Source organism: Catenulispora yoronensis, from assembly GCF_039531695.1.
Classification (GTDB): domain Bacteria; phylum Actinomycetota; class Actinomycetes; order Streptomycetales; family Catenulisporaceae; genus Catenulispora; species Catenulispora yoronensis.
In genome coordinates this window covers 1-56,907 of sequence record NZ_BAAAQN010000064.1, presented here as the reverse complement: position 1 = coordinate 56,907, position 56,907 = coordinate 1, and the positions used below count along the sequence as shown (strand labels likewise).

Here is a 56,907-nt window from a genome sequence, read left to right as displayed (position 1 = left end):
TTGCGGGACGCGGCCCAGGCCTCGACCCGGTCCGGCAGCTCCTCGGCGGCCGCGATGGTGCCGGCGGCCCAGAGCAGAAGGAGGCCGAGCGCGTGCTTGCAGGGAAACTTCCGGCTGGGGCAGGTGCAGCTGTAGGCGGTGTCCGAGTCGGCCACCGAGACCGTGACCTGGTAGGGCTTGCTGCCGCTGCCCTTGCAGTCGCCCCACAGGAGGCGCTCGGACTCTTGGTGGCCGGTGTCCGACCAGGGGCCGGGCACACCGAGCTTGGCACCGGCTTTCTGGGACGACGCGTCCGGGGCCAGGGAGTTCACCTGGGCGGCGGTCCAACGTTCTGCCATGGACCGAACACTATTTCAGGGCACCCACAGCGCCACCGGATCCGGGGCGCCCCGAAACGTCAGGCGTGCGCGAGGTTGGCGTTGACCCAGTCCACGATGTCCTGGGTCGACGTCCCCGGGGTGAAGATCTCCACGACACCCATCTCCTTCAGCGCCGCGAAGTCGGCCTCGGGAATGATGCCGCCGGCGAAGACCTTGATGTCGGCGGCTTCCTTCTCCTTCAGAATCTCGATCACCTTCGCGCACTGCGTCATGTGCGCGCCGGAGAGGATGGACAGACCGATCGCGTCGGCGTCCTCCTGAATGGCGGTGGCGACGATCTGGTCCGGCATCTGGTGCAGACCGGTGTAGATGACCTCCACCCCGGCGTCGCGCAGGGCGCGGGCGACGACCTTCGCGCCACGGTCGTGCCCGTCCAAACCGGGCTTCGCGATAACGACGCGGACCGGTGCTGACTGGCTCATACCACTGCCTCCACTGGCTGGTTAAGGGCGATCGCCGGTGATCGGCCGCAAACACTGAACACAGTATCCGACCAGGGTCGAGGGCCTCTGTAGTCCCGGACTGTGACGGTCCGCACAGTGTTGCGTGAGGATCATCGGACTTCCTGCGAGAACACCGGTAAACCGCTTGCAAAGCGCGCGCAAAGTCCGCCGAACCGTTGTCCGTCCATAGCTGAAGGCGCTAAAGTCGCGACTCGGTAACGGCGTTGTCCCCACGCGGTTTCCAGATCGAGTCCCGGCTGTCCCACGTTCCCAGGAGGTATAGGCCGTCATGGGAAAACATGGCTCGTCCCAGTGGGATAGTGCGTGGCAGGAAGCCATGGCGCCCTCGGACGAGGACAGCCTCTACGGTTCTTCCGACGGCTACCAGGCGGTGAACGACTGGTCCGGGGTCTACGCGGTGCCGACCCCCGAGGTCCACATCCCGCACCAGACCGGCTACGACTACGGGTCGTCCCCCGAGCAGGCCGCCTACAGCGAGCCCGCCCCGCAGCCGATCATGGACCAGAGCTACTACGAGTCGGTCTACGCGGCCTATTCGACGCCCGCGCCCGAGCCGACCTACCAGCAGCCCGAGGCCTACCCGCAGCCCGAGTTCTACGGCCAGCCGCAGTACGAAGAACACAACTTCCACCACCCGGACTTCGACACCGGCCAGTTCGAGGCCATCTACGAAGAACCCGGCTCCACGGAAGCCTCCTACGACCTCCTCCCCGACGGCGAGGGAACGTACGACGCCTACGACGGCGAGGGCTACGACGACTACCTCGACGACGAGACCGAGGGCAACTACCGCGACGGCTACAGCGGCTACGGCGACGACCTGGGCGAGGACGACCCCGACGACGTCCCGATGAGGTCCCGCAGCCGCTCCAGCTTCGGCCCCAAGCCCGAACCCACGCCCCGCTCCACCCCCCGCCCCTTCGGCACCAAGCAGCCCCGCGTCCCCCTCCCCGGACGCCGCACCCTCCACGCCATCACCTCCACCCCCGCCGCCGTAGTGGGCGTCGCAGCCGTGGCCGTGGCAGCCGTGGGCGGCCTCCGCCTCCCCTCGAACCACACCGAGAACACCGCCGACGCGGCCAGCCCCGCCACCCCCACCACCAACGCCCTGGAACAGAACCTGCTCCAAATGCGCGCCGCCTCCGCGAACCTGGCCGACCGCGCCACCCGCTCCGAGCAGCGCAGCGAACTGATGCAACAGCAGGCCCTGGAAAAGCAACGCCTGGCCGAAATGGCCCCGAAGTACTTCCTCCCGGTCCAGGACCCCATCATGACCGCCGGCTTCGGCGACTCCGGCGCCCGCTGGGCCAACCTCCACACCGGCCAGGACTTCGCAGTCCCCACCGGCACCAAAGTAGTGGCCATCACCGACGGCACAGTGATCGAAGCCAACTACGCCGGCGCCTTCGGCAACCGCATCGTGATACAACACCCCGACGGCTCCGAAACCTGGTACTGCCACCTCAGCGTGATCAAAGTCCGCAGCGGCAAGGTAGCAGCCGGCCAAATAATCGCCCTCTCCGGCGACACCGGCAACTCCACAGGCCCCCACCTCCACTTCGAGTACCACCCCCCAGGCCAAGCCGACCCCATGAACGGCGTCCCAGGAGCCTCCACAGCCGTGGACCCGGTACCGTTCCTGCGAAGCCACGGCCTGCTGCCTTAAAGCACGCCAACGCGATCAGCTGCCCCGCCACCAGGCGACGGGCAGCTTTTTCGCGCAGACGACCGGCTTGGCGACCAATTGCCCAACCAGCATCACGACCGGCGGCGGCCAGCAGAACAGGCGGGCATGGCAAAAAGCCGCCCAGCCACCATCACGACCGGCGGCGGCTAGCAGAACTGATCGGCATCGCAACCGGCTGCCCAGCCAACATCACATCGGCGGCGGCCAGCAGGACCGGTGGTCATCGTGACCGGTCGCCTCGCTTTTTGCTTTGCCCCAAAGTTAGGTCTTCGGTTCCGGTCTTTCCGTCGCTTCGGCGGGCGTAGCCAATCGCGCCGCCCAGGCGGTGTCAAGGCTCGCATCAGCCGGGGCACAAGCCTGAAGGGTCGCCTTGATACCGCCTGGGCGGTGTGATTCCTTCAGGCGACGATGCGACGGAAAGACCGGAACCGAAACCGGAACCACAGCGCAAAGCCGCGCCAACCCGCCTGGCCCACTCTTTCCAGAGCGAGGCCCTCCCCGGAGGGGCCGCCGGAGGCGCCTTTGACCTTGACTGGCCCTTGATCTGGCCTTTGACCTTGGGTTTCATCCATCTCCCCAACAGCTCTCGGAGATCGACAGCACCCCCCACCCAACGACCGCCACCGACCAGTCAGCACCATGGCCGAAGGTCGTCAAAAAAGCCTGAAACCCGCCACCGACCCCCCAACCCCACCACCACCCCTAACCCCCTACAACTTCTGCACCGGCGCCATAGTCAACAACAACGTCCGCACCCCCGAAGACCCAAAATCAATAGTCGCCTCATCCCGCTCCCGCCCACTCACCGCAACAACCGTCCCCATCCCGAACGAGTCATGAATAACCCGATCCCCCGGATCCAACGAAATCACCTTCACCGGCGCCTTCCGCTGCTGGAACCCCCGCGAAGTCCGCCGATCACCGAACGGCGACCTCTCAGCCGTCTTCGGCTCCGGAGCCGTCCGCTCCCACTCCACAAGATTCTCAGGAATCTCCCCCAAGAACTTCGACGGCGGGTTGTACTGCGGCGCGCCCCACGCCGAGCGATACACGGACCGTGACACATAGAGGCGCTCACGAGCCCGCGTAATACCCACATACGCAAGGCGTCGCTCCTCCTCCATCTCCTTCTTATCCCCCATCGATCGCATATGCGGGAAGACCCCATCCTCCATCCCCGTCAAGAACACGACAGGGAACTCCAACCCCTTAGCACTATGCAGCGTCATCAGCGTGACCATCCCCTCATGGTCATCACCATCAGGAATCTGATCAGAGTCCGCTACCAACGCCACCCGCTCAAGGAACTCCGGCAACCGCCCCTCAGGCTGCCCCTGCTCAAACTCCAACGCGACCGCGAGAAGCTCTCGAAGGTTCTCAATCCGCGTCTCATCCTGCGGATCATCAGAGTCCTGAAGCTCCTGCAACAACCCCGTCCGCTCCAGTATGGCCTCCAGGACATGCGCCGGCCCGTACTCATCGGCCATCGCCCGCAGCTCGTCCATCATCCCGGTAAAGCCCTGAACAGCCTTAACAGACCGAGCAGCCAACCCCGGCGCCTCATCAACCCGCCGCAACGCCTCACCAAAAGTCAACCGATCACGCGAAGCAAGCCGATCAATAGCCTCCTCCGCCTTCTCACCAATCCCGCGCTTGGGCGTGTTAAGAATCCGACGCACAGACACCACGTCATCCTCATTCGCAAGCGCCCGCAGGTACGCCAGCGCGTCACGAACTTCCTTACGCTCGTAGAAGCGCACACCCCCGACAACCCGATACGGCAACCCAACCCGCACAAAGATTTCTTCAAACACCCGGGACTGCGCATTGGTGCGATAGAAGACCGCCACTCCTCCGTAAGTCGTCTCCTTCGCATCCGACAACCGATCAATCTCTTCGGCAACGAACTGCGCCTCGGAATGCTCATCATCGGCGACATAACCAGTAATGAGCTTGCCCGCACCGGAGTCGGTCCACAGGTTCTTGTCGCGACGCCCCTTGTTGTTCTCAATAACAGCGTTGGCCGCGCTCAGAATAGTCTGCGTGGAGCGGTAGTTCTGCTCCAGCTTGATAACCTTGGCGTTGGGATAGTCACGTTCGAACTCAATAATGTTACGGATCGTGGCGCCGCGGAACGCATAAATACTCTGGTCCGCATCACCCACCACACACAATTCAGCCGGCGGCAGCTTCTCCTCTTCCACATCTCCCGCCCCAACCCCAACCCCAAACTCAGCCCCATCCCCATCCCCATCCCCAACTCCAATACCAGCCCCAACTCCAACCCCACCACTCCCCACCAAATCCCCATCAACAGTCCGCCTCTCATGCCGCCCCACCAGCTCCTTCACCAGCTGGTACTGCGCATGATTGGTGTCCTGGTACTCATCCACCAAAATATGCCGGAACCGCCGCCGATAATGCTCCGCAACCATCGGAAACGCCTGCAACAAATGCACCGTCGTCATAATAATGTCATCGAAATCCAGCGCCTTCGCACTGGTCAACCGATCCGAATACAACCGATATACCTGCGCCAGCATCCGCTCGGCCTCGGTCTCGGCCCGACTCGAAAACGTGTCGTGGTCGACCAATTCATTCTTCAGCTTGGAAATCTGCCCCAGCAGCGACCGCGGCGTGTGCTTCTTCGGATCGATCTCCAGATCCCGCAGCACCATCGTCATCAACCGCTGCGAGTCGGCCGTGTCATAGATCGAGAAGTTGCTCGGCAGCCCGGCCGTCTTCGCCTGCGCCCGCAAAATCCGCACGCACGCCGAGTGGAACGTCGAGACCCACATCAACCGCGCCCGCGGACCGACCAGATCCTCCACCCGGTGCCGCATCTCGGCGGCCGCCTTGTTGGTGAACGTGATGGCCAGGATCGAACCGGGATGCGCGTGCCGCTCCCCCACCAGGTAGGCGATCCGGTGGGCCAGCACGCGAGTCTTGCCCGACCCGGCACCCGCGATGATCAACAGCGGCGTACCGGCATGCAGCACGGCACTGTGCTGCGGCTCGTTGAGCCCCTCCAACAGCGCCCGCGCCCCCGCCGACTCCTCCGGCGGCACCCACGCGTCCTCCGGCTCCTCCCACCCGTCCCAACCCGCCTGCTCGGCATCATCCTCGTCGAGCCAGGCCGGCGGCTCGGGCAGCGTCCGGTCGGTGTGCCGCTCCGCACCGGCACCACGCTGCTCCCTGATCTCATCGAGCATGGGAAACAGCGGAAGGGCACCGGGGGCGAAGAGGGAAGAACTCACTCCAGGATTTTCGCAGACCGGACTGACAACGCGGGCATGGTCCGCCAGATGAGTCCCTCACCGGGCGGAACGTGGCGGAAACCTGGCGCGACACCCGCCACGGAACACCACGCCCCACCCCAGTGTTGGCGCTACAGAGTGCTCCAACCACCAGGAGCGCCCAAACTACAAGGTGCGCCCACCACCAGGTGTCCGACCGCATGACCACAGGCCTAGGCCTAGGCCCAGGACCAGGACCAGGACCACGGACCACGGACCCCGACCCCACCAGCACCAGCACCAGCACCAGCACCAGCACCAGCACCAGCACCAGCACCACAGCAACAGCAACAGCAACAGCAACAGCAACAGCAACAGCAACAGCAACAGCATCTTCAATCCCTCATCCCCTCACCCTGCCCCAGGAGCTGACCCATGCCGGACGAACGCGAGATCAAGCGCATCCTGGTCGTCACCGCCCACCCCGACGACGTCGACTTCGGCGCCGCCGGCACCGTGGCCACCTGGACCGACGCCGGCATCGAGGTGGTCTACGCGATCGTGACCAGCGGCGACGCCGGGGAGGCGTTCCCCGACACCCCCCGCTCGGAGGTCGGCCAGCTGCGCGAGGCCGAGCAGATCGCCGCCGCGAAGTGCGTCGGCGTCACCGACGTGCGCTTCCTGCACTGGCCCGACGGCCGCCTGACCCCGTCGCTGGAGCTGCGCCGCGACATCTCCCGGGTGATCCGCCAGGTCCGCCCGGACCGGATCCTGATCCCCACCGCCGAGCTCGACCTGGAGCGCATCTACGGGTCCCATCCGGACCACCGCGCGGTCGGCGAGGCGGCCATCGCGGCGGTCTACCCGGACGCCCGCAACCCGTGGGCCCATCCCGAACTGCTGGAGGCCGAGGGCCTGGAGGCCTGGACCGTGCCCGAGACCTGGGTGATGTCCGCCAAGCACGCCAACCAGGCGGTCGACATCACCGACGTCTTCGACCGCAAGGTCGCCGCGCTCCAGGCGCATGCCTCCCAGACCGGCGGCCGCGAGGGCATGGAGAACATGCTGCGCAGCTGGGGCACCGCCGTGGCGCAGAAGCAGGGCCTGGGCGAAAACCGGATCGCCGAGGCGTTCCAGGTCGTCGATACTCGCTGAATGCTTTTCAGCGAGGTGGAACGCGGCACGCTGGCTCCGATCACCCCTTGGGAGGACCCGGCGTGGCGCGCGGAGGTCGAGGCCTGGATCCGGACGACGCTTGCCGACCTCGGCCTCACGGCAGCCCGCGACGGCTGGCGGGCCCGAATCCGACGCTGGTCGGTGCTGTGCCGGGTGCCGCTGGTGGGAACCAGCACCGCCACCACCGGAGAACGAGAGCCAGAACCAGAGTCAGAGCCAGAACCAGTCTGGTTCAAGGCCAACCCCGAGCCCTCCCGCTTCGAAGCAGCAATCAGCTGGTACCTCGGACAGCACCACCCCGAACACGTGCTGACCCCGCTAGCCGTTGACGTCGAGCGCGGCTGGACCCTGCTTCCTCACGGTGGTCAGATCCTGCGGGACGGTCTAGCAGCCCGCGAATCTGCCTCGGCCTCGCTCTCAGCCTCAGTCGAGGACTGCATCCCCGTAGTCCAGCAATACGCGCAATTCCAACGCGCAGTATCGACCGACCACGTCCTCGCGTTAGGCGTACCGCACCTCAGCGTGAATACGCTCCCTGAGACGATCAAGCAGATCGAGGCCGCCGGACAGTCCCTGTCCGCCACCGACCGCGCCCTTCTCGACGCGCGCCTTCCAGACTTCACCACCTGGTGCCACGAACTCGCCGCCACCGGCGTACCGGACGCCCTGGACCACGCCGACTTGCACGCCGGCCAGGTCTTCGCGCCCACCACCACCACCACCACCACCACCACCCGCTACCGCTTCTGCGACTGGGGCGACGCAGCAGTCACACACCCCTTCACCAGCATGCTGGCACCAACACGCGCCGTACGCCGCATCGGCGCGAACACCAAGGACGTGGCGCGTCTCCACGACGCCTACCTGGAGCCTTGGACCGCCGAGTACGACCGCGCAGCGCTTGCCGAGATGCTCACTCTGGCCTGCCGCGTCGAAGCGGTGGCGCGGATCCTCGTCTGGAACCGGGTGTTCCCCGGAAACCCCGGCGGGAGTCCCGGCTGGGCCGCCGAATTGGCCGAGGCCGCAGATTACTAACCACCCCAACGTAAGGCGGTCCAGTGCACGTCACCACCGTGCACCGGACCGCCTGACGGGCCCGCCTCACGGGCCGTCTGAGATCCCCCCTCGCAACACAGCCTCCCGACACCCCCTCACAACACCCGCGCCACCGCCCCCGCGACCCGCGCCGCCTCCCCCTCCGGCAGCACCGCCCCATCCGCGTCGACGACATAAAACACATCCACCGCCTCAGCCCCCAACGTCGAGATCCGGGCCGAGCGCACCGAAACCCCCGTCTCCGCCAACGCCGCAGCAGCCCTATACAACAGCCCCGGCGCGTCATGGGACCGGACCTCCAGCACCGTCGCCGACGCCGACGCGTGCGGCAGCACCGTCACCCGCGGTGGCGCCACAAGACGCGTGCGCCGTTCGCCGGCGTCGCGGCTGGCCAGTCGCCCAGCAACATCGAGCGTGCCGGCCAGCGCAGCACGCAGGTCGTCGCGGAGCCGGTTCTCCAGCGCCGCGCTCCAGTCGGCGGTGACGAGCCAACGCTGGATCGCTATGCCGTCGAGCGTCTCGGTGGTGGCCGCGCGGATGGTCAGCCGGCGCAGTGCCAGCACTCCGGCCACCGCCGCCAGCAAACCGATACGGTCGCCGGTGGCGATCGAGACGGTCTGCTCGCCCTCAAGCTCCACCACCAGCCCGTCCGGATCGGCCAGGCAGCGCGCGGCCAGATCCGCCGAGCGGGCCGGGTCCGAGGGCTCGGCGGCCGGCGGGTCGAACCCGAGCAGCGCGGCCTCGGCGCGGACCGCCAGATCGGTGTAGAGGCCCGCGCGCCACGGGTTCCAGGCCGCCGGACCCGTCGCCTTGCTGTCGGCCTCGGACAGGGCGCGCAGCAGGCGCAGCGCCTCGATCCGCGGGCCGGGCAGGTCCGCGAGCGCCGCCAGCAGCGCGCCCAGCGTCGCGGGGTCGTCGGGGTCGCGCCGGGTGGCGAGGTCCGGCAGCAGCAGGTGGTGGCGCACCAAGCCGGTCAGGACACTGACATCGGTCGGGCCGAAGCCCAGGGCCGGCGCCAGCTCCGCGGTCAGCTCCGCCCCGACGATCGAGTGGTCGCCGCGCAGCCCTTTGCCGATGTCGTGCAACAACGCCGCGACCAGGAGCAGGTCGGGGCGGTCCACGCGCCGGGTCAGCCCGGCCGCCGCCGCGACGGTCTCCAGCGAGTGCCGGTCCACGGTGTGGATGTGCAGGCTGTTCCGCTGCGGCAGGGACCTGATACGCCGCCATTCCGGCAGCAGAGCGTGCAGCAGCCCGGACCGGTCCAGCGCCTCCCAGACCGGGATCAGGCCGGGTCCGGTGCCCAGCAGCGCCGCGAACGCCTCCCGGGCGGCCCGCGGCCACGGACGCGGCAGCGGGGCCGACTCCTCGGCCAGGCGCCGCAACGTGTTCGGGGCGAAGGAGAGTCCTGAGTCGGCCGCCGCGGCGGCGGCACGCAGCACCAGCACCGGATCGCGGGAGGGCGCCGCGGCGCGGGCCAGGTAGACCTCGCCGTCCTGCTCCACGACCCCGTCCGCCAGCGGCCGGCGCACCGGGCGCCGGGCCGGGTTGCGGGCCGCCAGCACGGCATCGACGTGGCGCCACGCCGATTCGGCGGCGTAGGCGATCAGGCCGGCGGCTTCGGCGACCCGGCGCAGCAGCAGATCGGCATCGGTGACGTAGAACTCGTCGGCTCCGGCTCCGGCTCCGGCTCCGGCTCCAGCGCGCGCGCCCGCGCCCGCGCCGTCAACGCCGAAGCCGGGCGCCATCGTGGCATCGGCGTCGCCGACGCTGACCAGGCCCGCCTCGAAGCCGGCGGACGCGCTGCCGAGAACGGCTGTCGCCTCACCGGTCGATCGGGCCGTACCCTTACCCACCGCACCGCTCAGATCAACCGCACCCACCTCACCACCAACGCCCGCGACCGACGCGACAGCCGACCCGACAGCCGACGCCCCAGCCGCGTCCACAGCCGACGCCACAGCCGACTCTCCAACCACCGCCCCCTCCACCCCCGCGCCCCCGCCCAACACCCCGGCCTCCCGCAACGCCGCGGCCACCGCATCCTGCTCCTGCAACAACAACCGATCCAACGCCCGCCCCGACACCCCGTGCAACGCGTCCCGCACGTCCAACAGGAACTCCCGCGCCTGCTCCGGCGCGCCGTGCGGCACGTCCACGAGCCACGACGCCGAGATGAACCGCAGCATCGTCGAGTCGCGCAGCCCGCCGCGCGCCTCCTTGAGGTCCCCCTCCAGCCGGTAGGCCAGCTCCCCGTTGCGCTCCAGCCGTCCGGCGTACTCCGCCCGCAGATCGCCCAGGCGCCGGGCCGGCTCGCGGCGCCAGTCGGCGAACACCAGGGCCCTGATTCCCGCTACCAGCTCGGCGTCCCCGGCCACCAGGCGCGCGTCCAGCAGCCCGGCGGCGACGGCGAGGTCGGTCGAGGCCAGCTCCCGCGCCTGCTCGACGGTGCGCACCGAGTGGTCGAGCTTCGCGCCGGAGTCCCAGACCGGGTACCAGATCTTCTCGGCGATCCCGGCCACCTCCTCCGGGCCCAGCGCGGCGTCGTGCAGCAGCACCACGTCCAGGTCGGAGCCCGGGGACAGCTCGCGGCGGCCGTAGCCGCCGACCGCGGCCAGCGCGACGCCGGGGATGCCGGGCGGCAGCAGGGCGGCCAGGAACGCGTCGGCGGCGTCGGAGCGCGCACGCCGGAAGGCCGGCCCGATCCGCAGACCGGGCCGGCCTTCCTTCCCCTCACGGACGGCGCCCACTACAGCGCCGCGCCTCCGTGCTCACCGGTGCGCACGCGCACCACATCCTCCACCGGGGTCACCCAGACCTTGCCGTCGCCGATCTTGCCGGTGGTGGCGGCCTTCACGATCTTGTCCACCAGGTCCTCGACGTCGTCGTCCTCGCACAGCACCTCGACCCGCAGCTTGGGCACCAGGTCGACGGTGTACTCCGCGCCCCGGTAGACCTCGGTGTGGCCGCGCTGCCGGCCGTAGCCGCTGGCCTCGGAGACCGTGATCCCGTGCACTCCGAAGGCCTGCAGCGACTCCTTGACCTCCTCCAGCTTGAACGGCTTGATGATCGCCGTGATCAGCTTCATGCCTTGACCTCTTCCTGGACGTCGGTGTCGGACGACTGGCTGCCGGCGGCGACGGACTTGGCGGCCACCGTGGCCGGCACCCCGTCACTGGCCCCGGCCAGCGACCCGCGCAGCGAGGCTCCCAGCCGGCCCCAGTCGTAGGCGGTCTCGGAGTGCTCGGAGCTGTCGATGCCCTCGACCTCGGCGTCGGCACTGATCCGCAGACCGATCGTCTTGTTCAGCACCCAGCCCAGGGCGAAGGAGACCACGAAGGAGTAGGCCAGCACAATCCCGGCCCCCTCCGCCTGCGACAGCAGCTGGCTCGCGCCGCCACCGTAGAACAGGCCGGCCTTGGCGCCGTTGGTGTACACCCCGGAGACCATCTCCTTGGTGGCGAACAGGCCGATCAGCACCGTGCCCAGGACACCGCCGACCAGGTGCACGCCGACCACGTCGAGCGAGTCGTCGTAGCCCAGCTTGTTCTTCAGGTTGATCGCGTAGCAGCACACGAAGCCCGGGATCAGACCGACGAAGATCGCGCCGAGCGGCGAGACCGAGGCACAGGCCGGAGTGATCGCCACCAGGCCGGCCACCGCGCCGGAGGCGGCGCCCAGCGAGGTGAACGTGCCGTGCTGGATCTTCTCGGCCAGCAGCCAGCCCACCATCGCGGTGCAGGTGGCGATCTGGGTGTTGACGAAGACCATCGAGGCGATGCCGTTGGCGCCGAGCGCGGAGCCGGCGTTGAACCCGAACCAGCCGAACCACAGCAGGCCGACGCCCAGCATCACGAACGGCACGTTGTGCGGCCGCATCGGGTCCCGGCCGAAGCCCACCCGCTTGCCCAGCACCAGCGCCATGGCCAGACCCGCGGCACCGGCGTTGATGTGCACCGCGGTACCGCCGGCAAAGTCCATCACGTGCAGGTTGTGGTTGATGAAACCGTTGGGCGAGAAGACCCAGTGCGCGACCGGGAAGTAGATCAGCGTCACCCAGCCGGCCACGTAGACCGTCCAGCCGACGAACTTGGTGCGGTCGGCCAGCGATCCGGAGATCAGGGCCGGGGTGATGATCGCGAACATCAGCTGGAAGCACACGACCGCGATGATCGGCACCCCGGTCGCGCCGAACAGCGTGCCGCCGGTGTGCGGGCTGTCCGGGCCCCCGAAGCCCATGTTGATGTCGTGCAGCGCCCACTGGTGCAGGCCGCCCCACCACTTGTTCCCCGTGCCGTCCCCCGAACCGACGTTGCCGAACGACACCGACCAGCCGTAGAGCACCCACAGGATGGTCACCACGGCGATGGCGATGAAGTTCATCATGAGCATGTTCAGAACGCTCTTCGCGCGGACCATGCCGCCGTAGAAGAACGCCAGCCCGGGTGTCATGAGCAGCACGAGCGCCGAGCTCGCAAGCACCCAAGCGGTGTCACCACTGCTGAACGCGGATGGCATCGCTTCTCCTCACCTGAATTTTCGGACGATGGGAGGAAGCCTGTCCGCGCACCGTTTCCGGCGGCGCCGCCGAGTGTTTCGCAACGGTGACGGATGGACGCGGAGTGTTACAACCGGATGAACTTGTTCCGACAAGTGAGAAGCTCCGTTACAAAACGGACTCACAACCCGATTCCGTATCATGCCGCGCCGCATGCCCGGCCGCACGCGCTGCCTGCGCGCGACCGGGCATGCAGGGGAATCACGCAGCGGCGGGCAGCACGCTCCCGGCCCGGTCGTGGGCCTCGCGCACCGAACGCACGTCCGGATAGCGCGCGTACAGGTTGCCCACGGTGGTCCGCAGCCGGTCCTCGACCCGTTTGGAGCGCAGCCGGCGCACCAGCTCCACGGCGGTGTGCACGTACCCCACCGCCGCCTCCGGCTCGCGCTGCTGGAGCCGGACGGTGGCCATGCCCACGACGTTCAGCGCGCGGCTGCGCAGGTGCTCGTCGTCGGCGGAGAACAGGTCCACGGCCCGGTCGATGCTCTTGGCCGCCTGTTCGGTGAGCTGCGGATAGCGGTAGGCCAGGTCCCGGAAGGAGTGGCCGTTCTCGCCGTTCAGCTCGGCCTCGGTGAAGAACGCCGCCCAGTCCGGGTCCGCGCCGTCGCCGGCCCTGGCCTCGCCGGGGAACAGGTCCTCGGCGGCGGCCACCGCGCGCCGGCAGTTGTCGGCGTCGCCGAGGTTGGCGTAGGCCCGGCCCTCCAGCGCCGCGAGCATCGACTGCACCCGCGGCGTGGTGGTGCCGTGGCTGCCGTACTGGGCCAGGTGCACCAGTTCCAGCGCGTCCTGGGCCCGGTTGATGTGGATCATCTGGCGGGCCATGGTGGCCAGCACGTGGGCGCCCAGCGGGGTGTCGCCGGCCTCCCGGGCGGCGTGCAGGGCCAGCACGAAGTAGCGCTGGGCCGACGGTTGCATGCCGATGTCGTAAGCCATCCATCCAGCAAGAAGCGCCAGTTCCGACGCGGTCCGGAACAAGCGCTCCGCCAAGCTTTGCGGGTGACTGTCCCGTAACAGCTCGGTCACCTCGTGCAGCTGGCCGACCACCGCCATCCGGCGCAGTCCGCCGCCGCACTGCGCGTCCCAGCTCCGGAACAGCTTCGTGGTCTGCTCCAGCAGGTCCATCTCCTCGGCGCTGACCCGGCCCGGCGTGCGCCCGTTGACCGGGTGCTGCTCGGGCACCGGGCTCAGCCAGCGCTTCATCGGCTCGATCAGCGACGGGCCAGCGGACAGCGACAGCGAGGTGCCCAGGAACCCGCGGCGGTTGAGCATCAGGTCGCTGCGGGCGAAGTCGCCGAGCAGCTCGATCGAGCGGCGGCCGGCCCACGGCAGGTCCACGCCCGAGGTCGCGGGCGGCGCGGCGGGTTCGCGCAGGCCCAGCTCGGCGTGGGTGATGACGGTGCCGAACCGCTCGGAGAACAGTTCGACCAGGATCCGGGGCGCCGGATCTCGCGGGTGCTCCCCGTCGAGCCAGCGCCGTACCCGAGAGGTGTCGGTGGACACGTGCGCCGCCCCCAGCTGGCGCGCGCGTTTGTTGACCAGTCTCGCCAACTCCCCCTTCGACCACCCGGAACGCTGGAACCAAGAATTAAGGAGTTCGTTGGGCGGCTTGCCGGTCATTCTTTGTTGCCCCCTGGAGATTCACGCCGGTCCGGCCGGAATGCGAAACCCTGTGTTGCTGAACGTAACCGCCCCGCGACGATGCCCGCAGCCGAACGTCCTCGAACACCGGCATTCGCCAGAGTTCGCCACCTTGTCGGGGTAGAAGATGTTGGACGTCTGACGACAAACGCCCCCTGGGGGCCGGCTCGGGCGCGGCGCCCTGTGCGCACCCGGGAATCCCCCTGTGATCTCGGCGAACCGCCCTCGCGGCGGCGCGAGATAGTGGACGATCCGAGGTCTAACGACCATCCGACGCGGGCAGCGTGACCCCGAGGCGTCCGTCGCCGTTGGAGGAAGCATGCGTGTACGCCTGGGGGGCACCCGCCGCACCCACACCCGGCCCGTGCCGGCCCTCCGTCTGCCCGCGGCCTACGACGTCCTGGACGTCCCGGCGGCCGCCGGGCACCGGGTGCTGCTGCAACTGGAGCGGCTCGGGACGCCGCTGGGGCCGGTGCTGACCGTGCTGCCCGGCGGCCCCGGGCACGAGGCCGGCGGCAGCCGCCTGCGGTTCTTCGTGGAGGCCGGGACCACGGCCTCGTTCCTGGCCGATCTGAAGGAGCTGGGCTGGGAGCCCGCCGACACCGACATCCGGACCATCGGGGTGGTGCTGGACTCCGAGACGCCGCTGCCCGCCGCGGGCAGTCCGCGCTGGGCGCGGCCGCCGGAGACGGAGCGGCCGCCGACGCTGCCGCCGGCCCGGCTGCTGCTGGGCGCGCTGGCCTACGCGTGCCGGCGCGAAGAAGGGCGGCCGGTTGCCCGGCCGCCCCTGTGGACGGTCTGAGGGACCGCGGTCCCGAATGCGCTGTCTCGGAACCGTGGTCTCGGAACCGTGGTCTCGGAAACGCTGTCCCGGAAGCACTGTCCGTAAGCGCTGTCCCTAAGCGCCGCCCCGGAACCGCCCGCTACTGGAGCAGCGCGTCGACGAACGCCTCGGGGTCGAACGGCGCCAGGTCGTCGGCGCCCTCGCCGAGGCCCACCAGCTTCACCGGGACGCCGAGCTCCTGCTGCACCGCGACCACGATGCCGCCCTTGGCGGTGCCGTCCAGCTTGGTCAGCACGATGCCGGTGATGTTCACCACCTCGGCGAACACCCGGGCCTGCACCAGGCCGTTCTGGCCGGTGGTGGCGTCCAGCACCAGCAGCACCTCGTCGACCGTGGCCTGCTTCTCGGCGACCCGCTTGACCTTGCCCAGCTCGTCCATCAGGCCGGTCTTGGTGTGCAGCCGGCCGGCGGTGTCGATGAGCACGGTGTCCACGCCCATCGCGGTGCCCTCCTTGACCGCCTCGAACGCCACCGAGGCCGGGTCCGCGCCCTCGGCCCCGCGCACCGTGTAGGCGCCGACCCGGGCGCCCCAGGTCTGGAGCTGGTCGGCGGCCGCGGCGCGGAAGGTGTCGGCGGCGCCGAGCACCACGGTGTAGCCGTCGGCGATCAGGACCCGGGCCAGCTTGCCGGTGGTGGTGGTCTTGCCGGTGCCGTTGACGCCGACCACCATCGCCACCGCCGGCCGGGCCGGCTGCCCGTCGGCGGCCGGGTGCTTTCCGACCTTCAGCGTGCGGTCCAGGGCCGGGTCGATGAGCGCGATCAGCTCCTCGCGCAGCAGCGTGCGGGCCTCGTCCACGGTCCGGGTGCCCTGCACCCGGGTCCGGGTGCGCAGCTTCTCCACCAGGTCGCCGGCCGGGCCGACGCCGAGGTCGGCGGCGATCAGGGTGTCCTCGATCTCCTCCCACGTCGCCTCGTCCAGCTTGTCCCGGGACAGCAGCATGAGCAGGCCCTGGCCGAGCGCGTTCTGCGAGCGGGACAGGCGGGAGCGCAGCCGGACCAGGCGGCCGGCGGTGGGCTCGGGGACCTCGATCTCGGCGACCTGCGGCTCGGTGCCGCCCCGGGCCGGAGCGGCGGTCGGGACCTCGGCCGGCGCCCCGGCCGGCGGGGCCCGCTCGGCGGTGGCCGTGCCGGACCCGGCCGCCGGTGAGTCCTGCGCCTTCGGCGGGGCGACCGGCGTCCTCGGCGGCTGCTCCACCGGGCGGCGGCGACCTCGGGCACGGTAGAGCAGGGCGGCCGCCCCGACGAGGGCTATGGCCGCGATGATGATGCCGATGACGAGGAACTCCATGGCAGACATCCTCGCATGTCGGCGTAGGTGATCATGGAGGGCGGCGGGCCGGGGCGCGAGCTCTCGGCAGCCGGCCGCGAAATCGATGCAACCAGGCCCCGGTGCCGGGCGTTTTCGTGGGTTGTCAGAGCGGATCGCGAGAAGGGAGGGACGCGGGTGTCGCGGGAACGAGATTTCGACGAGTTCTATCTGGGCTCGGTTCGGAAGGTGACGGCGCAGCTCGTCGCACTGCTGGGCGACGCGGGGGAGGCCGACGACGCGGTGCAGGAGGCGTACGCGCGGGCCTGGCAGCGCTGGGACTCGGTGTCGCGGATGGACGACCCGATCGCCTGGGTCCGGGTGGTCGCCTACCGGATCAAGGTGTCGTCGTGGCGGGCCACGGTGCGCCGCACGGTGGCCCATCGGCGGCACGGCCCGCCCGCGGACGTCCCGGACGTGAGCCCGGACTCGGTGGCGCTGGTCGCCGCCCTCCGGCGGATACCGGAGGCGCAGCGGCGGGCGATCGTGCTGCACCACCTGGCCGGACTGACCGTCGAGCAGGTCGCCGCCGAGGTCGGCGCGCCGGTCGGCACGGTCAAGGCCCGGCTGTCCCGGGGGCGGACGGCCCTGGCGGGATTCCTGGGCGAGACGGCGGACGATCGGATGACGGGAGAGCACAGCTATGCATGACATCGACGAGCGCCTGGCGGGTCTGGGGACCAGCCTGGAGGACGCGGCCGAGGTGGGTTCGCCGGCCCTGGCCCGCTCCCGCGGCGACCAACTGCGGGTCGCGCACCGGCGGCGGACGCTGGCCGCGACGGCGACCACGGCCCTGGTCGCGGTCCTCGGGATCGGGGGCCTGGCGGCCTTCCGCACCGGCGACGGCAACGGGGCTCCGGTGGGCCCGGCCTCCTCCGTCACCACGACACCGACCGCCGGGAGCCACACGTCGGCCGGAGCGCCGGAGCAGACCGTGTCGTCGGCCCCGGGGACGCCGAGCGCGACGCGGCCCACGGCCATCGGCGGCCGCACCACCGCGGTGGTCGACCTGAACCAGCACGAGTTGACCCTCGTCGACCGGAACGGGCTGGTCATGAAGGTGCTGCGGATGACCGGCGGGAGCCCGGACCATCCGACGCCGGCCGGCACCTACACCGTCACCGCCAAGAAGGAGACGGAGACCATCAGCAGCCAGACCGCGGGCGTCGACGGCTACAGCATCAAGGTGAACTGGGTGGTCCACCTCGACGGCGGCGGCCCGACGATCATGGCGGCCACTTGGTACGACGACACCGTGATCGGCGTGCGGAACCAGACCCGCGGCGATATCGGCCTGACCTCGCCCGACGCCCAGTGGCTGTTCAGCAATCTCACTGTCGGCGACCACGTCCAGGTCCGGTGACGTGGCCGGGGCCCGCCCCGGCTACTCCGCGTCCACCAGACGCTCGATCCGGTCCACCACCTCGACCTGGAAGCAGTCCTTCATGTGCGTGAGCCCCTTGAACCCGCTCACGCTGTCCAGGACGTGCTTGGTGTTGGCGTAGATCCCCTGCAGGCGGCCCGCCGCCATGGCGATCTGCTTCAGCACCCAGGTCAGCTCCACCTGGGCCTGCGCCGCCACCGCCGGGGTCATGGTCCCGACCGACAGCACCTCCTCGACCAGGAAGCCGCCGAAGGAGCCGATCAGCAGGTTGATCAGGCCGGCGATGGTGCCCTCGGCCAGCGCCGCCTCGGCCTGGAGGCCGCGCAGCGTCTCCGAGCTCATGGCCAGGTTCGCCGCCAGGGTGTCCAGCTCGCTCAGGAAGTCGGCGAGCAGCGGATAGAAGCGGTCCGCGGTCGGCCCGTCCCACGTGGCGTGCAGCCGCGCGGCGGCCCGGCACAGCTCCTCGACCGTCTCCTGGACGTGGTCGTGGGCCGCGTCCCAGGCCTTGGCGGCCCGGGCCAGCTCGTCCGGGTCGCCGGTCAGCTTGTCCAGGGCGTCGAACGGGTTGGGCAGGCCGGTGTGGTGCGCGACCCAGGCCAGCAGCCGCTTCTCCAGGCCGGTGATCCCGACCAGGTGCACATGCGGGTGCGGGACGGCGAGGTGCGGGAAGTGGTGCTCGGCCAGATGCTCCAGCCGCTCCTGGTCGCGGTCCCGGACCTGTTCGGGGCGCGGCCGGGGCTGCTGTCCCTCGGGCAGCGCCTCGGCCCGCGCGATGAACTCCTCGATGCTGTGCACCTCGGCGGCGGTGCCGGCCAGCTCGGCGGTGAGCTGCGCGCCCGGCGCCGCCTGGAGCTCGCGGCGCCGACTGCGCACCACCAGGACGCCGGAGCCCCAGATGGCGAGGATCAGGACGCTGAACCCGAACCCGGTGAGCAGCATGACCGTCACGGTTCGGCCCTCTCGTCCTGGTCGGGGAGCGGCCGGCACCAGGGGAAGGAGTCGGCGGTCCAGGCCCGGGGCGCCGGCCGCCCGGGCGCCGGGACGTGGCCGGACCGCGCGTCGATCGCGTGGCCGGCGGCCAGCCCGCCGATGAAGTGGTCGAGGACTTCGCAGGCCTCGGCGATGTCCTTCTCGGTCTCCGGCAGGCGCTGGTGGTAGGCGTCGCGGACCTCGGCGGCCTCGAACAGCCTGCCGAACGCGAAGTCGTGGACCCGCGCGCCCTCCAGCTTCCCGGGCACCTCGCGCAGCGCGGTCCGCGCCGCCCGCAGCGCCGCCAGGAAAGCCTCGGTCGCCGCGGCACCGGTCGCCGCGTCGGTCGCCGCCTCGGTCGCCACCGCCCCGGTTGTCGCCGCCTCCGTCGTCGCAGCCTCGACCGCCGCGTCGCCGCCCATGACCGCCCCCTGTCCCGCCCTGCCCGGACGCTCCGACCTGGAGCCTACTGTCGAGTTGCGGCCCGCGCAGCACCCCGCGAACACTGGTTCCCATGTATGAGATCAAGGTCGAGCGGACCGAGGACGGCCGGTACGTCGCCACGAACGAGCGCGGCGCGGTCCTCGAACTCAGCGGGGACGGCACCGGACCGCACTTCTCCCCGGTGGAGCTGCTGCTGGTCGCGGTGGCCGGCTGCAACATCGTCACCACCGAGCCGCTCACCGCGCAGCGCGGACACCGGATGGCCCGGCTGGTGGCCGGGGCGACCTCGGAGAAGATCGAGCGCAACAAGCTCGGACCGGTGACCCTGGCCTACAGCGTCGAGCTGCCCGAGGGGGACGCCGAGGCCGAGAAGGTCTTCCGGGACGTCGCCGAGCGCGTGGAGGAGCGGCACTGCACGGTGAGCCGCTCGCTGCGCGAGGGCACGCCGGTGCACCTGGTGCTCGACGACATCTCCTGACCCCGGCGGATCAGACCACTTCCACCGGGTCGGTGTGCAGGATCCGGTGGAACTGTGTGCTGTCCGCCCAGCGGCCGTTGATGAACAGGTGCGCCCGCGAGCGCCCGATCTCCTCGAACCCGCACTTGAGCAGCACGCGCTGGGAGGCGTGGTTCTCGACGTTGGTACCGGCCTCGATCCGGTGGATGTTCCAGCGCTGCCGCGCGTGGTCGCAGACCGCTCGGACCGCCGCGGTGGCCAGGCCGCGGCCGTTCAGCGACGCCTCGACCCAGTACCCCAGGCGGGCGTTCAGGAAGACGCCGAGCTCGATGTTCGACAGCGTGATGCTCCCGTAGACCTCGCCGTCGCCGTTGTCGAACACCCACCGCTCCTGGCGGCCGGCCCGGCGGCCATCGGCGAAGTCCCGCAGCCGGACCAGCTGGCCCTGCTCGGTGTAGTAGTCGTCCGGACGGATCGGCTCCCAGGGCCCGAGGTGCGCGCGGTTGCGGTCGTAGGCGCGGGCCACGGCCGCGGCGTCGCGCACCCGGGCCGGTCGCAGCGCGATGTCGTCGGTCAGGGATATCCGATCGTCAGTCACCCCGGCAGACTAGACGCTCTCGCTCTCCAGGGCCGTCGGCTGCGCCGGGATCGTCGGCGCGTCGCCCATCGCCCCGGTCTTCTTGTTCCGCAGCTTCTGGCTGATGACCGTGGTCACACCGTCGCCGCGCATGGTGACGCCGTACAGCGCGTCGGCGACCTCCATGGTGCGCTTCTGGTGGGTGATCACGATCAGCTGCGAGGACGCCCGCAGCTCCTCCATGATGTTGATCAGGCGGCCCAGGTTGGTGTCGTCCAGCGCCGCCTCGACCTCGTCCATGATGTAGAACGGCGAGGGCCGGGCCTTGAAGATCGAGACCAGGAAGGCCACCGCGGTCAGCGACCGCTCGCCGCCGGACAGCAGCGAGAGCCGCTTGACCTTCTTGCCCGGCGGACGGGCCTCGACCTCGATACCGGTGGTCAGCATGTCCGAGGGGTCGGTGAGGATGAGCCGGCCGTCGCCGCCCGGGAACAGGCGGGAGAACACGCCCTCGAACTCGCGCGCCACGTCCGCGAACGCCTCGGTGAACACCTGCTCGACCCGGTCGTCGACCTCCTTGACGATGTCCAGCAGGTCCTTGCGGGTCTTCTTCAGGTCCTCCAGCTGCTCGGACAGGAACTGGTGCCGCTCCTCCAGCGCCGCGAACTCCTCCAGCGCCAGCGGGTTCACCTTGCCCAGGGCCGCGTAGTCCTTCTCGGCCTTCTTCAGCCGGCGCTCCTGCTCGGAGCGGTCGTACGGGACCGGGATGTCCCCGGCCACGGTCGGCGCGATCGGCACCTCGGGGCCGTACTCGCCGATCAGCACGTCGGCCTCGACGCCGTGCTCGGCCAGCGCCTTCTCCTCCATCTGCTCGATGCGCATCCGGCGCTCGGCCCGCTGCACCTCGTCGCGGTGCACCGAGTCGGTGAGCTTCTCCAGCGCCCCGCCGAGCTCGCGCACCCGGCCGCGCACCACCTGGACGGCGGCGTCGTGCTCGACCCGGGCCCGCTCGGCGCCCTCGCGGTGCTGCTGGGCCAGCGCCAGCGACTGCTCCAGATGCCGCACGACCTGTTCGAAGCCGTGGGCCACGGACCGCGCCACCTCGGCCTCCTCGGCCAGGCGCTCGGCCCGCTCTATGGCCCGCTCGCGCGCCTCGCGCTCCTGCTGCGCGGCCCGGTCCAGCTGGTCGGCGCGGCCGGCCAGGGCCCGCGCGCGCTCCTCGGCGGTGCGCACCGCGAGCCGGGCCTCCATCTCGGCCGTGCGCGCCGCGGTGGCCTCCTGCGCGAACCGGTCGCGCTGGTCGGTGGACAGCGCGTCGTTCATCTCCTCGGCGGCCGCCGCGGCCTCCTGCGCCTCCAGCAGCCGGCCCTCGATCTCCTCCAGCTGCGCCAGATCGCGCTCGCGGGCCTCCTCGGCCTTCTCGATCGCCGCCACGAAGCGCTCGACCTCGCCGAGCGCGGCCCGGGCCTGGCCGCCGAGGCGGCCGAGCTGCGCGGCCACGCCGGCCTTCTGGCTGTCGGCCTCGCGGCGCTGCGCCATCAGCGTGTCCACGCGGGCCTTGGCGGTCTGCCGCGCGGCGGTGGCGAACTCCAGCTCGGTGCGCAGCCGCTCGGCCCGCGCACCGGCCTCGTAGAGCTTCTCGGCGGCCTCGTCGACCGCGGCCTGGACCTCCAGCAGGGTCGGCGCCGAGGAGGAGCCGCCGCGCGCGGAGTCGCAGCCCAGCACGTCGCCGTCCCGGGTGACGGCCCGCACGCTCGGGATCCGGCCGATCAGCTCGGTGGCCTCGGAGAGGTCCTCCACCACCGCCATCCGGTTCAGCAGCCGGGTGAAGGCCGGGCGCAGCTCCTCCTGGACCTGGATCAGGTCGATGACGTAGCGGGCGCCGCCGGGCAGCTCGGGCCAGTCGCCGTCGGCCTCGTAGGAGACGTCGCCGCCGACGATGACGGTGGCCTGGCCGGCGTCCTCGGCCTTCAGCAGCCGGATGGCGTTCACGGCGCTGTCCACGCTGCTCACCGCGACCGCGTCGGCGGCGGTGCCCAGGGCGGCGGCCACGGCGGCCTCGGCCCCGGACTCCACGGTCAGTATCGCCGCGACGCTGCCCAGCAGGCCGGAGAGCCGGTCGGTGGCGGCCAGCAGCGCGCCGGCGCCGTCCTTGCGGTTCAGCCCCAGTTCGAGGGCCTCCTTGCGGGCCGCGAAGCCGGCGTGCTCCTTCTGCGCCTCCCGCTCGGCGGCGCGCAGCTCGGTGAGCTTCTCCTCGGACTCCGACAGCGCCTGCGAGGCCTCCTCGACCTCGTCGTCGAGCCCGCCGCCGTCCGCGTCCAGGCCCTCGACCTCGGACTTGAGCTCCTCGTACTCGCGCTGCACGGCCGCGGCCCGGCCCCGGGCGTCCTCGGCGGCCGCGCCCAGGCGGCCGATCTCGGCGTCGGCGGCGGAGGTCTTGCTGCGCATCGCGCCGACCCGGCCGTCCAGCTTGGCCAGGCTCTCCCGCTGGTCGGCGGCGGCCCGCACGGAGGCCGCCAGCCGGCGCTCCTCCTGCTGGAGCGCGGTCTCGGCGTCGGTGCGCTGCATCACCGCCCCGGCCAGCGACTCCTGGGCCTCGGCGATCTCCTCGACGAGCTCGGCCTCCTCCTCGCGGATCCGCTCGGCCTCGGCCTGCATCTCCTCGGGGTCGCGGCCGCGCCGCTCCTCGGGCTGGGTGCGGGAGGCATTGCGGACCCGCTCGGCGGCCAGCTGCGCCGACCCGCGGTAGCGCTCCTTCAGGGAGCTGAGCCGGTACCAGGTCTCCTGGGTCTCGGCCAGGTAGGGCACCAGCGCCGCCCCGCGCTGCTCCAGCTCGGACTCGGTGGCCTGGGCCTCGGAGTACTCGCGCTCCAGCTGCTTGCGGCGGACCTTCAGCTGCTCCTCGTCGGCCGCCTCCTGCTCGAAGGCCTTGCGCATCGTGACCAGGTCGTCGGCCAGCAGCCGGAGCCGGGCGTCGCGCAGATCGGCCTGGATCACCACGGCCCGCCGCGCCACCTCGGCCTGCCGGCCCAGCGGCTTGAGCTGGCGGCGCAGCTCGCCGGTGAGGTCGGTGAGCCGGGTCAGGTTGGCCTGCATCGCGTCCAGCTTGCGCAGCGCCTTCTCCTTGCGCTTGCGGTGCTTCAGGACGCCGGCCGCCTCCTCGATGAACGAGCGCCGGTCCTCCGGACCGGCCTGCAGCACCGCGTCGAGGCGGCCCTGGCCCAGGATGACGTGCATCTCGCGGCCGATGCCGGAGTCGGAGAGCAGCTCCTGGATGTCCAGCAGCCGGCAGGGGTCGCCGTTGATGGCGTACTCCGAGCCGCCGTTGCGGAACATGATCCGCGAGATCGTGACCTCGGAGTAGTCGATCGGCAGCGCGCCGTCGGAGTTGTCGATGGTCAGCGCCACCTCGGCCCGGCCCAGCGGGGCGCGCCCGGTGGTGCCGGCGAAGATGACGTCCTCCATCTTGCCGCCGCGCAGCGATTTGGCACCCTGCTCGCCCATCACCCAGGCCAGGGCGTCCACGACGTTGGACTTGCCGGAGCCGTTGGGGCCGACCACGCAGGTGATGCCCGGTTCCAGGCGCAGGGTGGTGGCCGAGGCGAAGGACTTGAAGCCGCGCAGGGTCAGAGTCTTCAGGTACACGTGCGGCGACACTCTCCTGCGGCGGGCGGCCCGTGGCCGAACCTGGTTGCGGGTGGCGGTGGCTGGCGCTTCGCCTGCGCAAACGGCAGGCGAACTCAGCAGGACTGTACCGCTTCCAGGACAAGGGACGCCGGAGGTAGCTCCAACGTCCCTTGCGAAGAGATGCCGCTTGAGCCGCTAGCGGGTCAGAGCCGGTTCGCGCTCCAGCTCGCTCAGCTCCGAGTCCAGCCCGTTGGAGCTGTACTTGGAGGCGGCCAGCACCGCGTTCTCGTCCTCGAGGCGGGACACATACGCCTCGAGGTCGACGACGCGCTGCTTGAGCCGCCTCATCTCGGCGACCATGCGGTGGTCCACCGCAGCGACATGCCCGAGAAGCGCCTTAGCCATAGTGAGGGTCCTTCACGATGAGTGCCTGACGTCTTCGCCAGAACCTCTGTAGGTGTCAACCTGCCAGACTGGGTGATGCTGTGCGCGCACCGGCTGCGGGGGCAGCGTCGATCGCGTTATGAATCGGTGATGACGCCGACTGTTTAGCCGGTTTCACCACAGGGCATACCGCGCCGACAAAAAGGAGTGCGCGACTACCAGGGTCGCACCGATAGGGGTCTTGGGTCAACACGAAGCAGGGCACCGCAAAGCAGACCGCGCGGGCCGTGGAGTCACTCGATCACTTTGAGGAGCCGTTCGTCAAGCTTTCCCAGGGCCCAATCCGCCTTGCGGACTGCGGGGATTCACCCCGTGGAGTCGGGTTTTGGGCGGGTTCGGGAGGGGTGGCGACACCCGGGTGCGCAAAGGTTTGACCAAGTCACTCGATCGGGCTAAGCCGATTTTTATAGCGTGACAGTCATGGCCCCAGCGCAGGACGGCGGAGATCACCACGCCAGCCCGATGTCGGGGTCGCGGCGTCCGACCAGCCACCGCCGGACGGCTCCGGGGCACGGCGCGGGGCCGCAGCGCCAGGTGTCACTGCGGACGTCGGCCGTCCTGGCCCTGGTGACCGGACTGGCGATCACCACTCCCCTGATGCTGCGGGTGCACAAACACGAGATCGCCCTCGGGCCGGATCGCGCGTTCCCCGACGTGCCCGACGCCGCCGGGGATCCGAGCACCGGTTCGGGTCCTGGTTCAGTGGATGGTTCGGCGGCCGGCTCGGCGGCCGGAGCGGCGGTCGAGCCCGACCGGTCGGCCACACCGGTGTCGCGGGACGCGACGCGGTCGCCCGCGATGGCGCCCACGGTGCAGGTCTCGCCCGATCAGGCCACCGCGTTCGAGGCCCAAGTGGTGACGCTCACCAACGCGCAGCGCACCGCGCACGGCTGCCCGGCACTGCGTTCCGACGCCCGGCTGCGACTGGCCGCCATCGCACACAGTGTCGACATGCGGACGCGCGACTACTTCGCGCACAGCTCTCCGGACGGCGCCACCCCGTGGACCCGGATAGCGGCACAGGGATATACGGACCCGTCGGCGGAGAACATCGCCATGGGACAGGCCACGCCGCAGGCGGTTGTCGAGGCCTGGATGAACTCGCCCGGACACCGGGCCAACATCCTGAACTGTTCGTCCAAGGCGGTCGGGGTGGGAGTCCAGTTCGGGCCCGGCGGACCGTGGTGGACGCAGGACTTCGGGTATTCCTGAGCCCCGGCGGCCCGGAATCGGGTCCCGGGCGCCCGGCCCCGGACCGAACCTCAGGCGGATCCTCAATTCGACCCTCAATCAGACCTCTGACAGGGGCCGGCCTCACCTTACGCACCCTGCGCACCAGCGGTACCATCGGGTAGCTCGGCCCGGGACGGGACTCAAGGGGAAGCAGCGCTCATGGACATCCGCACGTGGCAGGAGGCCGACCGGCCGGAACTGCCCGAGCCCGGATTCGACGAGGATCCGGTGTGTCACAGCGCCTTTCTTCCGGCGGGACCGGGGTCGGCCACCGCGTCGCCCGAGGCCTCGGAGCCGGGGACTTCCTTCGCCGCGACCGACGTCATAGCCCTGGGTCCGACGGACCGGGGCGGACGGGGCAGCCGCTCCCTCTACAGCGCACGGCACCGGCAGGGGCGCAGCCCTTTCAGCCCGCTGCGCCCGGCGCCGATAGCGATAGGCAGCCTGTCGACCGCCGCGATAGCCGCGTTCGCCTTTGTCGGGCCCGGGATCCTGCACACCGGGGACGCCGCGTCGACCTCGCCGATCCTGGACGGGGCCCCGCACCGGTTCGCGCCGCTGACGCCGGGCGGTGACCCGTCGGCCGCGGTGGTCGGCGTGGAACCGTCCTCGGCCGGTACTCCGTCGCCGTCGGTGTCGGCCTCCGGGCTGCCCACCACGACGGCCACGGGATCCGCGGCCAAGCCCACGTCGGTGTCGACGGGTTCGAGCTCGACCGGGCACACCGCCTCGACGTCGCCGAGCGGGCCGGGCGGACCCGGCGGGACGCATGCGCCGACAGGCGGCCCCACCGGGCCGGGGCATCCGACGAGCGCGCCGACCGGTGGGAACCCCGGTCGGCCGCCGACCTCGCCGCCGGGACGGCAGCCGTCGCCCCCGGCGCAGCCGCCGACGTGGGGGCCGGTCTCGAAGCCTTCGCCGCCGGCCCAGCCGCCCACGCAGACGCCGCCGGCGTCGCAGCCCGCGCCGCCGACGTTCAACTCGACCTCGGCGGTGAGTACGGCGTTGACGGAGATCTCCAACGCGCGGACCACCTACGGCGCGGAGTCGCTGGAAGTCGATCCGCTGTTGGTGCAGGCCGCGTCGCAGCATACGAAGGACATGGTCCATTCCAAGCGGTTCAGCCACACCGGATCGGACGGGTCGACGCCGTTCAGCCGGGCCCAGTCGGTGGGCTGCTGGACGCTGAGCAAAGAGCTCATCGCGCGGGGTCGCCCAGGAGACGACGTGGTCGGGGCGCTGTTGAAGGACTCGCAATCGAGGCCGGCGTTGCTGTCGTTCATGAACGCCTCGATCGGGATCTCGGCGCAGCAGGACCCGGCCACCGGGGACGTGTACTGGACGATCGAGCTCGCCTGGTTGTAGGCGGGGCCGGGGATCGGTTCACCCGCCGAGCGGAGACCCCGTGATGCGACACGCTCTGGCTCGTTGAAACAGGGCGTGCGAAGCCCAAGGATCCAAGACCTCCGTCCGTCGCGCCTGTCGGCGAACGTGCTGGCGGTGATGGCCGGCGTCGGTTCGGCGGTGCTGCTGATGGTCCGCCTGTTCGTCCCGCGCCCGGTGGGCGTCGCGGACAACTACGACGGGCCTCGGCTCATGTGCCATCTCGGGGTCGACGTACGGCTGCCGCGCGGGATGCCGAGGCTGCGGGACTACGTCATCGTCCGCTACGACCACATCCAGCATTTCAGCTGCCGGCAGGAGTATCTGGGGTCGATCAGACTGCCGGACGTGCCGTATCGCAGCAGTCAGCTGGTGCTGCTGTACGCCGGACGGGCCGTCACGCGGGTGTTGGGACTGCCCGGGTATCTGGATCTGCGGGCGGTGGGGCTGGTCTGCTGCGTGTTGATCGGGGCGGCCGTGGGGCTGCTTTTCCGGTTCGTGCAGCTGCGGTACCGGTATCGGGTGGTGCTGTGCGGGGCCGTGTTGGTGGTGGTCGCGGACACCGTGTTCATCGACTATGCCGTGTCGCCGTTCAGCGAGATCGCGTCGATCGTCGGGCTGTTGTGGGTCGTGGTCGGGGTGGTGATGCTGACCGCGCCGGGGCGGAGAGTGCGATTGGCCGGATTGGCCGTCGTGGGAGTGAGCGGGCTGTTCTTCGCCACGGCGAAGACGCAGAACTTCCCGGGAGTGGCGCCGTTGGCGGTGGTCGTGCTGGCAACGCCGTTGGCGATGCCGACGAGAAGGCTGGGCCGCCGGCTGGGGGGTGTCGACCGGAGACTGCGGTATCGGCTGGCGGGACTGCTGACCGTTCTGGTGTTGGGGGTGGGGGCCGTCGCGGTGTCGGGCAACGAGGATCGGCGCACGGCACGGATGACGGGGGCGAACTTCGTGACCGTGACGCTGCTGCCCACGTCGGCGCACCCGGAGCGGGACTTGGCGGAACTGGGAGCGCCGGCCTGGCTGGCGGACTACGCGGGCGCGCCGCCGTGGTGCGCGCCGACTGCTCTACAGAACGGAGCTGCCTACAAGCAGTTCACGAAGAAGTTGTCGCACAAGCAGATCATGCGATTCTTCCTCAACCACCCGGGCCGGCTGTTGCCGGTGCTGGACCGGGTCGCGGGGTATTTCTACGTGCCGAGGGCCACCGCCACGCTGTGCCAGCAGACCCCGGCCGGCAAGCGGATGATGGTGACGCCGCTGTTGGCGAACTACACGAAGATCGGGCACACGCCGCGGGGGCTGCTCGATCGGCGGTGGACGCCGGTCACCGACGCGGTCGAGTCGCTGCGCGGGAGCGGGCTGGGGACGCTGGTGGTGTTGTGGGCGGTGCCGGTGGGAGCCGTGGTGGGGACCAGGCGGCGAAGGGGAATGCGCGGAGTGGGAGCCGTGGTGGGGGTGGTGGTGACGGTGGCGGTGGCGCAGTTCGTGGCCTCGGCCTTCGCTGACGGGATCGACACGGCGAAGCACCTGAATCTGGCGGTGTTCGCGACTGCGTTGGGGTGGGTCTTCGCGGCGGTGGAACTCGTCGTGGTGGCGTTCGGCAGGCGGAAACAGCAGTCGGGAGCGGGGGCCGGTCGTTCGGACACGAGGCGCGGAGCGAAGGCGGAGAGCGAGCCCGTGGAGTTGGGGACGGCGGCCACTGAAGGACCTGCCGCCTGAGGGTCGGGGAAGCTCAGGGTCCGCCGGCCCTGCTCGTGTAACAGGGTTCTCACAGCGAGAACGGCGATGCCGCGGACCCTTGCGGATCCGCGGCATCGCCTTCGCTACACCATCAGCGCTCAGACGCGCCGGTCACTTGGCCGCGCCGGTCGCTCAGACGCGCTGGTCGCTCCGAGCGTCCTCGGTCCGGCGCCGCGGCAGGATCGGCGCGTCGCGCCCGGTCCCCGAGGTACCGCCCGGCTTCTGCTCCGAGCCCTCCTCGTGGTACTCCTCCTCGACGTTGACCGACCAGACGTCGTGGGTGGTGCCGGTCGCGATGTTCTCGGCGGTGAGCATGGCCGTCATCATCGAGTGGTCCTGGTTGTTGTAACGGTGCATGCCGTTGCGGCCCACGGGATGGACGTTGGGGGCCGCGGCGGCGAGCCAGGCGCGGATGACCTCGACGTTGGCCCGGTAGTACTGGTCGTAGACCGGGTAGGCCTTCGGCATGCGGACCACGTAGCCCTCGGCGATCGCGTCGGCGTCGACCAGGCCGAGGGTCTCCAGCTCCTGGGCGCCCTGCTTGATCAGGACGTCGTCGGCGGCTTCCCAGAGGTCGTCGCCCTCGGAGACGAAGTACTCCAGGCCCAGGCAGGTCCGGCCTTCCTTGACCAGGTAGGGGGACCAGGAGCCGAAGTTCTGGATGCGGCCGACGCGGACGCCCGGGGTGTGGATGTAGATCCAGTTGTCGGGGAAGCCGGCGGACTCGGGCACGACCAGCGCGACGGTGAGGAAGTCGCGATAGCGCAGGTCGTCGGCGGCGGCCAGGACCTCGGCCGGGGGCGGCGGGTCCATGGCGCGGACCAGGGCCGAGATCGGCATGGAGGAGACCACGTGGTCGGCGGGGACGGTGCGCTCGCCGGCCGCGTCCTGGACGGTCACCGCCACGGCACCGCCCTCGGCGAGGTGGATGCTCTTGACCCAGGTGTTCATCGTCACCGTGCCGCCGGCGGCGGTGACCAGGTCCCGGCAGCGCTCCCACATCATGCCGGGACCGTACTTCGGGTACTGGAACTGCTCGATCAGGCTCGTGATCTGCTTCTGGTTCCGCTTGGGGGCCAGGGCGTTGAGCACGGCGTTGAACAGGGACAGGTTCTTGATGCGCTGGGCGGCCCAGTCGGCCTCGATCTCGTTGGCCGGCATGCCCCACACCTTCTCGGTGTAGGTCTTGAAGAAGATCGAGTAGAGGCGGAAGCCGAAGCGGGCCGCGACCCAGCCCTCGAACTTGGTCTGGTCCTTCGGGGGCTTGATCTGGGCCCAGAGGTAGGAGCCGACACAGCGGGCGGCTTCCAGCACGCCGAGGCCGGACAGGGCGTTGCCGGCCTTCAGGGGGTAGTCGAAGAGTTTGCCCCGGTAGTGGATGCGGCTCATCCGGGGCCGCATCAGGAACTCCTCGTCGGGCAGGATCTCGTGCCACAGCGCCTCGACCGGGGCCGCCTTGGTGAAGAAGCGGTGGCCGCCGATGTCGAAGCGCCAGCCGCCGCGCTCCACCGTGCGGCTGATACCGCCCACCACCTCGTCGGACTCGAAGACCGCGGGGTGGATGCCCGACTTGACCAGTTGGTAGGCGGCGGTCAGACCGGCCGGGCCGGCTCCGACAATGACGACGGCGGGACCGCTCTCCGAGCCGTCCCCCGAGCCCTTCTCCGGGCCCTTCTTCGACTCCGGTCCGGATTCTGACGCTTGCTGCGAGATTGTTGACACGACGTACCGAACGAGCCGATAGGGCCGTAGTAACGCGTATTACGCCATCAGGTGACGTAATGGGGTGTTCCCGGCCTCCACCCCCGGTTGGGGCTTCGCACCGTGGTAGGGGCCGGCCGGGGACGGGAGCGAGGCCTGCGCGGGAGTGGCGGTCCACACCAGGGCGATCAGGGCGGCGGCGCCGAGAGCGGCGACGAGCAGGACGGCCGGGGAGCCGACGGCCGGGTGCCAGCTTCCGGCCAGCGGATTGAGCGGCGCCACGGGGCCGGACTGGACGCGGGTCATCTCGACCATCAGGACCCAGAGCTGGGCGGCGGCCGCGCCGAGGGCGAACAGGCGCGGGAGGCGGCGCGCGAGGGCCGCAGGAAGGTCGTCGAACGGGGCGGCGAGCAGGACGGCGACCCCGGCCAGGCCGGGGAGGAAGTAGCGGCCGTACTGGGACCAGCCGAGGGTTCCCAGGAACCTGATCTCCAGGACGACGGTGATCCCGAGCGAGACGGCGGCGACGGCCAGGGCTGTGAGAACGACGCGGCGGGCCCGCAGCAGGGCCAGCGGGATCAGCACCGCCGCCGACAACGCCGCCCAGAGCAGAGGCACCCACGAGGCCTGGATGTCCAGGGCGAACGCCTCGGTGAACCAGCCGCCGACGCGCTCCACCGCGATCACCCGCAGCAGGGTGACGACGCTGCGGTCGGCCGGATGCACGGCGATCAGCGTGTGGGTGACCTTGTTGTTGCCCGAGACGACGTTCCACGCCACGGCCAGGGCCCCGACGACCACCCACGCGCCGGCGGTGAGGCGGGCCGCAGGTCGGCGTAGCAGTTCCCGGAGCCGTCCGGGTTCGGCGATCGCGGCCGCGCCGGCAACGGCCAGGGCGAACCAGAACGGCCCCATCGCCCGGACGGTGAGGACCACCGCGCCGGCCACGGCCGCCAGACCCAGCAGCAGACGCTGGTTCGTCGCGCCGGAAAGCCGTGGCCGTGCCAGGTCCACCAGGCACACCCACAGCAGCGTCGCCGCCGTGATCTCCACACCGTTGGGGTTCACGGTCGAGCTCAGCGCGACGGTGGTCGGCGTCATCACGGTCAGGATCGCCGCCAGCAGCAGCGGACGGCGGGTGCGGACCGCGATGGCCGCGGCGGTGGCGGCGAAGGCCGCGGACAGGGTCGCGGCGAGCAGGCGGCTCAGGATGATGCCGGTCAGGTCGGGCGAGAAGCGCAGCGGCGCGCCGACCGCCAGGTAGTACAGCGGGTTGTAGCGGCCGACCCAGGACACCACGCGCACCTTGGCGTGCGTCGCCGGTGCCGGACGCTGGCAGCTGGCCGGGTTCGCCACCCAGCTCCGGTCCTGCCGGTAGTTGGGGAAGTAGACGCACAACGCGTTCGGCGGCAGCAGGCTTTTCGGCACCTGGAAGGCGGCGCCGGGCCGGTGCACGAGCGGATCCACACCCTGGGGACCGAGCAGGTGCCCGCTCACCGCGCCGTAGGCGCGCTCCAGGTGCTGCCGCTCGTCGGTGGTGCCGTCGACCGGCATGGCCAGCGACCAGGCCGCCGCCAGCAGGCCGAAGGCGGCGAAGGCCAGCAGCCAGACGCGCCGCGACCAGGCAAGACGCTCCGAGATCCGCACGCGCGGGGTCCGGGACACGGGTCAGCCTCCTGACGGCCACGGAACGCGGCGGGGCGGGGCGAAGCGGGGTCATGCGGACCGTAGACCACAGCCGCGGCGCCGGCGGGTGCGAACACCCGCGCATCACCGTAAGCAGTGAACCTGCGGGCCGTTCGGCGCAGCAGACGGTGCCGCGGGGTCCGGCCGCTCGTTGCACAGGGGCGGTGTCCGTGCCCTGGCAAGCCCGGGCGCAGCGCGTCAGCCGTCCCCGCACCACTCCTGAGGAGTCCCGCGTTGAGCGTCCCGCCACCGGTCCTGCGGCCCCCGGCCCCCCGCCGTCCGACGGTTGCCGGCCCGCCCGGCGGGGGCGTCCCCGGCGTCGGCACCAGGGGCGGCCCCCGCCTCCGCCCCCGGACCGACTTCGGGACCGCCGCGCTGGTCGCGGCGATAGTGGCGGTGCTGGCCCAGATGCCGTTGCTGACCAACCGCTCCTTCTATCTGTGGGACGACAGCGCGGCGGAGTTCCTGCCGGTCTGGCACCGGATCGGCGCGAATCTGCTGGCCGGGCACTGGAATCCGCTGGTCCCGGACATGTGGAACGGTGGGAACTTCGCGGCCGAGGCGCTGTTCGGGATCTGGAACCCGGTGGTACTGCTGGACGCGGTGTTCACGGCCGGGTCCGGGAACCTGCTGCTGGCCGCGATCGTGATCAAGACCCAGTTCCTGGTGCTGCTGGCGGTGGGCGTTTACGCGGTCTGCCGGGAGTACCGGGCGAACCGGGCTGCGGCGGCGGTCGTCGCGATCGCGCTGCCGTTCTCCGGGTTCACGCTGTACTTCGACGCCGCCTCGTGGATCGCCGGGCTGATGGGCTTCGCGTGGACCACGCACTTCTGGTGGTCCGCGCGGCGGCACCTGCGGGGCCGGCTGAATCCGGTGGTGCCGATCGGGTTCGGGCTGATGATCGTGACGACCGGCAACCCGTACGGGCTGCTGGGCATGGTGGTGGTCGCGGCCGCGCTGGGTGCCGAGGCCGTGCTGGCACGCGACCGCCGGGGGCTGCTGCGGCTGGGCTCGGTGACCGCGGTGGCGGCGTCGGTCTGCGCGCTGGTGTTCCTGCCCTTGGTGCTCAGCGCCTCGGTGACGACCCGATCGCCGGGGTCGGGGATCAAGAACACCGGATTCCTGGTGCCGGGGGTCGGAGACCTGCTGAATCTGAGCGCTCCGGCGTATCTGCCGCACGCGGTGTCGTGGCACCTGTCGTTCTGGACCGTGCCGGCGACCTATCTGGCCTGGTTCGTCGCGCCGCTGGTGCCCTGGCTCGACTGGCGGCGGCTGGTGCACGACTCCCGGGCCAGGATCGGGGTCGCCCTGGTCGTGATCGTCTACACCGCCGCCACGGTGGGGCCGTCGCAGATCTGGCTTTTCCGATGGCCGTTGCGATTGATCGAGTATGTGTATCTAGGCCTCAGTATCGCGATCGCGGTGGCGCTCAGCGCGGCTCCGCGACTCGACCAGGCACGACGGCGGGCGGCGGCCACCGGCGTGATCATCGCTGTGGGCGGCTACCTGTCGTGGTCTGCGCAGCCCGCGCGGGCGTTGACGGTCGTCGCGGCGACCGCGCTGGTGGGTGTGCTGTCGTGGGTGATGGTGCGGCGGCTTCGTGCCGGACAGCCGTTGTCGGGCCTGCTGATCATGGGAACGGTGCTGGTGTTGGGCTTCCAGGCGTTGGCGTTCCCGGCCAACCGCAACGTGACCGACTGGCATCCGCAGCACAACGTGACCTCCATGCGCGAGCACTTCGACGGCGTCTATCAGGGCAACACCTTGATGATCGGCGACCCGATGAGCGAAGCCCAGCGGCTGGGACAGCGGCCCGTATGGCACTCGCTGCCCGGCGGAAGCCTGTTGCAGGTCGCGGGTGTGGTGAGCCTGAACAACTACACCGGCATCTCGTACCGGACCTACATGCGGCACCTGTGCATGTCGTACTACGGCGGCACGTGCCAAGGGCTCTACTCCCGGCTGTGGCGGCCGGATTCGGACTCCTCGACGCAGTTGGCCGACCTGCTGCGGCTCCGGACCGTGGTGCTCCAGTCCACGCAGCACGTGCAAGATCTGCTGGACCCGCCGCTGCTGCCGGACCAGCCGCGCGCCGCGCCGTTGGCCCTGCCCGCCGGCTGGACCACGCGGCTGGTCGACGACCACACCCTGGTGCTGAGCCGGGAGCAGCCACTGCCGTGGCCGGACGGACGGGTGTCGTACTCCGCACCCGGGGTCCGGGTGAAGGCCGACCAGGTCGGCGCCGACGGCGTCGGGGAGACCGTGCGCTACACCGGCGAAGGCGGTGAGCTGCGGATCGCGGCGCTGTTATGGCCGGGATGGCGGGCCACCGTCGACGGACGGCCGGTGGCGTTGCAGGGGACGGACGTCGGGATCATCAAGGTTCTGCTGCCGCCGGCGAAGGCGGGCGGCAGCGTGCTGCGACTGGACTTCCGGCCGCCCGGGTACCGGGTCGGGGAAGGCTTGGCCCTGCTGGGATTCCTGGGTGCCCTGGTGACGGTTCTGCTGTGGTACCGGAGTCAGCGGTCCTCGCTCACCGTGCCGGCCGCTGGCACTTCGGGCAGAAGAAGCTCGACCGGTTCATGAACGACTCGCGCTTGATCGGGGTGCCGCAGCGGTCGCAGGACTCGCCTTCGCGGCCGTAGGCGTGCAGGGAGCGGGAGAAGTAGCCGCTGTCGCCGTTGACGTCCACATAGAGGCTGTCGAAGGAAGTGCCGCCGACAGCGAGCGCGGCCGTCATCACGTCGCGCGCCGCGCCGAGGACCCGATCGGTGTCGGGACGGCGCATCTTCGAGGTCGGCCGGTCGTAGTGCAGGCGCGCGGCCCAGAGCGCCTCGTCGGCGTAGATGTTGCCGATGCCGCTGACCCGGGTCTGGTCCAGCAGCGCGCGCTTGAGACCGGTGTCGCGGCGCCGGAGTTCGGCGTGGAAATATTCGACGTCGAACTCGGGGTCGAGCGCGTCGCGCGCGATGTGGGCCACGGAGGAGGGGACGACGATGCCGTGCCGGTCCTTCTCCAGCGGCTCGACGGCCATGCCGCCGAAGGTGCGCTGGTCGACGAAGCGGAGCTCGGGGCCGCCGTCGGTGAAGGTGAAGCGGATGCGCAGGTGCTTCTCGTCGGGGGTGCCGGCGGGCTGGACGAGGAGCTGGCCGCTCATGCCGAGGTGGCCGGTGACGGCCTCGGACTCCGGCTCGTCCGCGCCGGCCTGCTCGCCCAGCGGCATCCAGAGGAACTTGCCCCGGCGCTCGGCGCTGAGCAGGGTGAGGCCGACGACGCGGGCGCCGAAATCCTCGGGGCCGTCGGTGTGGCGGCGGATCGCCCGCGGGTGCAGGACCTCGGCGGTGGCGATGGTGCGGCCGACCGCCCAGCGCTCCAGACCGCGGCGGACGACTTCGACTTCGGGGAGTTCCGGCACGGGGCGAACGTATCAAACGGGTCCGACACAAGGAGCCGGGATCGTGACGACGGCTCGGGAACTCCGGTCACGGCTCCGTACATACGTCAGCGGCGGCGCCACGAGTGGCGCCGCCGCTGCGAGACGGAATCGCGAACGCTACGAAGCCTGCGCGTCCGGTTCGATGTCGTAAGGCCCGTGGGTCAGCTTCCGGTCGCCCGCCGCGCCCGGCAGCACGCCCTTGGCGGCCAGCGCCTCGGCGTGGGTCTCGCGGATGGTGCGCCACGCCTCCTCGGCGGCCTGCTGCTCGGCTTCCTTCTTCGAGCGGCCGGAGCCGTGGCCGTAGGTCACGCCCGAGACGCAGGCGTCGGCCTCGAAGAACTTGTCGTGGTCCGGACCGGTCTCGGTGACCCGGTAGTCCGGGACGCCGATGCCCGCCACGGCCGTCAGCTCCTGGAGCGAGGTCTTCCAGTCCAGGCCGGCGCCGAGCGTCGCGCTGGTCGCGATGAGCGGCCCGAACAGCCGCTTGACCAGATCGAAGGCCACCTCGATGCCGTGGTCGAGGTAGACCGAGCCGATCAGCGCCTCCAGCGTGTCGGCGAGGATGGAGGCCTTGTCCCGGCCGCCGGTGGTCTCCTCGCCGCGGCCGAGCTTCACGAAGTCGCCCAGGTTCAGGCCGCGGGCCACCTCGGCCAGGGCCTTAGAGTTCACCACCGCCGAACGCAGCTTGGCGAGCTGGCCCTCGGGCAGCTCGCTGTGCGTGTTGTAGAGGGTGTCGGTCACCACCAGGCCGAGCACCGAGTCCCCGAGGAACTCCAGGCGCTCGTTGGTGGGCAGCCCGCCGTTCTCGTACGCGTACGAACGGTGGGTCAGGGCACGATCGATCAGCCGGGCGTCCACGGGCAGCCCGAGACGGACGATGAGCTCCTCCGGCGGCGCGGTCGCTCCCGTTCCGCCCTTCCCGGACTTGTTGGACGCCACAGCTGGTCTACTCGCGTCCCGGCTCAGACCTCGACGACCTGGCGGCGGTCATAGGTGCCGCAGTTCTCGCACAGGTGGTGCGGGACCTTGGTCTGGCCGCAGTTGTCGCACGCCACCAGGGTCAGCGGCGCGGCCTTCCACTGGGCGCGGCGGGAACGGGTGCGGCTGCGGGACTTCTTACGCTTCGGAACGGCCACGGTCTACTCCTGGTTTCGGGCGGGCGGGGCGACCGGCGCCGTACCGCTGTTGCTTGCTTCTGCGTCTTTCAGGTCTGCCAGGGCCGCCCACCGGGGGTCGACGGCCTCGTGCGAGTGTTCCGGGTCCTCGTTCAGGGGCGCCCCGCACTCGGAGCACAGTCCCAGACAATCGTCCCGGCACAGCGGTGCGGCCGGCAGTGCGAGCACCACCGCGTCGTGGACGACCGGCTCCAGATCGAGCAGGTCGTTGACGAGGAACACCGCGTCCTCGTCCCCTCCCGGGTCTTCACCCGGGAAGAAGTACAGGTCCTGGAACTCCGCCTCGACCTCCAGGTCGAGCGGCTCCAGGCAGCGGACGCACTCCCCGGCCACGGCGGCACGCGCGGTGCCGGTCGCCAGGACCCCCTCGACCACGGCTTCGAGCCGGGCCTGCAGGTCCACGTCCGAGCCCGCCGGAACGTAGGCGACGCCGTCCTTCTCCCCGGTGTGCTCCGGGGCCGGGACGGTCTCCTCGATCGTCCGCATCGATCCCGGGCGCCGCGCGAAGTCGTGGGTGTCGACCACATACGGCGAGCGGGGATCGGGCTGCGCCGCGGTTCTCGGCGTCGTGCCAGGCATGTTCCCTCTATCGTCGTGTGATGGAAACCCAAGTCGAAGGGCGTGCGTCAGCCGTTCGGCGGTCAGGCAGACATCCACGATAGCCGAGCGTCCGGGCGCGGTCCAAACCCGATCGTCAGTACGTGACCTCCGCCTCGCCCCCGGCCCCGGTCCGCGGGGCCCGGCGGCCGCCGCCGGCGCCGGGCCGGGAGCGTTCGGCGTCACCGCTGGTACGGGTCGTCCCGGAACTGGCGGACGTCGATCATCCCGGTGTCGAAGAACCCGGTGGCCTCCGGCTGGGCCGGCTGCTGGCCCGGGTGGGCCTGGTGCGAGGGATGCTGCGCCTGCTGCGCGTACGGGTCCTCCTGCTGGTAGGAGGGGTACTCGCCGGTGTGGTACTCGGGCTGACCGTACTGCTGCTGGCCGTAGGGCTGCACCGGGTAGGGGACCGCGGCCGGGTCGGCGTAGTTGTAGCCGTTCGGGTCCTCGTAGCCGTAGCCGACCGCGACCGGCGCCGGCTGCTGGTACTCCTGCGGGGGGTAGTCCTGGGAGAAGTCCGGCCGCTGGAAGACGCCGCTCATGTCGGCCTGCGCGAACTCGTGGGACAGCTCCGGCTCCGGCAGCCCGTACTGGCCGGGGTTGTAGGCGTCCTCCGGCTGCGCGTAGGCGGCCTGCTGGTAGGCCGGGACCTCCTGGTAGCCGGAGACCTCCTGGTAGACCACGGCGTCCTGGTAGGAGGGCGCCTCCTGGAAGGAGGGCTGGGCCTGGTAGCCGTTCGGCTGCTGCTCGTAGCCCTCGTCGGCGTACGCGGCGTACTCGCCGGTGTGGTACTCGACGCGGGCGGCCGGCTCGCGCTGGTAGGAGCCGCTGGGGACGTGGTCGTCGCGCTCGTCGTACTCGTACTCGGGCCGGGTCGCGGCCTCGGCCGCGTCCTGCTCGGCCACGTGCTCGCCCAGCTCGGACATCGGGTCCCGGCCGATCATCTTGGCCCGGCCCCGGCCCACCGCCTGCAGCGTCTTGGTGAGCACCACCTCGAAGTTGGCGAGCTTGTCGTCGACGTAGTTGTCGGCCTCCTCGCGGATGCGCTGGGCCTCCTCCAGGGCGGCGCCGCGAATCCGCTCGGCCTCGCGGCCCATCTCGGTCCCGGACAGCATGCTGCCCCGCTCGCGCCGGGCCGCCTCGATGTGCTCGGCGGCGTCCCGGCGGGCCTGGGCTATCACCTCTTCGCGCTCGGCGACCAGGCGCCGGGACTCGGCGAGCTCCTCGGCCAGCCCCTCGGCCAGCTCGTGCAGTATCTCCATCACCTCGGCGCGGTTGATCACGCACGAGGCGGACATGGGGACGGCCTTGGCGTTCTCGACGATCTGCACCAGGTCCCCGACCATCTGCTCCAGGCGGTCGCTTGTGGCCACTTCTCACACGCTCCTTCGGCGGCGCGGAACCGCCCCGTCTGTCGGCATCCGATCGGACTTTGCTCGCGGCCCGTGCGCGGGCTTCAGCGCAAAGGCTACGCGGACTTGGCCTTGCGTTCAGCCAGTCGGTCGGTGAGGGCCGAAAGCACCAGGTCGGGGACCAGTCCGGAAACGTCCCCGCCGAGCGCCGCGACCTCTTTGAGCAACGAGGAGGACAGGTAGCTGTACAGCGGGTTGGAAGCGACGAACAAGGTCTCGATGCCGGAGAGCCGGTGGTTCATGTGCGACATCTGGAGTTCGTACTCGTAGTCGCTGACCGCGCGCAGGCCCTTCATGATGGCGCGGATCCCGTGCCGGGCGCAGAAGTCGACCAGCAGGCCCTCGAACGGCTCGGCGCGCACGTTGCCGTAGTCCGCGCTGGCCCGGCGCACCAGATCGATCCGCTCGTCGATGGTGAACAGGCCCCCGGCCTTGCCGGCGTTGACGCCCACCGCCACGATCACCTCGTCGAACAGGTGCGAGGCGCGCCCGATGATGTCCAGATGGCCGTTGGTGACGGGGTCGAAGGACCCGGGACAGACGACGCGGCGGATGACGGGCTCGGCCATGTTCACTCCGGCTGTTCGAGGGGTCCGGTGGGGGGCGCGCCAGGAACGTACCAGACCGCGAAGTTCATGCGGGCCTCGCCGTAATCCTTGCTCCGCGTCGGCTCATACCCCCGCGGCCAGGGGAAATCCCGGTCCCGGGAGGAGCGTTCGAGCACCACGACGGCGTCCGGCGCCAGCCAGCCGCCCTCGGCCAGGGCTGTGAGGATGGTCACCACCGTCGCGTCGGGCACCGCGTACGGAGGGTCCAGCAGCACCAGGTCGAACGGCGCCTCCGCGGGCACCGGCCCGGCCGCGGCCCGCTCGGCCCGGTCGGCGGCCACGCGCGCGCCGGGCAGCCCGACGGTGGCGATGTTCCTGGCGATCAGCTGGGCCACCCGCCGGTCGGACTCGACCAGCAGCACCGCCCCGGCCCCGCGCGACAGCGCCTCCAGCCCGAGCGCCCCGGAGCCGGCGAACAGGTCCAGCACGGCGACCCCGGACAGCCCGGACGGCCCGCCGAACTCGGCCGCGAGCGCCGAGAACAGGCCCTCCCGGGCCCGGTCGCCGGTGGGACGGGTGCCGTCACCGGGCGGAACGGCCAGGCGGCGGCCGCGGGCCTGGCCGGCGATGATGCGGGTCATGGGGTACCGGTGGCTTTCGGGGCGGGGGCTACGTCTTCCCCAAGTATTCCGCGCGCTCGGTGTCCAGCAGTCCCGCGACGGCGGCGGCCAGCCCCGGATTCGCGGTGAGCTCCGGGTCGGCCGCGACCAGCGGAGTGGCCTCCTCGCGGGCGGCGCGGATCACCTCCTCGTCGTCGATCACGCTGAGCAGGCGCAACGAGGAGCGGTAGCCGGACTGGGAGGCGCCGAGGACGTCGCCCTCCTTGCGGATGCTGAGGTCTATCTTCGACAGCTCGAAGCCGTCGAGGGTGGAGGCGACGGCGGCCAGGCGGTCGCGGGCCGGGCTGCCCTCCGGGGACTCGGTGACCAGCAGGCACAGGCCGGCCCACTGGCCCCGGCCGACGCGGCCGCGCAGCTGGTGCAGCTGCGAGACGCCGAACCGGTCGGCGTCCATCACCACGATCACCGTGGAGTTCGGGACGTTGACGCCGACCTCGATGACCGTGGTGGCGACCAGGACGTCGAGCTCGTGCGCGGCGTAGGCGCGCATCACCGCGTCCTTGTCGTCCGGGGCCAGGCGGCCGTGCAGCACGCCGACCCGCAGGCCGTTGAGCGGGCCCTCGGCCAGGCGGGCCGCGACGTCGACCACGGCCAGCGGCGGGCGGTGCTGGCCGGGCTCGGACAGCAGCTCGGAGCCGTCCTCGGAGATCTCGCCGGCCTCGCCGATGCGCGGGCAGACCACGTAGGCCTGGTGCCCGGCGGCCACTTCCTCGCGGATCCGCTCCCAGACCCGGGTGAAGTGCCCGGGGTGCTCGTGCGCGGCCACGACGTGCGTGGCGATCGGCGAGCGCCCGGCCGGGAGCTCGGACAGGATCGAGGTCTCCAGGTCGCCGAAGACGGTCATGGCGACGGTGCGCGGGATCGGGGTCGCGGTCATCACCAGCACGTGCGGCGGGTCCTCGCCCTTGGCCCGCAGCGCGTCGCGCTGTTCGACGCCGAACCGGTGCTGCTCGTCGATGACCACCAGGCCCAGGTCGGCGAACTGCACGTGGTCCTGGATCACGGCGTGCGTGCCGACCACGATGCCGGCCGCGCCGGAGGCGGCGTCCAGCAGGTTCACGCGGCGTTCCTTCGCGTTCTGCGACCCGGTGAGCAGCGCGACCTTGACCTGCTTGCGGTCCGGGTCGGCCGGGCCGCCGGCGAGCTCGGAGAACAGGTCCGGAGGCACGTCGGCGGCCGGGCCGAGCATCTGCACGATCGAGCGGTGGTGCTGCTGGGCCAGCACCTCGGTCGGGGCCAGCAGCACGGCCTGCCCGCCGGCGTCGGCGACCGCGAGCATGGCCCGCAGCGCGACCATCGTCTTGCCGGAGCCCACGTCGCCCTGGAGCAGGCGGTGCATGGGGTGCACGGAGGCCAGGTCGGCCTCGATCTCCGCGCCGACCGCGCGCTGGCCGCCGGTGAGCTGGAACGGCAGCGCGGCGTCGAAGGCGTCGAGCAGGCCGCCGGGCACCCGCGCGCGGGGCCGGGCCGGCAGCGCCTTGAGCGCCTCCCGGCGCTGGGCCAGCACCACCTGCAGGGGCAGCGCCTCGTCCCACTTCAGGCGCTTGCGGGCGACCGCGATCTCCGGCCAGTCGTCGGGGCGGTGGATCCGGCGCAGCGCCTCGGTCAGCGGCAGCAGCCCCTGGCGGGCCCGGACCGGCCGGGGCAGCGGGTCGTCCTCGGGGTCGGCGTCGAGCTGGTCCATCACCATCCGGACGCAGCGGGCGATCTTCCACGACGGCAGGCCGCCGGAGGCCGGGTAGAGCGGGATCAGCTCGCCGGCCCAGTTGTCGATGTCGGTGTCGCCGGCCTCGTCGGAGTCGGCGTCCAGCTTGGCGAACTCCGGGTTCGTCATCTGGATCCGGCCGTGGTACTCGCCGACCTTGCCGGCGAACATGCCGAGCATCCCGGGCTTGAGCACGTTGGCCCCGCGCGGGTTGAAGAAGGTGATCTCCACGGCGGTGTCGGCGGAGTCGCGCACCTCGATGGTCAGCATCTGGCCGCGCCGGGCCGCCATCGCGCGCCGGCTGACCTTGGTCACCTGGGCCACGATCGTGGCCTCGGTGCCGGGCTCCAGCTCCGACAGCTCGGTGAGCTGGCCGCGTTTGACGTACTTGCGCGGGTAGTGCCGCAGCAGGTCGTTGACCGTCTCCAGGCCCAGCGCGGTGCGCAGCACCTTGGCGGTGCGGTCGCCGACCGCCTTGGTCAGGGGCCCGTCCAGGCGGATTCCCATGGGGCGGACACCTCCGGTCTACTCGACGCCGATCAGCAGCGGGTAGCCGGTCCGCCCGCCTTCGTACACCACCACGTCCAGCACCGGGTGCCGCTCCCGGAGCCGGTCGTGGACCGCCTCGGACATCCCCGGCTCCGCGCCCTCGCCGACCACCAGCGTCACCATCTCACCACCGGCCGACAGCATCCGCTCCAGCACCGCGGTCGCCGCCGCGACCTGGTCGTCCTCGATCAGCGCCACGTCGTTCTCGACATGCCCCAGCACCTGGCCGGGCCGGCACACCCCGGCCATCGTCCAGGCCTCGGTGGCGGCCGTCTCGATGGCGCCGTAGCGGGTCGCGGTGGCGGCCGCGGTCATGGCCACCACGTCGGCGTCGAAGCGCCGGGCCGGTTCGTGCACGGCCAGCGCCGCTATCGCCTGCACGGTGACCTTGGCCGGGACCGCGGCCACCCGGATCGGCGGCTGCCCGCCGGCCGAGAGGCGTTCGGCGACCGCGGCGGCCAGCACCGCGCTCTCGGCGCCGTTGGGCAGCAGCACCACCTCGGCGGCCCGGGTGGCGATCACCGCGCGTTCGAAGTCGGCGGCGCTGGGCGGCCGCTCGACGGTGGCGTGCAGCACGTGGGCGCCGGACTCCTCGAACAGCGCCGCGATGCCCTCGCCGTAGGCGACGGCGACCACGGCCCGGGTCCGCCGCACCGGCGCCCCGGTGCCGATCACCGCCACCGGCACCTCGGCGTGCGGCGCGGTCTGCGAGGGCAGGTGGGTGACCTTGATGTCGCGCGGGCGGCCGGCGGCCAGCCCGGCCTCAATGGCGTAGCCGGCGTCGTCGACGTGCACATGGACCCGCCACAGGCCCTCGCCGCCGACCACCACCAGGCTGTCGCCGCCGCCGCGCTCGCAGAACTCGTCCAGGTCCCGCCGCAGCCCGACCACCGCCGCGTCGGTGGCCTCCAGCAGGAAGATGACCTCGTACTCGGGCTCGGCCCGGGACTCCGGCGCGGGCGCCGGCGGGCGGATCCCGCCGACCGCCAGCCGCCGGGCCCGGAACGCCCCGCGCGGGTCGACGCCGCCGGTGTAGGCGGCCAGCGTCTCCAGGATCACCACCAGGCCCAGGCCGCCGGCGTCGACCACGCCGGCCCGCCGCAGCACGTCGAGCTGCTCGGGGGTGCGGCCCAGGGCCTCGCGGGCGCCGGCCGCCGCGGCCTGGGCCACGTAGGCGAGGGAGTCGTTGGCGGTGAGGGGGGCCGGTTCGCGGCGGGCGGCGGTGTCGGCGGAGGGCGGCGGTGTTGTCGATGGTGCCGATGATGCGGATGAAGCCGGTGCGGCGGGTGGTGTCAGTGCGGCCGGTGCGGCCGGTGCGCCGGCGAGGCCCGTGCCGCCGGCCACCGGGGCCACCGAGGCCACCGCCGCCGCCGAGACCGCGGCCCGCCCCTCGGCCAGCTCCCCGATCGCCACCGTCGCCGCTGAAGCGGCCTCGGCCGCGGCGGCCGCCACCGACAGGATGGTCCCGGCCGCCGGCCGCGCCACCGCGTCGTACGCCGACTCGGCCGCCGCCGCCAGTCCGGCGGCCAGCGCCGCCCCGTCGACCGCGGAGCCGGTGTAGCGGGCGTTGGCGGCGCCGCGCAGCAGCTGGCTGAGGATCACGCCGGAATTGCCGCGGGCCCCCAGCAGCGCCCCGTGGGCCAGCGCCTGGAGCGCCTCCGGCACCGAGGGCGCCCGGCCGGGCGCGGCCAGGCGGTCGTCCAGGGCCCGGCAGGCCGCCTCGAACGTGAGATACATGTTGGTGCCGGTGTCGCTGTCCGCGATCGGGAAGACGTTGAGGGCGTCGATCTCCTCGCGGTGCCGGCCCAGCACCGCCAGCGCCGCCCCGGCCCAGCGGCGCAGGGCGCCGGCGTCGACGGGGGCCGCGGCCGGACTCGGCGGCGGCTCGGGGGCGGAGGGGGGCATGGCGGCCAGGGTACCGCTGCCGCGCGCGGGGAACCGTGCACCCGCGCGCGACCGGCGCCGAAAGCCCCCGGCCCGCGGATTGGCGTCACAGGCCGCGCGTCGGTTACTCTGACCAGGTTGCCAGGACGGGTTGTGCCCCCTGGCCGTGGAACCTGCCCGCCGACGACGGCGGGAGATCAATGAGCACGCAGCCGCAGGAAGCACCCACCGGCAGCGTCAACGACTCGGTAGAGGTGAATCGAAGTGGCTGCCAACTGCGACGTGTGCGGCAAGGGGCCGGGCTTCGGCCACAACATCTCGCACTCGCACCGCCGTACCAAGCGGCGCTGGAACCCGAACATCCAGACCGTGCGCGCGACGGTGAACGGGACCCCGAAGCGTGTCAACGCCTGCACCTCCTGCATCAAGGCGGGCAAGGTCGCGCGCTAGACGCCCCCTGCCGGGTGTCATCGCGCCCGACAACCTGTGACATCCTCGAACCGCAGGTCAGCCGGTAAACGGCCGACCTGCGGTTCGTCGTGTTCAGGGAACCGTAAGCCCCGGGACCGCGACCGTGTCAGTACCGCGTGTCACGATGGAGTGCATGACCCACATCACCGTGGACGATGCCGTCGAGTACATCTCGGGCATCTGTTTCAAGACCGGCCCGCCCAGCCGGGTCGGCGTGGAGCTGGAGTGGTTCCCCCGGGACGCCCGCCGGCCGGGGCGCCTCCCGGAGCGGGACCGGCTGCTGCGGGCCTTCACGGAGGCGGCGGCCCTGCCGCTGTCCGGGGCCCTGACGATGGAACCCGGCGGCCAGTGGGAGCTGAGCTCCTCGCCCGCCGTCTCGGTCCGTGATCTGATCGCCGCCACGGACCGGGATCTCGCCCTTCTCCGGCGATCGGCCGCGGAGGCGGGCCTGGAGCTCGTCGGCATCGGCCGCGAGCCCGGCCACCCGCCCCGACGGGTCCTGGACGACCCCCGCTACGTGGCGATGGAGCGGTTCTTCGACCGCGACAACGGCTCCGGCCGGGTGATGATGTGCTCCACCGCCTCGATCCAGGTGAACGTGGACGCCGGCACCGAGCACGACGGCCCGGTCGGCTACCGCCCCCGCTGGCGCCTGGCCCACCAGCTGTCCCCGGTCCTGACCTGGCTGTTCTGCCGCTCCGGCCGGCCCGCCGTCTGGGCCGCCCTGGATCCGGGCCGCACCGCGGCCCCGCCCCTGGACACCCCCGACCCGCGCGCGGCGTACGCGCACTACGCGCTGGACGCCAAGCTGCTGTGCGTCCGGCGCCCGGACGGCGCCGACTGGACCGCGCCGCCGGGCCTGACCTTCCGCGACTGGATCACCGGCGGCGCCCTGGACCCGGGCGAGCCCCGGGCCCCGACGCTGGACGACCTCGCCTACCACCTGACCACCCTGTTCCCGCCGGTGCGGCCACGCGGACACCTGGAGCTCCGGGTGCTCGACGCCCTGCCCGGCGACCTGTGGCGCGTGCCGACGGCCCTCGTCACCGCCCTGTTCCACGACGCCCGGGCCTTCGACGACACCCGGGCCGCCCTCGAACTGACCCCGATCCGCAAGGCCGCCACCGCCTGCTTCGACGCCGCCCTCTCCGCCCTGCGGCGGATGGACGCACCGGAGTCGCTGACGGCGGAAGTGGCGCGCTACGCCGAGGAGGACCTGCCATGACCGTGCCCGTGGACGACCCGACCGCCGGAGACCTCGCCGCGCACATAGCCGGCGCCCTGGAGCGGGCCCGCGCCCGCACCCGGGGCCTGACCGGCGCGGTCGACGACGCCGACCTGGTCCGCCAGCACTCCCCGCTGATGTCGCCCCTGGTCTGGGACCTGGCGCACATCGGCAACCAGGAGGAGCTGTGGATCCTGCGCAACCTGGGCGGCCGGGAGCCGATGCACCCGGAGATCGACCCGCTGTACGACGCCTTCGAGCATCCCCGCGCCGAGCGGCCGACGCTGCCGCTGCTGCCGCCCGACGAGGCCCGCCGCTACCTGCACGAGGTGCGCGGCCGGGTGCTGGACCTGCTGGAGCAGCCGCGCTGGGGCGACGCCGAGCTCAGCCGCGGCGGTTTCGCCTTCGGCATGATCGCGCAGCACGAGCAGCAGCACGACGAGACCATGCTGATCACCCACCAGCTCCGGACCGGCGAGCCCGCGCTGCGCCGCCCGGCCCCGCCCGCGCCCCCGGCGGACGCGCTGTCGCTGCCCCCGGAGGTGTTCGTCCCCGGCGGACCGTTCACCATGGGCACCTCGACCGAGGCGTGGGCGCTGGACAACGAACGCCCGGCGCACCAGCTGGACCTCCCCGGCTTCTGGCTGGACACCACCCCGGTGACCAACGCCGCCTATCAGGAGTTCCTCGCCGACGGCGGCTACGACAACCCCCGCTGGTGGTCCGCCCCGGGCTGGGAGCACCGGCAGAACGCCGGCCTCACGGCGCCGCTCTACTGGTCGCAGGACGGCGGCCAGTGGCTCCGCCGACGCTTCGGCGTCACCGAGCCGGTCGTCCCCGCCGAACCCGTTGTGCACGTCTCCTACTACGAGGCCGAGGCCTACGCGGCCTGGAAGGGACGCCGTCTGCCCACCGAAGCCGAATGGGAGAAGGCGGCACGCCACGATCCGGCCACCGAGCGGTCCCGCCGCTACCCCTGGGGCGACGAGGATCCACTGCCCCACCACGCCAACCTCGGACAGGCGCACCTCCAGCCCGCACCGGCCGGCTCCTACCCGGCCGGCGCCGCACCCTCCGGTGCGCGCCAACTGATCGGCGACGTCTGGGAGTGGGTCTGCTCGGACTTCCTGCCCTATCCGGGATTCAAGGCCTGGCCGTACCGCGAGTACTCGGAGGTCTTCTTCGGTCCGGACTACAAGGTGCTGCGCGGCGGCTCCTTCGCGGTGGACCCGGTGGCCTGCCGCGGCACGTTCCGGAACTGGGACTATCCGATCCGCCGCCAGATCTTCTCCGGCTTCCGGACGGCCCGGAACGGAGAGCTCTGATGTGCCGGCACCTGGCCTATCTCGGCCCGCCGAAATCCTTGCGCGAGCTGCTGATCGACCCGCCGCACGCGCTGTTCCGGCAGAGCTGGGAACCGCGGCGCCAGGCCCACGGCGTGGTGAACGCCGACGGCTTCGGCGTCGGCTGGTTCGCCGCCGGCGACCCGGAGCCGGCCCGCTACCGGCAGGCCGGCCCGATCTGGGCCGACCCCTCGTTCCCCGACGTCGCGCGGGTGACCCGGAGCGGCGCCGTGCTGGCCGCCGTCCGCGACGCCACGGTCGGCGCCGCGACCGGGACCGAGGCGGCCGCCCCGTACCGCGCCGAGGGCTGGCTGTTCAGCCACAACGGCGCCGTCGCGGGCTATCCGCACTCCGTGGCGAAGCTGGCCGAGACCGTGCCGGCGGCGGATCTGCTGGCCCTGGAGGCGCGGACCGACGCGGCCTTCGTCTGGACCCTGATCCACACCCGGTTCCGGGACGGCGCTCCGATGGCGGAGGCCGTCGCCACGGCCATCGCCGATATCACGGCTCTTACCGAAGCCCGGCTGAACCTGCTGCTGACCGATGGAAAGGAGATCGTGGCCTCGGTCGCCGGCGACTCGCTGAGCGTCCTGGTCCACCCCGAGTCCGTCACCGTCGCCTCGGAACCGCACGACGACTCCCCCGACTGGCACGACGTCCCGGCGGGCGTGCACACCTGGAACCCGGAAGGAACCATCTGATGTCCGGTATCGAGATCGATCGGCGCCTCCCGGAGGACTTCTTCACCGCCGCGCTGCGCGACGACGTCCTCAAAGGCCTGACAGCCGACCCCAAATGGCTGCCCCCCAAGTGGTTCTACGACGCCCGCGGCAGCGACCTCTTCGAGGAGATCACCCGGCTGCCCGAGTACTACCCGACGCGCGCCGAGCGCGAGATCCTCACCGCGCGGGCATCCGAGATCGCCGCCCTGACCCGCGCCGAGACCCTGGCCGAGCTGGGCTCGGGCTCGTCCGCCAAGACGACGCTGCTGCTCGACGCGCTGCAAGCCGTCGGAACGCTGCGCCGCTACGACCCGATCGACGTCAGCGAGGCGGCGCTGCTGTCCTCCGGGGCCCAGCTCCAGAAGCGCTATCCGGACCTGACCGTGCACGCGGTCGTGACCGACTTCGAGGAGCGCCTGGCCATCCCGGAGTCGGCCGGGCCCCGCGTCGTGGCCTTCCTCGGCGGCACCATCGGCAACCTCCTGCCCGAGGAGCGCTCGGTGTTCCTGGCCCGGGTCCGCGCCAACCTCAGGCCCGGCGAGTGGCTGCTGCTCGGGACCGACCTGGTGAAGGACCCCGCCACGCTCGTCGCCGCCTACGACGACGCCGCGGGCGTGACTGCGGAGTTCAACAAGAACGTCCTGCGGGTCGTCGACCGCGAGCTGGCGGCCGATTTCGACCCCGACGACTTCGCCCACGTCGCCCTGTGGGACAGCGAGGCGGAGTGGATCGAGATGCGGCTGCGCGCCCGCCGGGCGCTCGACGTCCGCCTGAAGGAGCTGGACCTGACGGTCTCGTTCGAGGAGGGCGAGGAACTGCGCACCGAGATCTCCGCGAAGTTCCGCCGGGAGGGCGTCGAATCAGAGCTCGCAGCCGCCGGGTTCGCGCTGCGGGAATGGTGGACGGATTCGGAGGGGAGGTTCGGCCTGTCGCTGGCCGAAGCCGTCTGACTCTGACGGACTCGGGTGTGAGACCCGGATGTGAGACTCGGATGTGAGACCCGAGGCTGAGGTCCGGGGGACGAGTAGGCAGTGCTCGTTCCCCGGACTCGGCTCGAATCTAGATCTTGTCGCTTGCGCGCGGCTTGCGGCTCGCGGCTTGCGGACTGCGGACTGCGGACTGCGGACTGCGGACTGCGGACTGAATAGCAGCCGAGGTTCGCTACCGCCAGCGCCAGCCGTGGTCCACCGGCCCGATCCCCGCTCCCAGTGGGAAACCGGCCGCGATCCCTCCGGTGACGTATTCCTTCGCCGCTCGCACCGCCGACGGGACGTCGTCCCCGAGCGCGAGCCGCGACGCGATCGCGCTGGCAAGCGTGCAGCCGGTGCCGTGCGTGTGGCGATTGTCGTGTCGGGGCGCGCGGAGCCACTCGGAGGTGCCGTCGCTCCCGACCAGCAGGTCCACCGATTCCGGTTCCGCTGCCAGGTGCCCGCCCTTGACCAGCACCCATCGCGGCCCCAGGACCAGCAGTGCCTCCGCCGCGGAGGCCATCTCGTCTTCGCCACGGACGTCGAGGCCGGTGATCAGCCGGACTTCGTCGAGGTTCGGAGTGACGACCGTGGCCCGCGGCAACAACTCGTCACGCAGCGCGTCCAGCGCCTCGGGCGCCAGCAGCGGATCCCCGTGCTTCGAGACGCTGACCGGGTCCACGACCACCGGAATCCGCGGATCCAGCGTGCCGATCAGCCGCGCCACCGCCGAGGTGAGCTCCGGCGACGCCAGCATCCCGGTCTTCACCGCGTCGACCCCGATGTCGTCGACCACCGACCGGAACTGCTGCTCCACCGCCTCGATCGGGAGCGGCCAGAAGTTCTGGACGCCCACCGAGTTCTGCGCGGTGATCGCCGTCAGCGCCGACATCCCGTGGACGCCGAGCGCCAGCATCGTCTTCAGATCGGCCTGGATCCCGGCGCCGCCGCCGGAGTCGCTGCCGGCGATGGTCAGGACGCGGGGCGGAGCCGTGGGTGCGGACATGACGATCAGCATACGAGCCGCGCCGCTCGCACCCGGAACCCGCGGTGGTCAGGCCCGCCCGACCCGCCTCCGCACCTCAGCCGCGGAAGTCGATCATGTAGAAGACCTTGTCGTACCGCCGCTCCCCCACCGCCACGAAGTCCGGCAGCCGGCCGTACTCCCGGAACCCCAGCGTGCGATACAGATGCAGCGCGTGCTCGTTGTCCCCGCGGGCGTCCAGCGTCAGCACCTCGATGCCGGCCGCGCGTGCGCTGTCGACCAGCGCGACGGTCAATTGCCGCCCGATGCCCAACCCCTGCGCCTCGAACGCGACCGCCACCTTCTCCAGATCCGCGTGCGGCCGATGCGTAGGCCGCGCATACCGCAGCCAGTACCCCAACCCGACCAGTCGCTCATCCGCATACGCCAGCTGCAACGCGCCGTCCCCGACCCGCGCGGCGGCACAGACCCGGTCCACCAACTCCGCGACTTCGCCGCGGGCGGGCGGCTCCACCCATCCCAGCGCGGCCCCGCGCCCGACGAGATCGGCCAGGATGCCGTGCACCGCGTCGATCGCGGCGTCGTCTATGGCCACGGCGTCGTGGACGGTCACCGCCATCACGTCATGGCCCAACTGGCCGGGCTGAACTTCTGCGTCAGCTCCACCAGCGAGCGCAAAGGCGCCTCCGCGGGTCCCAGTCCCTCGCGCCATCTGGCCTCGACCGTCAACCGCACCGGTCCCTCCTTCAGATCCAGCATCACCAGATCCCCCGAGCTCAGCTCCGACGCCACCGAGAACCTGGGCAACAGCGCGGCTCCGCGGCCGTTCACCGCCAGCCGGCGCAAGGCGTTCAACGACCCGGTGATCATGGCGATCTTCAACGACGGCCCGACATCCCGCCCGAACTCGTCGAAGCACTGCCGGTAGATGCAGCCGATCTCGGTCACCAGGAACTCCGACTGCTTCACGTCCGCCAAGGTCAGCGGATGCACGCCCGCCAAAGGATGGGTCGGCGCGGTCACCAGCACCACGCGGTCGTAGCCGACCACCGCGGACGGCCCGTCGTACTTCGGGCCGCTGTCGAGGGTGAACACCGCGTCCAGCCGGCCCTCGTTCAGCTCCTCCATCAGCCGCGTCCGGCTGCTGACGGTCACCGTGACGTCCGCCGTCTCCGGGCCGGCCGCACCGTGGTCGAAGGCCGTCAGCACTTCCGGCAGCCACTCGTCGGCGAGCGATTGCAGAGCCCCGATGCGCAGCAACGGACGCTGCCCGGTCACCGAGCGCCGCAGCTCGTTGTCCAGATCCAGCAGCCGCCGCGCATAGGGCAGCAGCCGCTGCCCCGCCTCGGTCGGCACGGTACCGATGCTGGTCCGGTTCAGCACCGGCACGCCGAGATCGCGCTCCAGCGTCCGCAACTGGTCGCTGACGCTCGACTGCGCGTAGCCGAGCAGTTCGGCCGCCGAGGAGATGCCGCCGGTCTCGACGACGGTGAGGAACGCGCGCAACTGCCGAGTATCCATACCGCCATCATGCCATCGGCTTCTCCGATAGGGAGGCCGCGCAGGATACGGTGCGGTGAGCGCCGCCGGCCGAGAGCCGGAGCCCGGGGCCGCCCAGTGCTGGAGACCTTCGCAGGTCTGGAACTTCCAAGGGGTCATGATGGCTCGCTTCGCCGTCGAATACGTCTACACCGCCGACACCGACAAGCGGGACGAGATCCGTCCCGCGCACCGCGCGTTCCTCAGCGGGCTCCAGGAGAAGGGACACCTGCTGGCCTCCGGGCCGTGGGCCAACGGCACCGGCGCGCTGCTGGTCTTCGAGTTCGAGGACGAGGACGCGCTCAAGACGGCGCTCGAGCACGACCCCTTCGCGGACGCCGACCTGATCAGCCGGGTGCGGATCAACGAGTGGACGCCGGTGCTGGGCTCGTGGGTGGCCGGCTGAGACCGGCCGGGCGGCGGGGCCGGTCGGCCCCGCCGCGCTCGTGCCGCTTCAGATCCGGAACAGGATCCGGTCGCGCTGGGCCCGGATCGGGTCCAGGAACTCCGACCGCACCCGGTGGTGGCCGGCGTCGTCGACCCAGGCCCGGTAGGCCTCCTCGTCGTCGAAGTCCGCGATGACGATGGCGTCCATCGCGTCGTCGGTCAGCCGGGCGTCGCGGTGGAACTCGAAGTGGCGCCGCCGCTCGAACGGCACCTGGGACAGGGCCGTGGCGAAGGCGTCGATCTGGGCCTCAGTGGCCTCGGGGACGAATTTCAGGAGCAGGATGCTTCGGATCACGCCTCGATCATGGCCTGAACTCGGCCGACTGTGCCATCGGAGCCTCCGATGACCCGATCGGAAAGGCGGCCTGTCGGCGACGGGACCCCGGGCGCCACTCTCGAAGCATGGCACTGACCCACGATCCCGCAGCCCCCGGCACCTCGGTCGCCGCGGCGACCGGGACTCGCACCGACCTCGGCACTGACCTCGGCACCGACCTCGGCAGTAACCCCCGCACGGAACCGCGCACCGACCTTCAGCCCGACCCCGCCACCGACCCCGCCACCGGATCCCGACGCCGCACCCGCGCCGCCTTCGCCGGCATCGTGGCGGGCAACTTCATGGTCCTGCTCGACGCCTCGATCCTCAACGTGGCCCTGCCGGACGTCCGCACCGACCTGCACGCCTCGGCCACCGCGCTGCCCTGGACCGTCGACGCCTACACCGTCGTCTTCGCCGGCCTGATGCTGGCGTCCGGCGCCGTCGCCGACCGCTGGGGCGCGCGCCGCGTCTACCAGGCCGCGCTCGCCCTGTTCGGCCTGATCTCCGTCCTGTGCTCCCTGTCCCCGAACGCCGGGGTCCTCATCGGCGGCCGCGCGCTGCTCGGCGCGGCGGCGGCCGGCATGGTCCCGGCCTCGCTGGCGCTGCTGGCCGGGCTGTATCCGGACATGAAGGACCGGGCGAAGGCCATCGGGGCCTGGGCCGGGCTGTCCTGCATCGGGCTGGCGGTCGGGCCGGTGCTCGGCGGGGCGCTGGTCGGGCTCGACGGCTGGCGCCTGGTGTTCCTGGTGAACCCGCCGATCGCGCTGGCGTCGTGGTTCCTGGCCCGGGGCCTGTCCGCGCAGCGCCCGGCGCAGCCGCGCCGGTTCGACCTGGCCGGGCTCACGCTGTTCACCGTCGGACTCAGCACCCTGACCTACGGGCTGGTCGACGCCGGCACCCGGGGCTGGTCCCGGCCCGAGCCGGCGATCGCGCTGGTGGCCGCGGTGCTGGCGTTCGCCGCGGTCGCGGTGGTCGAGCGGCGGGTCGCGGCGCCGGTGCTGCCGCCGGATCTGCTGCGCCTGGGCCGGATCCGCGCCAACCTGGTCGCGGCGGTCGCGGCGAACTACGTGTTCTACGGTCTGCTCTACACGCTCACGCTGTGGCTGGAGAACGTGCGGAACCTGAGCCCGATCGCCACCGGACTGGCGTTCCTGCCGCTGATGATCCCGATGTGCGTGCTGCCCTTCTACACCAGCCGCATGGCGCACCGGTTCGGCGCGCGGCCGATGATCCTGGTGGCGATGACCGCCATGATCGCGGTCGGCGGCGTGCTGTCCACCGTGGGCCCGCACACCTCGCTGGCCGTGGTGGTCGGCGCGCAGGCGCTGCTGGCGATCGGCGTCACGATGTCCATCCCGTCGATCACCGCGGACATGGCCGTGGCCACGCCGCAGCGGTTCGCCGCCACCGGCCAGGGCGCGCTGAACGCCGCCCGGCAGACCGGGTCGGCGCTCGGGGTCGCGGTCCTGGGCACGCTGTCCGGGGTGCAGTCGGCCGGGATCGCGCTGGCCGCCGGCGCGCTGGTGGCGCTGGTGCTGACCGCGCTGACGCGGCGGAGTGCGTGACCGGGTGCGGGACCGAGGGCGTGACCGGGTGCGTGAGCGGGTGCGCGACTGGCCCGGGGCGTCCGCTACTCCCGCGGTCCGAAGTGGCTGAACCCGCCGGGTCCGTCCCAGGGCTTGCCGTCCACGGTGACCCCGGGCGCTCCGGCCCCGATCTCCCCGACCACGCCGATCCGCCGCCAGCCGGCGGGAATCGGGGTGGCGGGACCGAAGGTGGCGACGAGCGCGTGGTCCTCGCCGCCGGTGAGGACCTGGTCCAGGCGCAGTCCCTCAGCCGTTGGGACTGACGCGCTCTCGATGTCGACCGCCACTTCGCTGGCGGCGGCGATGTGCTCCAGGTCGGCCAGCAGGCCGTCGCTGACGTCGAGCATCGCGGTCGCGCCGGCTCGCGCCGCCTCGGGGCCGGCGGCGTAGGGCGGACGGGGCCGGCGGTGGGCCAGCAGGAAATCCGCCATGGTGCCGCCGACAGACGCTTCGTCCCCGCCGCCGATCCCGGCGGCGAGCAGTTCCAAACCGGCCGCCGACCAGCCAAGACGGCCCGCGACGCACACCGCGTCCCCGGGCCGGGCGCCCGAGCGCAGCACCGGGGGGCGTCCTTCGAGGGTGCCGAACACGGTCACCGAGATGGTGATCAGCTCGCCGCGCACCATGTCGCCGCCGGCCACGACGGCGCCGAGCGGCGCGCACTCGGCGGCCACGCCCTCGGCGAACTCCTCGACCCAGGCCACCGGCAGGTCGCCGGGCAGCACCAGGGCCAGCAGCAGCGCGGTGGGGACGCCGCCCATCGCGGCGATGTCGGAGAAGTTCTGCGCCGCCGCCTTGTGGCCGACGTCGCGGGCGCTGGACCAGTCGCGCCGGAAGTGCCGGCCCTCCAGCAGCAGGTCGGTGCTGGTGACCAGGCGACCGTCGGGGATGGCGAGCACCGCCGCGTCGTCGCCGGAGGGCACCAGGGTGTCCGGGTCGGTCAGCGGCAGGCGGGCGAGCACGCGGGCGATCAGCCCGAACTCGCCGACGTCGTCGATGGTCTCCACGCCGGTACCGTAACGCGGATGGCCGGGCGGCAACTCGATCGGGTGAACCGGCACGGTCCGCCCAGCGGGCATGGACTCCCGGAATGTGGGAAGCGCAGGGTACGGTGGCGTTTCCGACAGTAGGAGGACACGTGGTTCAAGCGTACATCCTGGTCCAGACCGAGGTGGGGAAGGCGGCCGCCGTGGCGCAGGCGATCGCCGATCTGGAGGGCGTCACCACCGCCGAGGACGTGACCGGCCCCTACGACGTGATCGTCCGTGCCGAGGCCGAGACCATGGACGAGCTCGGCCGGCTGGTGATCGCCAAGATTCAGGTCATCGAAGGCATCACGCGCACGCTGACCTGCCCGATCGTGCACTTCAAGTGATGTGATAGACCGTATCCCGTGGGAGCGACCAGGGGTGCGGGGAACCAGACGACCAAGAGGTGGATACCGGCCGCGGCTGTGACGACAGCCGCGGTTTTGGCGTGTGTGGGCGCCGTGTGGGGGAACCACGTGGCCCACACCGGCGCGGTGGGCCTGGAGCTGCCCCGGACGTCCGACCCGGCGGTGCGGGCCGCCTGCGCGAACCTGATCGCGGCGCTGCCGCCGGAGCTCGAAGGCGACCACCGGCGTGGCGTGGTAGGAACCGATCGGGGCGTGAAGCAGCGGGCTGCGGCCTGGGGCTCCCCCACCACGACGCTGCGCTGCGGGGTGGCCGAACCGCCGGCGATCGTCGTGGGCGGCCGGGACTACACGCCGGTGAGCAACCGGTACGCGAACATGGGCGACGCCTCGTTCGTCAACTGGCTGATCCAGGAGAACGCGCACTCTGTCACGTTCACCACCACCGACCGCGCGGTCTACGTGGAGGTCACAGTGCCCTTCGACGACACCGCGCAGAAGCAGGCCGCCTCCAACGCGCTGGTCGATCTGGCGCCGATGATCGTCAAGGCGATCCCGAACAAGGACGGCGCGTTCGTCGACGATCCGGCCGAGTGAGGTGTGCCCGGTGGGGCGCTACCGCAGCCCGGTCGAGCGCCGCAGCGCCGAGTCGACCAGCCGCGCGATCAGCGCCGGGTAGGACAGCCCGGCGGCCTGCCACATCTGCGGGAACATCGAGGTCGGCGTGAAGCCGGGCATGGTGTTGATCTCGTTCACGATGAAGCGGCCCGGGCCGCCGTCGGCCGACTCCTGGTAGAAGAAGTCCACGCGGGCCAGGCCTTCGCAGCCCAGCGTCTCGAAGACGCCGACGGCCTGCTCGCGGATGTCCTCGATCTCCTCGGCGGTCAGCCGGGCCGGGATGTCCACCTCGGTGGTGCCGTCCAGGTACTTGGCCTCGAAGTCGTAGAAGGCGTGCGGCCCGGTGACGCGGAGTTCGGCCGGCAGCGAGGCGTCCGGCCGGTCCAGCGGGTCGACGCCCTCCAGCACGCCGCACTCGATCTCCCGGCCCGGGATCGCGGCCTCCACCAGGACCTTCGGGTCGTGGCGGCGGGCCACCTCGATCGCGGTGTCCAGGTCCGCGGGCGCGGCGACGCGGGTGATGCCCATCGAGGACCCGGCCCGGGCCGGCTTGACGAACACCGGGTATCCGAGTTCTTCGACGGCCAGGCGGACCGCGGCGCGGCCCTCCTCGGTGGCCCAGTCCCGGGGGCGGACGACCTCGTAGGGGCCGACCTCGAACCCGGCCTGGGCGAGCAGCCGCTTCATGAACTCCTTGTCCATGGAGACCGCCGAGGCCAGCACGCCGGAGCCGACGTAGGGGATGCCGGCCAGCTCCAGCAGGCCCTGCAGGGTGCCGTCCTCGCCGTAGGGGCCGTGCAGCAGCGGCAGCACCACGTCCACCTCGCCGAGCGACTTCGGCACCGAGCCGGGCTCGTGCACGGTCAGCTCGCGGGCGGTCGGGTCGCCGGCCATGGTGACCAGGCTGGCGCGCTCGGCCGAGGCCGGGCGGCCGATCTCCGGCAGCTCGCCGTCGGCGATGGCCAGCCGCGGGCCGGTGCCGTCAGGGGACTCGGCCAGCACCCAGCGGCCGTCCGCGGCGATGCCGATCGGCAGGATCTCGTAGCGGTCCGCCTCGGTCCCGTTGCGCAGCGCGTCGAGCACGGATCCGGCGGTGACGCAGGAGATGGCGTGCTCGCTGGAGCGCCCGCCGAAGATGACGGCCACCCGGATCCGCTTCTGATCGCTCATAGGAGAAGACCCTACCGAAGTCCGAGTAAGGTCCGAAGCATGAACTCCGGGGGCGGGGCGGGTCACGCGGCTCTGAACGGCCACGACGGTGGTGGGGTGGGGGCGTCGGAGGGCGGGGATGGCGGGCAGGACGGGGAAGGCGGCCGGG

At 71.5% G+C, this 56,907-nt stretch carries 50 protein-coding genes (1 of these 50 only partly in view); 20 read left to right on the top strand and 30 right to left on the bottom strand.

Annotated features, from left to right (window positions below; all coding sequences use genetic code 11):
* Both ABD481_RS37690 and icmB read right to left on the bottom strand, forming a co-directional pair.
* Positions 1–338: the 5' end (the start) of an SWIM zinc finger family protein gene (locus tag ABD481_RS37690; RefSeq protein WP_344670655.1), read on the bottom strand. 988 nt of this gene lie to the left of the window's left edge; only the first 338 of its 1,326 coding nucleotides appear in the window; its start codon is at positions 336–338; the stop codon falls past the left edge of the window.
* 59 nt (positions 339–397) lie between these two features.
* Positions 398–802 carry a coenzyme B12-dependent isobutyryl CoA mutase small subunit gene (gene icmB, locus ABD481_RS37685; RefSeq protein ID WP_344670654.1) on the bottom strand — a complete coding sequence of 135 codons (405 nt, stop codon included), beginning with the start codon at positions 800–802 and terminating at the stop codon, positions 398–400.
* 358 nt (positions 803–1,160) lie between these two features.
* On the opposite strand from icmB, the gene ABD481_RS37680 reads away from it, so the two are divergent.
* Positions 1,161–2,510, top strand: coding sequence for a M23 family metallopeptidase (locus tag ABD481_RS37680; RefSeq protein WP_344670653.1), 1,350 nt, complete (start codon positions 1,161–1,163; stop codon positions 2,508–2,510).
* Between the two features lie 731 nt (positions 2,511–3,241).
* On the opposite strand, the gene pcrA is transcribed toward ABD481_RS37680, so the two are convergent.
* The gene (gene pcrA / locus ABD481_RS37675; RefSeq protein ID WP_344670652.1) at positions 3,242–5,743 is read right to left on the bottom strand and encodes a DNA helicase PcrA; all 2,502 of its coding nucleotides are present in this window, start codon (positions 5,741–5,743) and stop codon (positions 3,242–3,244) included.
* A 459-nt stretch (positions 5,744–6,202) separates the two neighbouring features.
* Here pcrA and ABD481_RS37670 point away from each other — a divergent pair, with 459 nt between their 5' ends.
* Positions 6,203–6,922, top strand: a complete 720-nt coding sequence (locus ABD481_RS37670) for a PIG-L deacetylase family protein (protein WP_344670651.1) — start codon at positions 6,203–6,205, stop codon at positions 6,920–6,922.
* Positions 6,923–7,978, top strand: coding sequence for an aminoglycoside phosphotransferase family protein (locus tag ABD481_RS37665; protein ID WP_344670650.1), 1,056 nt, complete (start codon positions 6,923–6,925; stop codon positions 7,976–7,978).
* Positions 7,979–8,094: 116 nt separating this feature from the next.
* On the opposite strand, the gene ABD481_RS37660 is transcribed toward ABD481_RS37665, so the two are convergent.
* The 4 genes from ABD481_RS37660 to ABD481_RS37645 all read right to left on the bottom strand — a co-directional run bounded on the left by ABD481_RS37660 (position 8,095) and on the right by ABD481_RS37645 (position 14,171).
* A complete protein-coding gene (locus ABD481_RS37660; protein ID WP_344670649.1) occupies positions 8,095–10,746 on the bottom strand; it encodes an HD domain-containing protein in 2,652 nt (883 codons plus the stop codon).
* Positions 10,746–11,084: a P-II family nitrogen regulator gene (locus tag ABD481_RS37655; protein ID WP_344670648.1), complete on the bottom strand. Its 339-nt coding sequence runs from the start codon at positions 11,082–11,084 to the stop codon at positions 10,746–10,748. Before ABD481_RS37655 ends, ABD481_RS37660 begins: the two co-directional genes overlap by 1 nt.
* A complete protein-coding gene (locus tag ABD481_RS37650) occupies positions 11,081–12,514 on the bottom strand; it encodes an ammonium transporter (RefSeq protein ID WP_344670647.1) in 1,434 nt (477 codons plus the stop codon). The genes ABD481_RS37655 and ABD481_RS37650 overlap by 4 nt, the downstream gene beginning before the upstream one ends.
* A 241-nt stretch (positions 12,515–12,755) precedes the next feature.
* Entirely contained in the window at positions 12,756–14,171 is a 1,416-nt protein-coding gene (locus ABD481_RS37645) for an NsdA family TPR-like regulatory protein (RefSeq protein ID WP_344670646.1), read from the bottom strand.
* A gap of 340 nt (positions 14,172–14,511) precedes the next feature.
* Between ABD481_RS37645 and ABD481_RS37640 the strand changes: the two genes are divergently transcribed.
* On the top strand, positions 14,512–14,994 hold the full coding sequence (locus ABD481_RS37640) for a hypothetical protein (RefSeq protein ID WP_344670645.1): 483 nt from the start codon (positions 14,512–14,514) through the stop codon (positions 14,992–14,994).
* A gap of 121 nt (positions 14,995–15,115) precedes the next feature.
* Here the strand turns inward: ABD481_RS37640 and ftsY are convergent, their stop codons facing one another.
* A complete protein-coding gene (ftsY, locus tag ABD481_RS37635; RefSeq protein ID WP_344670644.1) occupies positions 15,116–16,324 on the bottom strand; it encodes a signal recognition particle-docking protein FtsY in 1,209 nt (402 codons plus the stop codon).
* A 156-nt stretch (positions 16,325–16,480) separates the two neighbouring features.
* Here ftsY and ABD481_RS37630 point away from each other — a divergent pair, with 156 nt between their 5' ends.
* Together ABD481_RS37630 and ABD481_RS37625 are read left to right on the top strand one after the other, a co-directional pair.
* On the top strand, positions 16,481–16,993 hold the full coding sequence (locus ABD481_RS37630; protein ID WP_344670643.1) for a SigE family RNA polymerase sigma factor: 513 nt from the start codon (positions 16,481–16,483) through the stop codon (positions 16,991–16,993).
* Positions 16,986–17,705, top strand: coding sequence for a L,D-transpeptidase (locus ABD481_RS37625; protein WP_344670642.1), 720 nt, complete (start codon positions 16,986–16,988; stop codon positions 17,703–17,705). The genes ABD481_RS37630 and ABD481_RS37625 overlap by 8 nt, the downstream gene beginning before the upstream one ends.
* 21 nt (positions 17,706–17,726) lie before the next feature.
* Here the strand turns inward: ABD481_RS37625 and ABD481_RS37620 are convergent, their stop codons facing one another.
* Positions 17,727–18,665, bottom strand: a complete 939-nt coding sequence (locus ABD481_RS37620; protein ID WP_344670666.1) for a WXG100 family type VII secretion target — start codon at positions 18,663–18,665, stop codon at positions 17,727–17,729.
* 5 nt (positions 18,666–18,670) lie between these two features.
* A complete protein-coding gene (locus ABD481_RS37615; RefSeq protein WP_344670641.1) occupies positions 18,671–19,117 on the bottom strand; it encodes a hypothetical protein in 447 nt (148 codons plus the stop codon).
* Between the two features lie 92 nt (positions 19,118–19,209).
* Here ABD481_RS37615 and ABD481_RS37610 point away from each other — a divergent pair, with 92 nt between their 5' ends.
* Positions 19,210–19,617: an OsmC family protein gene (locus ABD481_RS37610; protein ID WP_344670640.1), complete on the top strand. Its 408-nt coding sequence runs from the start codon at positions 19,210–19,212 to the stop codon at positions 19,615–19,617.
* A gap of 10 nt (positions 19,618–19,627) precedes the next feature.
* Here the strand turns inward: ABD481_RS37610 and ABD481_RS37605 are convergent, their stop codons facing one another.
* The 3 genes from ABD481_RS37605 to ABD481_RS37595 all read right to left on the bottom strand — a co-directional run bounded on the left by ABD481_RS37605 (position 19,628) and on the right by ABD481_RS37595 (position 24,205).
* On the bottom strand, positions 19,628–20,194 hold the full coding sequence (locus tag ABD481_RS37605; protein WP_344670639.1) for a GNAT family N-acetyltransferase: 567 nt from the start codon (positions 20,192–20,194) through the stop codon (positions 19,628–19,630).
* 9 nt (positions 20,195–20,203) lie between these two features.
* The gene (smc, locus tag ABD481_RS37600; protein ID WP_344670638.1) at positions 20,204–23,818 is read right to left on the bottom strand and encodes a chromosome segregation protein SMC; all 3,615 of its coding nucleotides are present in this window, start codon (positions 23,816–23,818) and stop codon (positions 20,204–20,206) included.
* A 177-nt stretch (positions 23,819–23,995) separates the two neighbouring features.
* Positions 23,996–24,205, bottom strand: coding sequence for a hypothetical protein (locus tag ABD481_RS37595; RefSeq protein ID WP_344670637.1), 210 nt, complete (start codon positions 24,203–24,205; stop codon positions 23,996–23,998).
* Between the two features lie 459 nt (positions 24,206–24,664).
* On the opposite strand from ABD481_RS37595, the gene ABD481_RS37590 reads away from it, so the two are divergent.
* The 3 genes from ABD481_RS37590 to wsfD all read left to right on the top strand — a co-directional run bounded on the left by ABD481_RS37590 (position 24,665) and on the right by wsfD (position 28,579).
* A complete protein-coding gene (locus ABD481_RS37590; RefSeq protein WP_344670636.1) occupies positions 24,665–25,456 on the top strand; it encodes a CAP domain-containing protein in 792 nt (263 codons plus the stop codon).
* 180 nt (positions 25,457–25,636) lie between these two features.
* A complete protein-coding gene (locus tag ABD481_RS37585; protein WP_344670635.1) occupies positions 25,637–26,842 on the top strand; it encodes a CAP domain-containing protein in 1,206 nt (401 codons plus the stop codon).
* A 75-nt stretch (positions 26,843–26,917) separates the two neighbouring features.
* Positions 26,918–28,579 (top strand): glycan biosynthesis hexose transferase WsfD, encoded by a 1,662-nt coding sequence (wsfD, locus tag ABD481_RS37580; protein WP_344670634.1) that lies wholly within the window; start codon positions 26,918–26,920, stop codon positions 28,577–28,579.
* A gap of 153 nt (positions 28,580–28,732) precedes the next feature.
* Here the strand turns inward: wsfD and ABD481_RS37575 are convergent, their stop codons facing one another.
* Both ABD481_RS37575 and ABD481_RS37570 read right to left on the bottom strand, forming a co-directional pair.
* Entirely contained in the window at positions 28,733–30,220 is a 1,488-nt protein-coding gene (locus tag ABD481_RS37575) for an NAD(P)/FAD-dependent oxidoreductase (protein ID WP_344670665.1), read from the bottom strand.
* Positions 30,221–30,361: 141 nt separating this feature from the next.
* Complete coding sequence (locus tag ABD481_RS37570; RefSeq protein ID WP_344670633.1) at positions 30,362–31,966, bottom strand: glycosyltransferase family protein; 1,605 nt, start codon at positions 31,964–31,966, stop codon at positions 30,362–30,364.
* Between the two features lie 255 nt (positions 31,967–32,221).
* On the opposite strand from ABD481_RS37570, the gene ABD481_RS37565 reads away from it, so the two are divergent.
* Positions 32,222–34,573, top strand: a complete 2,352-nt coding sequence (locus ABD481_RS37565; protein ID WP_344670632.1) for a hypothetical protein — start codon at positions 32,222–32,224, stop codon at positions 34,571–34,573.
* Here ABD481_RS37565 and mutM read toward each other — a convergent pair.
* The 9 genes from mutM to ABD481_RS37520 form a co-directional block, all read right to left on the bottom strand.
* Entirely contained in the window at positions 34,521–35,402 is an 882-nt protein-coding gene (mutM, locus tag ABD481_RS37560; RefSeq protein WP_344670631.1) for a bifunctional DNA-formamidopyrimidine glycosylase/DNA-(apurinic or apyrimidinic site) lyase, read from the bottom strand. The two genes, ABD481_RS37565 and mutM, sit on opposite strands and share 53 nt — an antisense overlap.
* Before the next feature lie 138 nt (positions 35,403–35,540).
* Positions 35,541–36,302: a ribonuclease III gene (gene rnc / locus ABD481_RS37555; RefSeq protein WP_344670664.1), complete on the bottom strand. Its 762-nt coding sequence runs from the start codon at positions 36,300–36,302 to the stop codon at positions 35,541–35,543.
* Positions 36,303–36,385: 83 nt separating this feature from the next.
* The gene (gene rpmF, locus ABD481_RS37550; protein ID WP_344670630.1) at positions 36,386–36,559 is read right to left on the bottom strand and encodes a 50S ribosomal protein L32; all 174 of its coding nucleotides are present in this window, start codon (positions 36,557–36,559) and stop codon (positions 36,386–36,388) included.
* Between the two features lie 3 nt (positions 36,560–36,562).
* Entirely contained in the window at positions 36,563–37,177 is a 615-nt protein-coding gene (locus ABD481_RS37545; RefSeq protein ID WP_344670629.1) for a YceD family protein, read from the bottom strand.
* Between the two features lie 200 nt (positions 37,178–37,377).
* Positions 37,378–38,568, bottom strand: coding sequence for a F0F1 ATP synthase subunit B (locus ABD481_RS37540; RefSeq protein WP_344670628.1), 1,191 nt, complete (start codon positions 38,566–38,568; stop codon positions 37,378–37,380).
* Between the two features lie 95 nt (positions 38,569–38,663).
* Positions 38,664–39,161, bottom strand: a complete 498-nt coding sequence (gene coaD / locus ABD481_RS37535) for a pantetheine-phosphate adenylyltransferase (protein WP_344670663.1) — start codon at positions 39,159–39,161, stop codon at positions 38,664–38,666.
* 17 nt (positions 39,162–39,178) lie between these two features.
* On the bottom strand, positions 39,179–39,796 hold the full coding sequence (gene rsmD, locus ABD481_RS37530; RefSeq protein ID WP_344670627.1) for a 16S rRNA (guanine(966)-N(2))-methyltransferase RsmD: 618 nt from the start codon (positions 39,794–39,796) through the stop codon (positions 39,179–39,181).
* A gap of 28 nt (positions 39,797–39,824) precedes the next feature.
* Positions 39,825–42,047 carry an ATP-dependent DNA helicase RecG gene (gene recG / locus ABD481_RS37525; protein WP_344670626.1) on the bottom strand — a complete coding sequence of 741 codons (2,223 nt, stop codon included), beginning with the start codon at positions 42,045–42,047 and terminating at the stop codon, positions 39,825–39,827.
* 18 nt (positions 42,048–42,065) lie between these two features.
* Positions 42,066–43,994, bottom strand: coding sequence for a DAK2 domain-containing protein (locus tag ABD481_RS37520; protein WP_344670625.1), 1,929 nt, complete (start codon positions 43,992–43,994; stop codon positions 42,066–42,068).
* A 243-nt stretch (positions 43,995–44,237) separates the two neighbouring features.
* Here ABD481_RS37520 and rpmB point away from each other — a divergent pair, with 243 nt between their 5' ends.
* From rpmB to egtD, 5 genes are all read left to right on the top strand, one after another.
* Positions 44,238–44,423, top strand: coding sequence for a 50S ribosomal protein L28 (gene rpmB, locus ABD481_RS37515; protein WP_344670624.1), 186 nt, complete (start codon positions 44,238–44,240; stop codon positions 44,421–44,423).
* Positions 44,424–44,577: 154 nt separating this feature from the next.
* On the top strand, positions 44,578–45,669 hold the full coding sequence (locus ABD481_RS37510; RefSeq protein WP_344670623.1) for a glutamate-cysteine ligase family protein: 1,092 nt from the start codon (positions 44,578–44,580) through the stop codon (positions 45,667–45,669).
* Entirely contained in the window at positions 45,666–46,994 is a 1,329-nt protein-coding gene (gene egtB, locus ABD481_RS37505) for an ergothioneine biosynthesis protein EgtB (RefSeq protein ID WP_344670622.1), read from the top strand. Before ABD481_RS37510 ends, egtB begins: the two co-directional genes overlap by 4 nt.
* Positions 46,994–47,713 (top strand): ergothioneine biosynthesis protein EgtC, encoded by a 720-nt coding sequence (gene egtC / locus ABD481_RS37500; protein WP_344670621.1) that lies wholly within the window; start codon positions 46,994–46,996, stop codon positions 47,711–47,713. Before egtB ends, egtC begins: the two co-directional genes overlap by 1 nt.
* On the top strand, positions 47,713–48,684 hold the full coding sequence (gene egtD, locus ABD481_RS37495) for an L-histidine N(alpha)-methyltransferase (protein WP_344670620.1): 972 nt from the start codon (positions 47,713–47,715) through the stop codon (positions 48,682–48,684). The genes egtC and egtD overlap by 1 nt, the downstream gene beginning before the upstream one ends.
* A gap of 211 nt (positions 48,685–48,895) precedes the next feature.
* On the opposite strand, the gene thiD is transcribed toward egtD, so the two are convergent.
* The 3 genes from thiD to ABD481_RS37480 all read right to left on the bottom strand — a co-directional run bounded on the left by thiD (position 48,896) and on the right by ABD481_RS37480 (position 51,208).
* Entirely contained in the window at positions 48,896–49,708 is an 813-nt protein-coding gene (gene thiD, locus ABD481_RS37490; protein WP_344670619.1) for a bifunctional hydroxymethylpyrimidine kinase/phosphomethylpyrimidine kinase, read from the bottom strand.
* Between the two features lie 76 nt (positions 49,709–49,784).
* Positions 49,785–50,306: a GNAT family N-acetyltransferase gene (locus ABD481_RS37485; RefSeq protein WP_344670618.1), complete on the bottom strand. Its 522-nt coding sequence runs from the start codon at positions 50,304–50,306 to the stop codon at positions 49,785–49,787.
* Positions 50,306–51,208, bottom strand: a complete 903-nt coding sequence (locus tag ABD481_RS37480; RefSeq protein WP_344670617.1) for a LysR family transcriptional regulator — start codon at positions 51,206–51,208, stop codon at positions 50,306–50,308. The genes ABD481_RS37485 and ABD481_RS37480 overlap by 1 nt, the downstream gene beginning before the upstream one ends.
* 136 nt (positions 51,209–51,344) lie before the next feature.
* On the opposite strand from ABD481_RS37480, the gene ABD481_RS37475 reads away from it, so the two are divergent.
* On the top strand, positions 51,345–51,632 hold the full coding sequence (locus ABD481_RS37475) for a YciI family protein (protein WP_425559386.1): 288 nt from the start codon (positions 51,345–51,347) through the stop codon (positions 51,630–51,632).
* A gap of 48 nt (positions 51,633–51,680) precedes the next feature.
* On the opposite strand, the gene ABD481_RS37470 is transcribed toward ABD481_RS37475, so the two are convergent.
* Positions 51,681–51,968, bottom strand: a complete 288-nt coding sequence (locus tag ABD481_RS37470; protein WP_344670616.1) for a Dabb family protein — start codon at positions 51,966–51,968, stop codon at positions 51,681–51,683.
* Between the two features lie 107 nt (positions 51,969–52,075).
* Here ABD481_RS37470 and ABD481_RS37465 point away from each other — a divergent pair, with 107 nt between their 5' ends.
* Positions 52,076–53,557, top strand: a complete 1,482-nt coding sequence (locus tag ABD481_RS37465; RefSeq protein WP_344670615.1) for an MFS transporter — start codon at positions 52,076–52,078, stop codon at positions 53,555–53,557.
* Between the two features lie 65 nt (positions 53,558–53,622).
* On the opposite strand, the gene ABD481_RS37460 is transcribed toward ABD481_RS37465, so the two are convergent.
* Positions 53,623–54,585, bottom strand: coding sequence for a thiamine-phosphate kinase (locus ABD481_RS37460; protein ID WP_344670614.1), 963 nt, complete (start codon positions 54,583–54,585; stop codon positions 53,623–53,625).
* Between the two features lie 131 nt (positions 54,586–54,716).
* On the opposite strand from ABD481_RS37460, the gene ABD481_RS37455 reads away from it, so the two are divergent.
* Both ABD481_RS37455 and ABD481_RS37450 read left to right on the top strand, forming a co-directional pair.
* On the top strand, positions 54,717–54,953 hold the full coding sequence (locus ABD481_RS37455) for an Lrp/AsnC ligand binding domain-containing protein (RefSeq protein WP_344670613.1): 237 nt from the start codon (positions 54,717–54,719) through the stop codon (positions 54,951–54,953).
* A 78-nt stretch (positions 54,954–55,031) separates the two neighbouring features.
* On the top strand, positions 55,032–55,568 hold the full coding sequence (locus tag ABD481_RS37450) for a DUF3515 family protein (protein ID WP_344670612.1): 537 nt from the start codon (positions 55,032–55,034) through the stop codon (positions 55,566–55,568).
* Positions 55,569–55,586: 18 nt separating this feature from the next.
* On the opposite strand, the gene ABD481_RS37445 is transcribed toward ABD481_RS37450, so the two are convergent.
* Positions 55,587–56,759, bottom strand: coding sequence for a D-alanine--D-alanine ligase family protein (locus tag ABD481_RS37445; RefSeq protein ID WP_344670611.1), 1,173 nt, complete (start codon positions 56,757–56,759; stop codon positions 55,587–55,589).
* Between the last annotated feature and the right edge of the window lie 148 nt (positions 56,760–56,907).

What these genes read in the sequence shown, in the direction of transcription:
- rsmD (WP_344670627.1), bottom strand. Translation starts at nt 39,796, where the DNA reads ATGACCCGCATCATCGCCGGCCAGGCCCGCGGCCGCCGCCTGGCCGTT.
- recG (WP_344670626.1), bottom strand. Translation starts at nt 42,047, where the DNA reads ATGGGAATCCGCCTGGACGGGCCCCTGACCAAGGCGGTCGGCGACCGC.
- egtC (WP_344670621.1), top strand. Translation starts at nt 46,994, where the DNA reads ATGTGCCGGCACCTGGCCTATCTCGGCCCGCCGAAATCCTTGCGCGAG.
- ABD481_RS37650 (WP_344670647.1), bottom strand. Translation starts at nt 12,514, where the DNA reads ATGCCATCCGCGTTCAGCAGTGGTGACACCGCTTGGGTGCTTGCGAGC.
- ABD481_RS37520 (WP_344670625.1), bottom strand. Translation starts at nt 43,994, where the DNA reads ATGCCCCCCTCCGCCCCCGAGCCGCCGCCGAGTCCGGCCGCGGCCCCC.
- egtD (WP_344670620.1), top strand. Translation starts at nt 47,713, where the DNA reads ATGTCCGGTATCGAGATCGATCGGCGCCTCCCGGAGGACTTCTTCACC.
- ABD481_RS37510 (WP_344670623.1), top strand. Translation starts at nt 44,578, where the DNA reads ATGACCCACATCACCGTGGACGATGCCGTCGAGTACATCTCGGGCATC.
- egtB (WP_344670622.1), top strand. Translation starts at nt 45,666, where the DNA reads ATGACCGTGCCCGTGGACGACCCGACCGCCGGAGACCTCGCCGCGCAC.
- ABD481_RS37640 (WP_344670645.1), top strand. Translation starts at nt 14,512, where the DNA reads ATGCGTGTACGCCTGGGGGGCACCCGCCGCACCCACACCCGGCCCGTG.
- ABD481_RS37620 (WP_344670666.1), bottom strand. Translation starts at nt 18,665, where the DNA reads ATGCTGCTCACCGGGTTCGGGTTCAGCGTCCTGATCCTCGCCATCTGG.
- ABD481_RS37615 (WP_344670641.1), bottom strand. Translation starts at nt 19,117, where the DNA reads ATGGGCGGCGACGCGGCGGTCGAGGCTGCGACGACGGAGGCGGCGACA.
- ABD481_RS37445 (WP_344670611.1), bottom strand. Translation starts at nt 56,759, where the DNA reads ATGAGCGATCAGAAGCGGATCCGGGTGGCCGTCATCTTCGGCGGGCGC.
- thiD (WP_344670619.1), bottom strand. Translation starts at nt 49,708, where the DNA reads ATGTCCGCACCCACGGCTCCGCCCCGCGTCCTGACCATCGCCGGCAGC.
- ftsY (WP_344670644.1), bottom strand. Translation starts at nt 16,324, where the DNA reads ATGGAGTTCCTCGTCATCGGCATCATCATCGCGGCCATAGCCCTCGTC.
- ABD481_RS37625 (WP_344670642.1), top strand. Translation starts at nt 16,986, where the DNA reads ATGCATGACATCGACGAGCGCCTGGCGGGTCTGGGGACCAGCCTGGAG.
- ABD481_RS37595 (WP_344670637.1), bottom strand. Translation starts at nt 24,205, where the DNA reads ATGGCTAAGGCGCTTCTCGGGCATGTCGCTGCGGTGGACCACCGCATG.
- ABD481_RS37545 (WP_344670629.1), bottom strand. Translation starts at nt 37,177, where the DNA reads ATGCCTGGCACGACGCCGAGAACCGCGGCGCAGCCCGATCCCCGCTCG.
- ABD481_RS37590 (WP_344670636.1), top strand. Translation starts at nt 24,665, where the DNA reads ATGGCCCCAGCGCAGGACGGCGGAGATCACCACGCCAGCCCGATGTCG.
- ABD481_RS37610 (WP_344670640.1), top strand. Translation starts at nt 19,210, where the DNA reads ATGTATGAGATCAAGGTCGAGCGGACCGAGGACGGCCGGTACGTCGCC.
- icmB (WP_344670654.1), bottom strand. Translation starts at nt 802, where the DNA reads ATGAGCCAGTCAGCACCGGTCCGCGTCGTTATCGCGAAGCCCGGTTTG.
- ABD481_RS37585 (WP_344670635.1), top strand. Translation starts at nt 25,637, where the DNA reads ATGGACATCCGCACGTGGCAGGAGGCCGACCGGCCGGAACTGCCCGAG.
- ABD481_RS37680 (WP_344670653.1), top strand. Translation starts at nt 1,161, where the DNA reads ATGGCGCCCTCGGACGAGGACAGCCTCTACGGTTCTTCCGACGGCTAC.
- ABD481_RS37645 (WP_344670646.1), bottom strand. Translation starts at nt 14,171, where the DNA reads ATGACCGGCAAGCCGCCCAACGAACTCCTTAATTCTTGGTTCCAGCGT.
- ABD481_RS37480 (WP_344670617.1), bottom strand. Translation starts at nt 51,208, where the DNA reads ATGGATACTCGGCAGTTGCGCGCGTTCCTCACCGTCGTCGAGACCGGC.
- pcrA (WP_344670652.1), bottom strand. Translation starts at nt 5,743, where the DNA reads ATGCTCGATGAGATCAGGGAGCAGCGTGGTGCCGGTGCGGAGCGGCAC.
- ABD481_RS37655 (WP_344670648.1), bottom strand. Translation starts at nt 11,084, where the DNA reads ATGAAGCTGATCACGGCGATCATCAAGCCGTTCAAGCTGGAGGAGGTC.
- ABD481_RS37475 (WP_425559386.1), top strand. Translation starts at nt 51,345, where the DNA reads ATGATGGCTCGCTTCGCCGTCGAATACGTCTACACCGCCGACACCGAC.
- ABD481_RS37465 (WP_344670615.1), top strand. Translation starts at nt 52,076, where the DNA reads ATGGCACTGACCCACGATCCCGCAGCCCCCGGCACCTCGGTCGCCGCG.
- ABD481_RS37485 (WP_344670618.1), bottom strand. Translation starts at nt 50,306, where the DNA reads ATGGCGGTGACCGTCCACGACGCCGTGGCCATAGACGACGCCGCGATC.
- ABD481_RS37670 (WP_344670651.1), top strand. Translation starts at nt 6,203, where the DNA reads ATGCCGGACGAACGCGAGATCAAGCGCATCCTGGTCGTCACCGCCCAC.
- ABD481_RS37665 (WP_344670650.1), top strand. Translation starts at nt 6,923, where the DNA reads ATGCTTTTCAGCGAGGTGGAACGCGGCACGCTGGCTCCGATCACCCCT.